General features: G+C 64.3%; 65 protein-coding genes and 4 pseudogenes (1 of these 69 cut by a window edge). 33 read left to right on the top strand and 36 right to left on the bottom strand.

What is annotated here, in order from left to right; all coding sequences use genetic code 11:
• The 4 genes and pseudogenes from KBY66_RS12660 to KBY66_RS15765 all read left to right on the top strand — a co-directional run.
• Positions 1–1,135 carry the 3' portion of an iron uptake porin gene (locus KBY66_RS12660; protein ID WP_255089941.1) on the top strand. It extends 545 nt beyond the left edge of the window, so the window shows 1,135 of its 1,680 coding nt (coding positions 546–1,680); its start codon lies beyond the left edge, outside the window; the stop codon is at positions 1,133–1,135.
• 35 nt (positions 1,136–1,170) lie between these two features.
• Entirely contained in the window at positions 1,171–1,572 is a 402-nt protein-coding gene (locus KBY66_RS12655) for a transposase (protein ID WP_399225407.1), read from the top strand.
• 410 nt (positions 1,573–1,982) lie between these two features.
• A pseudogene (locus tag KBY66_RS15920) lies at positions 1,983–2,315 on the top strand (hypothetical protein); the annotation flags it as partial.
• A 415-nt stretch (positions 2,316–2,730) separates the two neighbouring features.
• Positions 2,731–3,444: a magnesium transporter gene (locus tag KBY66_RS15765; protein ID WP_255089939.1), complete on the top strand. Its 714-nt coding sequence runs from the start codon at positions 2,731–2,733 to the stop codon at positions 3,442–3,444.
• 92 nt (positions 3,445–3,536) lie between these two features.
• On the opposite strand, the gene KBY66_RS12640 is transcribed toward KBY66_RS15765, so the two are convergent.
• Together KBY66_RS12640 and smc are read right to left on the bottom strand one after the other, a co-directional pair.
• Entirely contained in the window at positions 3,537–4,778 is a 1,242-nt protein-coding gene (locus KBY66_RS12640; protein ID WP_399225409.1) for a PRC-barrel domain-containing protein, read from the bottom strand.
• Positions 4,779–4,839: 61 nt separating this feature from the next.
• Complete coding sequence (smc, locus tag KBY66_RS12635; protein WP_255089938.1) at positions 4,840–8,463, bottom strand: chromosome segregation protein SMC; 3,624 nt, start codon at positions 8,461–8,463, stop codon at positions 4,840–4,842.
• 96 nt (positions 8,464–8,559) lie between these two features.
• On the opposite strand from smc, the gene KBY66_RS12630 reads away from it, so the two are divergent.
• Both KBY66_RS12630 and KBY66_RS12625 read left to right on the top strand, forming a co-directional pair.
• On the top strand, positions 8,560–8,976 hold the full coding sequence (locus KBY66_RS12630; RefSeq protein ID WP_255089937.1) for a glycine zipper domain-containing protein: 417 nt from the start codon (positions 8,560–8,562) through the stop codon (positions 8,974–8,976).
• The gene (locus tag KBY66_RS12625) at positions 8,973–9,338 is read left to right on the top strand and encodes a phage holin family protein (protein ID WP_255089936.1); all 366 of its coding nucleotides are present in this window, start codon (positions 8,973–8,975) and stop codon (positions 9,336–9,338) included. Before KBY66_RS12630 ends, KBY66_RS12625 begins: the two co-directional genes overlap by 4 nt.
• Positions 9,339–9,527: 189 nt before the next feature.
• Here KBY66_RS12625 and KBY66_RS12620 read toward each other — a convergent pair whose 3' ends face one another.
• Positions 9,528–9,731, bottom strand: coding sequence for a type II toxin-antitoxin system VapB family antitoxin (locus KBY66_RS12620; RefSeq protein ID WP_255089935.1), 204 nt, complete (start codon positions 9,729–9,731; stop codon positions 9,528–9,530).
• A gap of 481 nt (positions 9,732–10,212) precedes the next feature.
• Between KBY66_RS12620 and KBY66_RS15915 the strand changes: the two genes are divergently transcribed.
• Complete coding sequence (locus KBY66_RS15915; RefSeq protein WP_410001007.1) at positions 10,213–10,719, top strand: SUMF1/EgtB/PvdO family nonheme iron enzyme; 507 nt, start codon at positions 10,213–10,215, stop codon at positions 10,717–10,719.
• A gap of 53 nt (positions 10,720–10,772) precedes the next feature.
• Here KBY66_RS15915 and KBY66_RS12615 read toward each other — a convergent pair whose 3' ends face one another.
• On the bottom strand, positions 10,773–11,348 hold the full coding sequence (locus tag KBY66_RS12615) for a Uma2 family endonuclease (protein WP_255089934.1): 576 nt from the start codon (positions 11,346–11,348) through the stop codon (positions 10,773–10,775).
• 55 nt (positions 11,349–11,403) lie between these two features.
• Between KBY66_RS12615 and KBY66_RS12610 the strand changes: the two genes are divergently transcribed.
• Positions 11,404–11,601: a hypothetical protein gene (locus tag KBY66_RS12610; RefSeq protein ID WP_410001006.1), complete on the top strand. Its 198-nt coding sequence runs from the start codon at positions 11,404–11,406 to the stop codon at positions 11,599–11,601.
• Positions 11,535–12,246: pseudogene (locus KBY66_RS15910) on the top strand (formylglycine-generating enzyme family protein); the annotation flags it as partial. The gene KBY66_RS12610 and the pseudogene KBY66_RS15910, both read left to right, overlap by 67 nt.
• Before the next feature lie 172 nt (positions 12,247–12,418).
• Here the strand turns inward: KBY66_RS15910 and KBY66_RS12595 are convergent.
• Positions 12,419–14,407 carry a S8 family serine peptidase gene (locus KBY66_RS12595; RefSeq protein WP_255089931.1) on the bottom strand — a complete coding sequence of 663 codons (1,989 nt, stop codon included), beginning with the start codon at positions 14,405–14,407 and terminating at the stop codon, positions 12,419–12,421.
• A gap of 415 nt (positions 14,408–14,822) precedes the next feature.
• Between KBY66_RS12595 and KBY66_RS12590 the strand changes: the two genes are divergently transcribed.
• Positions 14,823–15,314 (top strand): hypothetical protein, encoded by a 492-nt coding sequence (locus KBY66_RS12590; protein WP_255089930.1) that lies wholly within the window; start codon positions 14,823–14,825, stop codon positions 15,312–15,314.
• A gap of 221 nt (positions 15,315–15,535) precedes the next feature.
• Here KBY66_RS12590 and KBY66_RS12585 read toward each other — a convergent pair whose 3' ends face one another.
• From KBY66_RS12585 to KBY66_RS12570, 4 genes and pseudogenes are all read right to left on the bottom strand, one after another.
• Positions 15,536–16,027, bottom strand: a complete 492-nt coding sequence (locus KBY66_RS12585; RefSeq protein WP_255089927.1) for a polysaccharide deacetylase family protein — start codon at positions 16,025–16,027, stop codon at positions 15,536–15,538.
• Positions 16,028–16,061: 34 nt separating this feature from the next.
• The gene (locus KBY66_RS12580; RefSeq protein ID WP_255089945.1) at positions 16,062–16,226 is read right to left on the bottom strand and encodes an alpha-amylase domain-containing protein; all 165 of its coding nucleotides are present in this window, start codon (positions 16,224–16,226) and stop codon (positions 16,062–16,064) included.
• Positions 16,227–16,512: 286 nt separating this feature from the next.
• Positions 16,513–16,935: pseudogene (locus tag KBY66_RS12575) on the bottom strand (alpha-amylase family glycosyl hydrolase); the annotation flags it as partial.
• Positions 16,936–16,988: 53 nt separating this feature from the next.
• Complete coding sequence (locus KBY66_RS12570) at positions 16,989–17,711, bottom strand: alpha-amylase family glycosyl hydrolase (protein ID WP_255089926.1); 723 nt, start codon at positions 17,709–17,711, stop codon at positions 16,989–16,991.
• Between the two features lie 190 nt (positions 17,712–17,901).
• Here KBY66_RS12570 and KBY66_RS12565 point away from each other — a divergent pair.
• A pseudogene (locus tag KBY66_RS12565) lies at positions 17,902–18,003 on the top strand (phage holin family protein); the annotation flags it as partial.
• Positions 18,004–18,049: 46 nt separating this feature from the next.
• Here the strand turns inward: KBY66_RS12565 and KBY66_RS12560 are convergent.
• The 5 genes from KBY66_RS12560 to KBY66_RS12535 form a co-directional block, all read right to left on the bottom strand.
• A complete protein-coding gene (locus KBY66_RS12560) occupies positions 18,050–18,823 on the bottom strand; it encodes a Coq4 family protein (RefSeq protein WP_255089924.1) in 774 nt (257 codons plus the stop codon).
• A gap of 85 nt (positions 18,824–18,908) precedes the next feature.
• Complete coding sequence (locus KBY66_RS12555) at positions 18,909–20,543, bottom strand: alpha-amylase (RefSeq protein ID WP_255089922.1); 1,635 nt, start codon at positions 20,541–20,543, stop codon at positions 18,909–18,911.
• Between the two features lie 60 nt (positions 20,544–20,603).
• Positions 20,604–21,767 (bottom strand): class I SAM-dependent RNA methyltransferase, encoded by a 1,164-nt coding sequence (locus KBY66_RS12550; protein ID WP_255089920.1) that lies wholly within the window; start codon positions 21,765–21,767, stop codon positions 20,604–20,606.
• A gap of 385 nt (positions 21,768–22,152) precedes the next feature.
• Entirely contained in the window at positions 22,153–22,305 is a 153-nt protein-coding gene (locus KBY66_RS12540) for a hypothetical protein (RefSeq protein WP_255089918.1), read from the bottom strand.
• Between the two features lie 29 nt (positions 22,306–22,334).
• Entirely contained in the window at positions 22,335–22,547 is a 213-nt protein-coding gene (locus tag KBY66_RS12535; protein ID WP_255089916.1) for a hypothetical protein, read from the bottom strand.
• On the opposite strand from KBY66_RS12535, the gene KBY66_RS12530 reads away from it, so the two are divergent.
• From KBY66_RS12530 to KBY66_RS12510, 5 genes are all read left to right on the top strand, one after another.
• Entirely contained in the window at positions 22,546–22,905 is a 360-nt protein-coding gene (locus tag KBY66_RS12530) for an RNA polymerase sigma factor (RefSeq protein WP_255089915.1), read from the top strand. The two genes, KBY66_RS12535 and KBY66_RS12530, sit on opposite strands and share 2 nt — an antisense overlap.
• Before the next feature lie 248 nt (positions 22,906–23,153).
• Entirely contained in the window at positions 23,154–23,540 is a 387-nt protein-coding gene (locus tag KBY66_RS12525; protein ID WP_255089914.1) for an MbcA/ParS/Xre antitoxin family protein, read from the top strand.
• Between the two features lie 5 nt (positions 23,541–23,545).
• Positions 23,546–24,295 (top strand): RES family NAD+ phosphorylase, encoded by a 750-nt coding sequence (locus KBY66_RS12520; RefSeq protein WP_255089913.1) that lies wholly within the window; start codon positions 23,546–23,548, stop codon positions 24,293–24,295.
• Between the two features lie 284 nt (positions 24,296–24,579).
• Complete coding sequence (locus tag KBY66_RS12515; protein WP_255089912.1) at positions 24,580–24,912, top strand: ArdC family protein; 333 nt, start codon at positions 24,580–24,582, stop codon at positions 24,910–24,912.
• 228 nt (positions 24,913–25,140) lie between these two features.
• Positions 25,141–26,586: a CoA transferase gene (locus tag KBY66_RS12510; RefSeq protein WP_255089911.1), complete on the top strand. Its 1,446-nt coding sequence runs from the start codon at positions 25,141–25,143 to the stop codon at positions 26,584–26,586.
• An 81-nt stretch (positions 26,587–26,667) separates the two neighbouring features.
• On the opposite strand, the gene KBY66_RS12505 is transcribed toward KBY66_RS12510, so the two are convergent.
• On the bottom strand, positions 26,668–27,453 hold the full coding sequence (locus tag KBY66_RS12505) for an alpha/beta hydrolase (RefSeq protein WP_255089910.1): 786 nt from the start codon (positions 27,451–27,453) through the stop codon (positions 26,668–26,670).
• 263 nt (positions 27,454–27,716) lie between these two features.
• Here KBY66_RS12505 and KBY66_RS12500 point away from each other — a divergent pair, with 263 nt between their 5' ends.
• Entirely contained in the window at positions 27,717–27,902 is a 186-nt protein-coding gene (locus KBY66_RS12500) for a hypothetical protein (protein ID WP_255089909.1), read from the top strand.
• Between the two features lie 129 nt (positions 27,903–28,031).
• Here the strand turns inward: KBY66_RS12500 and KBY66_RS12495 are convergent, their stop codons facing one another.
• Positions 28,032–28,403, bottom strand: coding sequence for an AbrB family transcriptional regulator (locus KBY66_RS12495; protein WP_255089908.1), 372 nt, complete (start codon positions 28,401–28,403; stop codon positions 28,032–28,034).
• Positions 28,404–28,701: 298 nt separating this feature from the next.
• Entirely contained in the window at positions 28,702–28,980 is a 279-nt protein-coding gene (locus tag KBY66_RS12490; RefSeq protein ID WP_255089907.1) for a hypothetical protein, read from the bottom strand.
• A 628-nt stretch (positions 28,981–29,608) separates the two neighbouring features.
• Between KBY66_RS12490 and KBY66_RS12485 the strand changes: the two genes are divergently transcribed.
• The 4 genes from KBY66_RS12485 (at position 29,609) to KBY66_RS12470 (ending at position 35,275) form a co-directional block, all read left to right on the top strand.
• Positions 29,609–31,708 carry an adenylate/guanylate cyclase domain-containing protein gene (locus tag KBY66_RS12485; RefSeq protein ID WP_255089906.1) on the top strand — a complete coding sequence of 700 codons (2,100 nt, stop codon included), beginning with the start codon at positions 29,609–29,611 and terminating at the stop codon, positions 31,706–31,708.
• On the top strand, positions 31,708–33,255 hold the full coding sequence (locus KBY66_RS12480; RefSeq protein ID WP_255089905.1) for a mechanosensitive ion channel family protein: 1,548 nt from the start codon (positions 31,708–31,710) through the stop codon (positions 33,253–33,255). Before KBY66_RS12485 ends, KBY66_RS12480 begins: the two co-directional genes overlap by 1 nt.
• A 103-nt stretch (positions 33,256–33,358) precedes the next feature.
• A complete protein-coding gene (locus tag KBY66_RS12475) occupies positions 33,359–33,544 on the top strand; it encodes a metallothionein (protein WP_255089904.1) in 186 nt (61 codons plus the stop codon).
• A 264-nt stretch (positions 33,545–33,808) separates the two neighbouring features.
• On the top strand, positions 33,809–35,275 hold the full coding sequence (locus KBY66_RS12470; RefSeq protein WP_255089902.1) for an META domain-containing protein: 1,467 nt from the start codon (positions 33,809–33,811) through the stop codon (positions 35,273–35,275).
• 222 nt (positions 35,276–35,497) lie between these two features.
• On the opposite strand, the gene KBY66_RS12465 is transcribed toward KBY66_RS12470, so the two are convergent.
• Together KBY66_RS12465 and KBY66_RS12460 are read right to left on the bottom strand one after the other, a co-directional pair.
• Positions 35,498–36,160: a phosphoribosyltransferase gene (locus KBY66_RS12465; RefSeq protein ID WP_255089901.1), complete on the bottom strand. Its 663-nt coding sequence runs from the start codon at positions 36,158–36,160 to the stop codon at positions 35,498–35,500.
• A gap of 35 nt (positions 36,161–36,195) precedes the next feature.
• A complete protein-coding gene (locus KBY66_RS12460; protein WP_255089900.1) occupies positions 36,196–36,867 on the bottom strand; it encodes a dienelactone hydrolase family protein in 672 nt (223 codons plus the stop codon).
• Positions 36,868–37,010: 143 nt separating this feature from the next.
• Here KBY66_RS12460 and KBY66_RS12455 point away from each other — a divergent pair, with 143 nt between their 5' ends.
• The 3 genes from KBY66_RS12455 to KBY66_RS12445 are packed head-to-tail and all read left to right on the top strand — an operon-like array spanning position 37,011 to position 37,795.
• Positions 37,011–37,214, top strand: a complete 204-nt coding sequence (locus KBY66_RS12455) for a hypothetical protein (RefSeq protein WP_255089898.1) — start codon at positions 37,011–37,013, stop codon at positions 37,212–37,214.
• A gap of 16 nt (positions 37,215–37,230) precedes the next feature.
• A complete protein-coding gene (locus KBY66_RS12450; RefSeq protein WP_255089896.1) occupies positions 37,231–37,701 on the top strand; it encodes a YbhB/YbcL family Raf kinase inhibitor-like protein in 471 nt (156 codons plus the stop codon).
• Positions 37,685–37,795, top strand: coding sequence for a DUF3175 domain-containing protein (locus KBY66_RS12445; RefSeq protein ID WP_255089895.1), 111 nt, complete (start codon positions 37,685–37,687; stop codon positions 37,793–37,795). Before KBY66_RS12450 ends, KBY66_RS12445 begins: the two co-directional genes overlap by 17 nt.
• A 3-nt stretch (positions 37,796–37,798) precedes the next feature.
• On the opposite strand, the gene KBY66_RS12440 is transcribed toward KBY66_RS12445, so the two are convergent.
• Positions 37,799–39,823 carry a protein-L-isoaspartate(D-aspartate) O-methyltransferase gene (locus KBY66_RS12440; RefSeq protein WP_255089944.1) on the bottom strand — a complete coding sequence of 675 codons (2,025 nt, stop codon included), beginning with the start codon at positions 39,821–39,823 and terminating at the stop codon, positions 37,799–37,801.
• A 175-nt stretch (positions 39,824–39,998) separates the two neighbouring features.
• Between KBY66_RS12440 and KBY66_RS12435 the strand changes: the two genes are divergently transcribed.
• Complete coding sequence (locus tag KBY66_RS12435) at positions 39,999–40,412, top strand: Hsp20/alpha crystallin family protein (RefSeq protein ID WP_255089894.1); 414 nt, start codon at positions 39,999–40,001, stop codon at positions 40,410–40,412.
• On the opposite strand, the gene KBY66_RS12430 is transcribed toward KBY66_RS12435, so the two are convergent.
• Positions 40,348–40,587 (bottom strand): protein-L-isoaspartate O-methyltransferase family protein, encoded by a 240-nt coding sequence (locus KBY66_RS12430; protein WP_255089943.1) that lies wholly within the window; start codon positions 40,585–40,587, stop codon positions 40,348–40,350. The genes KBY66_RS12435 and KBY66_RS12430 overlap by 65 nt on opposite strands.
• 202 nt (positions 40,588–40,789) lie before the next feature.
• Between KBY66_RS12430 and KBY66_RS12425 the strand changes: the two genes are divergently transcribed.
• Complete coding sequence (locus KBY66_RS12425; protein WP_255089893.1) at positions 40,790–41,047, top strand: hypothetical protein; 258 nt, start codon at positions 40,790–40,792, stop codon at positions 41,045–41,047.
• Positions 41,048–41,072: 25 nt separating this feature from the next.
• On the opposite strand, the gene KBY66_RS12420 is transcribed toward KBY66_RS12425, so the two are convergent.
• The 5 genes from KBY66_RS12420 to KBY66_RS12400 form a co-directional block, all read right to left on the bottom strand.
• Positions 41,073–41,477, bottom strand: a complete 405-nt coding sequence (locus tag KBY66_RS12420; RefSeq protein ID WP_255089892.1) for a PIN domain nuclease — start codon at positions 41,475–41,477, stop codon at positions 41,073–41,075.
• The gene (locus KBY66_RS12415; RefSeq protein ID WP_255089891.1) at positions 41,474–41,704 is read right to left on the bottom strand and encodes a hypothetical protein; all 231 of its coding nucleotides are present in this window, start codon (positions 41,702–41,704) and stop codon (positions 41,474–41,476) included. Before KBY66_RS12415 ends, KBY66_RS12420 begins: the two co-directional genes overlap by 4 nt.
• A 128-nt stretch (positions 41,705–41,832) precedes the next feature.
• Complete coding sequence (locus KBY66_RS12410; RefSeq protein WP_255089890.1) at positions 41,833–42,501, bottom strand: alpha/beta family hydrolase; 669 nt, start codon at positions 42,499–42,501, stop codon at positions 41,833–41,835.
• Positions 42,491–43,177, bottom strand: a complete 687-nt coding sequence (locus tag KBY66_RS12405) for an HD domain-containing protein (RefSeq protein WP_255089888.1) — start codon at positions 43,175–43,177, stop codon at positions 42,491–42,493. Before KBY66_RS12405 ends, KBY66_RS12410 begins: the two co-directional genes overlap by 11 nt.
• A 522-nt stretch (positions 43,178–43,699) precedes the next feature.
• Positions 43,700–45,316, bottom strand: a complete 1,617-nt coding sequence (locus KBY66_RS12400; RefSeq protein ID WP_255089887.1) for a glutamate synthase-related protein — start codon at positions 45,314–45,316, stop codon at positions 43,700–43,702.
• A 43-nt stretch (positions 45,317–45,359) separates the two neighbouring features.
• Between KBY66_RS12400 and KBY66_RS12395 the strand changes: the two genes are divergently transcribed.
• Complete coding sequence (locus KBY66_RS12395; RefSeq protein WP_255089886.1) at positions 45,360–45,590, top strand: ATP-binding domain-containing protein; 231 nt, start codon at positions 45,360–45,362, stop codon at positions 45,588–45,590.
• 45 nt (positions 45,591–45,635) lie between these two features.
• Here the strand turns inward: KBY66_RS12395 and KBY66_RS12390 are convergent, their stop codons facing one another.
• The 3 genes from KBY66_RS12390 to KBY66_RS12380 all read right to left on the bottom strand — a co-directional run bounded on the left by KBY66_RS12390 (position 45,636) and on the right by KBY66_RS12380 (position 46,556).
• Positions 45,636–45,929, bottom strand: coding sequence for a VOC family protein (locus KBY66_RS12390; RefSeq protein ID WP_255089885.1), 294 nt, complete (start codon positions 45,927–45,929; stop codon positions 45,636–45,638).
• 16 nt (positions 45,930–45,945) lie between these two features.
• Entirely contained in the window at positions 45,946–46,128 is a 183-nt protein-coding gene (locus KBY66_RS12385) for a metallothionein (protein ID WP_255089884.1), read from the bottom strand.
• Between the two features lie 107 nt (positions 46,129–46,235).
• Positions 46,236–46,556, bottom strand: a complete 321-nt coding sequence (locus KBY66_RS12380; protein WP_255089942.1) for an MTH1187 family thiamine-binding protein — start codon at positions 46,554–46,556, stop codon at positions 46,236–46,238.
• A gap of 85 nt (positions 46,557–46,641) precedes the next feature.
• Between KBY66_RS12380 and KBY66_RS12375 the strand changes: the two genes are divergently transcribed.
• Positions 46,642–46,836: a hypothetical protein gene (locus KBY66_RS12375; protein WP_255089883.1), complete on the top strand. Its 195-nt coding sequence runs from the start codon at positions 46,642–46,644 to the stop codon at positions 46,834–46,836.
• A 489-nt stretch (positions 46,837–47,325) separates the two neighbouring features.
• Here KBY66_RS12375 and KBY66_RS12370 read toward each other — a convergent pair whose 3' ends face one another.
• Positions 47,326–47,535: a hypothetical protein gene (locus tag KBY66_RS12370; RefSeq protein WP_255089882.1), complete on the bottom strand. Its 210-nt coding sequence runs from the start codon at positions 47,533–47,535 to the stop codon at positions 47,326–47,328.
• 97 nt (positions 47,536–47,632) lie between these two features.
• Here KBY66_RS12370 and KBY66_RS12365 point away from each other — a divergent pair, with 97 nt between their 5' ends.
• From KBY66_RS12365 to KBY66_RS12355, 3 genes are read left to right on the top strand one after another with little or no spacing between them, the layout of a single operon-like run.
• Positions 47,633–49,336: a protein adenylyltransferase SelO gene (locus KBY66_RS12365; protein ID WP_255089881.1), complete on the top strand. Its 1,704-nt coding sequence runs from the start codon at positions 47,633–47,635 to the stop codon at positions 49,334–49,336.
• 46 nt (positions 49,337–49,382) lie between these two features.
• Complete coding sequence (locus KBY66_RS12360; RefSeq protein WP_255089880.1) at positions 49,383–49,637, top strand: antitoxin; 255 nt, start codon at positions 49,383–49,385, stop codon at positions 49,635–49,637.
• Positions 49,634–50,041, top strand: a complete 408-nt coding sequence (locus tag KBY66_RS12355) for a type II toxin-antitoxin system VapC family toxin (RefSeq protein WP_255089879.1) — start codon at positions 49,634–49,636, stop codon at positions 50,039–50,041. The genes KBY66_RS12360 and KBY66_RS12355 overlap by 4 nt, the downstream gene beginning before the upstream one ends.
• 242 nt (positions 50,042–50,283) lie before the next feature.
• Here KBY66_RS12355 and KBY66_RS12350 read toward each other — a convergent pair whose 3' ends face one another.
• The 6 genes from KBY66_RS12350 to KBY66_RS12325 all read right to left on the bottom strand — a co-directional run bounded on the left by KBY66_RS12350 (position 50,284) and on the right by KBY66_RS12325 (position 52,310).
• Positions 50,284–50,445: a DUF86 domain-containing protein gene (locus tag KBY66_RS12350; protein ID WP_255089877.1), complete on the bottom strand. Its 162-nt coding sequence runs from the start codon at positions 50,443–50,445 to the stop codon at positions 50,284–50,286.
• Between the two features lie 116 nt (positions 50,446–50,561).
• Complete coding sequence (locus KBY66_RS12345) at positions 50,562–50,771, bottom strand: nucleotidyltransferase family protein (RefSeq protein WP_255089875.1); 210 nt, start codon at positions 50,769–50,771, stop codon at positions 50,562–50,564.
• A 119-nt stretch (positions 50,772–50,890) separates the two neighbouring features.
• Entirely contained in the window at positions 50,891–51,136 is a 246-nt protein-coding gene (locus tag KBY66_RS12340; RefSeq protein ID WP_255089873.1) for a hypothetical protein, read from the bottom strand.
• Between the two features lie 51 nt (positions 51,137–51,187).
• The gene (locus KBY66_RS12335; RefSeq protein WP_255089871.1) at positions 51,188–51,541 is read right to left on the bottom strand and encodes a DUF86 domain-containing protein; all 354 of its coding nucleotides are present in this window, start codon (positions 51,539–51,541) and stop codon (positions 51,188–51,190) included.
• A gap of 1 nt (position 51,542) precedes the next feature.
• On the bottom strand, positions 51,543–51,869 hold the full coding sequence (locus KBY66_RS12330; protein ID WP_255089869.1) for a nucleotidyltransferase family protein: 327 nt from the start codon (positions 51,867–51,869) through the stop codon (positions 51,543–51,545).
• Positions 51,870–52,112: 243 nt separating this feature from the next.
• The gene (locus tag KBY66_RS12325) at positions 52,113–52,310 is read right to left on the bottom strand and encodes a type II toxin-antitoxin system HicB family antitoxin (RefSeq protein WP_255089868.1); all 198 of its coding nucleotides are present in this window, start codon (positions 52,308–52,310) and stop codon (positions 52,113–52,115) included.
• A 234-nt stretch (positions 52,311–52,544) separates the two neighbouring features.
• Here KBY66_RS12325 and KBY66_RS12320 point away from each other — a divergent pair, with 234 nt between their 5' ends.
• The gene (locus KBY66_RS12320) at positions 52,545–52,913 is read left to right on the top strand and encodes a hypothetical protein (RefSeq protein ID WP_255089866.1); all 369 of its coding nucleotides are present in this window, start codon (positions 52,545–52,547) and stop codon (positions 52,911–52,913) included.
• The gene (locus tag KBY66_RS12315; RefSeq protein WP_255089864.1) at positions 52,897–53,334 is read left to right on the top strand and encodes a putative toxin-antitoxin system toxin component, PIN family; all 438 of its coding nucleotides are present in this window, start codon (positions 52,897–52,899) and stop codon (positions 53,332–53,334) included. Before KBY66_RS12320 ends, KBY66_RS12315 begins: the two co-directional genes overlap by 17 nt.
• Positions 53,335–53,560 lie beyond the last annotated feature (226 nt).

The raw sequence follows: 53,560 nt of genomic DNA, 5'->3' as shown, positions 1-53,560 counted from the left end.
AGATCTTGCGGCTGCTCAGCAGGGTGCCACCGCCTTCAACTACGACCTGCGGATCGATTTCGACACCAGCTTCACCGGCAAGGACCTGCTGCGCACCCGCCTGCGGGCCGGAAACTTCGGCAAAAGCCCCTTCGGCCAGCCGATCGTTGGCTTGAATGCTCTGGAAGTGGGCTTCGAGGGTCCTCCCGGTGCTGACAGCGTGATGGTCAACCGCCTCTTCTACCAGTTCCCGGTCGGTAGCAGTTTCACGGCCACCATCGGTGGACGGGTTCGTCAGGACGACATGCTGGCCGTTTGGCCCAGTGTGTACCCCGCTGACACGGTGCTCGACATCTTCACCTACGCCGGTGCTCCCGGTACCTACAGCCTCAACCTCGGCGCTGGTGGTGGTCTGTGGTGGAAGAGCGGCGGTTTCAGTGCAAGCATTAACTACGTGGCTGCCAACGGCAACGTAGGCAGCCCAACAAACCTTGATTCCTCCTCCGTTTGTGGCGGCATCGGCAACAATTGCTCACAGCAAACCGGCACTGCCCAGATTGCCTACACGGGCACCAACTTCGGTATTGCCGCTGCCTACACCTATTCAACCCCTAACGGGGTATCTGGCCTCTACTTTGGCAATGGCACTCCACTCGCTGTAGATCTTTTTCTTGGCGCGAATAGCGTCAATTCCGTTGGCATCAGCGCCTACTGGCAACCTTCCAATTCTGGCTGGATCCCTTCCATCAGCCTTGGCTGGGGGCTCAACAGTTACACCTATTCACCGATCTTTGTTACAACTATCAGCATTTCTGGCAGTACCAGTTTCAAACTCCCCGATTTCGATGGGGCCCAGAGCCAGTCCTGGTATGTCGGCCTGCAGTGGACCGACGTCTTTATCAAAGGTAACTCCGCAGGCATGGCCGTCGGTCAGTCCACCTTTCTCACGAAGGCCGGTGATAACGCCAACATCAATGCCAACGATGGCCAGTACGCCTGGGAGTGGTGGTACAAGTTCCAGGTCACCGACAACATCAGTGTGACTCCTGCGATCTATTACCTCAGTGCTCCCCTGGGTCAGCTCCAGAGAGGTGGTGGTGGCTCTGATGATTTCAGTAACTTTGGCGGCCTGCTCAAGACCACCTTCAAGTTCTGATCGCCTGAGTTCCAACCTGGTTTTCGGCTGATCTGGTGCAGCGTGCCTATCTCAGGGAGCGCTACCGCTGGCCCAGCGGCTATGGCAGCCGTCAGAGCTACCAGCCGCCACTGGTCCTCCACGACGACAACGGCAATACCATGCGAGGGGCCACGCTGGAATCATGGCTGGAGGAGATGGGTGTGCTCAGGTCCTTTTCCAGGCCAAGGGTCTCCAACGACAACCCCTACTCAGAATCACTGTTCCGAACGGTCAAGTACCGGCCCGACTACCCCAGCCGGCCATTCGCCAGCAAAGACGAGGCATGCGAGTGGGTGGCGGCGTTTGTGGATTGGTACAACCAACGGCATCGGCATAGCGGCATCAAATTCGTCGTGCCCCATCAACGTCACAGCGGAGCCGCCACCACAATCTGCGAGCAGCGGGCCGATGTCTAAGAGACAGTCCGTCAAGCCCATCCAGAATTTTGGAACTGAACCACCGGCTGGAGTCAACCCGAAGAAGTGTGGATCAACCAGCAACCAGAGGAGCCCGAACCGATCCTCGCGGTACCCTTGATCCAGGCCGACTGAGTGGCAGCCAAGGAGTGACATCCTCCCCGAAAGTCACCGCTTTGCACTGCTTCGCGCTGTGCAGTGGTCACGCGCATGAGTGATTACACCAATACCAAAAGAAGAACACCTGAAAGAACGAAATGTTAGAAAAATGCTAATCAGATCTTAACCTCGTATGGGTGCGGCTGGCCGCTTCTAACGGCCGCAAGATTTCATAGCCATAGCGCCCGGACGCAATACCCTATCGACGACGATCCGGTTGTCCGGGCCGCACTTCATCGACAAGGGTGGCCATGACCAAAGCAGAGACGAAGCGCCGCGGCAAAACCGTCCTGACCGTTGACGATCTGCTCGGCGCAGCCCGGGGCCTTGCTGCGCCGCTGGCGAAGGTCGCGGGCGCCCTGAAGCGAGGGAATCGGGAGGGGCTTGGGGCGTTGCTTCAGCTTCCTGCCGCCCAGACCGCGGCACTTGTTCTGCAGCTGAGCCCGCAACGGGCGCGTGACATGCTGAAGATCCTGCCGGATGCACCGAACCTTGCGGTGCTGAACCAGCTCGATCCGATGGTCCGCGGGCGGCTCGTCGATCGCGACAGTCAGGAACGCCTTACCCGTCTGGTCGCCAAGCTTGACCCCGCCTCGGCCGCCGATCTGCTCGCCGGCCTTCCCGATGCCCTGATCGCGCGAGCGGTGGCCGGTCATGCCCATGCCGACGACATTCTTGCGGGGGTGATCCACGCCCAAGGCACGGCGGGCGCGGCGATGGTGCGGAGGGACCTGATCGCCACACCGCAGGACTGGACGGTCGCGCAGGTGATCACGGAAATCCGCGCCCGGTCAGGGGATATCGGACGGCTCCATGCCGTCTTCATGGTCGATGACGCCTATCGACTGAGGGGCTATCTGAACCTTGGCGACCTGCTGATGCAACCGCCCGATGCCCGGGTCGGCGACATCATGCACGTCGATCCGGTGGCGGTGAGCCGACGCGGACGACGAGGTCGTTGCCCGGATCGCCGATCAGCGTCGCTTGCCGGTGGTTCCTGTGACCGACACCCGTGGCCGTCTTGTCGGCATCATCGGCGCCGAGGAACTGCGCCACATCGGTCAGCAGGAGATCGCCGAAGACCTCAAGCAGCTCTCGAGCGTCGCGCCCGATTCCGACCCGCTCGACCTGCCGATGACGATCCTGCAGCGCCGCTTTCCATGGCTTGCCTCGGCGCTGATCGGGGCACTCGCTGCAGGCCTGATCGTCGGCTCGTTCGAAGAGGCGCTGGAAGAAGCGGTGATCCTCGCGAGCCTGATCCCGCTGGTGATGGACATGGCGGGCAATGCCGGTATCCAATCGTCCACCGTGACGATTGAAGCGATGGCCGGGGCGTCGTTCTGGCGCGGCGACATCCGGGGGCGATTCCTTCGCGAGATCGGCGGCGCAGTCCTGAATGGCGTGGCGGTGGGTCTGCTAACCCTGGTCGGCATTCAAGTTCTGTCGCTGTTCACCGCTATCGAGGCCCCGCTCTGGCTGGGCCTAACGGCAGCCATCACCCTGCTGCTGATCACTGTGCAGGCGGCGGCGGTGGGCGTCCTGGTGCCACTGGGGCTGTCGAAGCTGAAGTTCAATCCGGCCGTGGGAACCGGCGTCTTCATCACCACGGTCAACGATTTGCTCGGTATCACCCTCCTGTTCCTGGTCGCCAAAGTGTTCTATCTGCCGCATCTTGTGACGGCCGGGCCGGCCGCAGCGGCCCTGTCGCCTTAGACGAAGCGCTTGGCCTCTCTCGCCATCAGGCCTGCGTGAGCCAAGCCAGGCCAAGCGTCCGGGAGCAGAGCCGCTTGCACTGCAGGCACGGCTCACCAGGGATCCTCAAAGCCGGCCCGCTCGGGCCGCTCGGGCTGGAGCGGTTCTGTTTCGGCGTAGGCGCCGTTGTAGGGCTCCGGATCAACGTCCAGGGGTTCTTGGCGATCCTGGGGAGCCCGGCGCTGGGCGGGCCGGGGCAGGGGGCGGTCAGACCGCTCTGACCACTCCGACCGCTCCGATACCAGCGGATCCTCCCGCGGGGGCGATGGCGGCTGCTCCCTGTCCGCGGGCTGCCGGGCTGGGGTTTGCCGGGCTTCAAGCTGCCTCTCTTGTGACCGGCGCTCTTCGGGGAAACGGTCGTCTGGAAAACGGTCGTCGGGGAAACGCTCTTCGGTGAAGCGCTCTTCGGGGGTTCGTGGCTCGAAGCGGCGCGGCTCGGGGCGGCTGGAATCCCGCCCGCTCCAACCGGGCGCACCGCGGTCCTCTTCTTCATCGAGGTAGCGGCGTTGGCGCATGGGTTCCTGCCGCCGCCGCTCCAGCTCGACGTACTCCAGTTCTTCGTCTTGCTGGGGTGCCAGGGCGCGGCTGGTGGCGGGCTGGATGCGGCGCTGCTCCTGGGGAGTGGCCTGGCCAGAGGCCAGCTGGTTCTCCACCGGCACCATCGACTGGCGGTAGCGGTCACGCTCTTCCTGCTCCCAGCTGGGCCCGCCGATGCCGAGCTTTTCAAGCAGGCCGCTGCCCAGTTGCTTGAGTTTCTCCTCGGCGCCTTCGTAGACGATGATCCGATCGGGGCCGCTGCTGACGATCTCGTCCACCGCAAGCTCCCAGGTGCTCAGCACCCCCTCACCCAGCAGGGGCACGCCCAGGGCACCGAGCACCAGGGTGGTGAGTTCGCCGGTTTCGATGTCGAAGCTGAAGCCCAGCACCCGGCCGAGCTGCTCCCCGGCTTCTGAAACCACCTGGCAGTTGATCACCTTGCTGTAGCGCTCGGGATTGAAGCTCTGGGTGAGCGAATCGGCCGAGTCCACCAGAATCACATCCCCCACCTGGCGAATCCGATCCAGGGGCATCCAGCGGGGCAGGCCGGGCAGGAAGCGGGTGAGGGGATTGTCGCGCAGGCCGAGGGCCATCACCTCACGGCGGTCGATGTCCACGACCACTTCCCCGACCACCCCCAGCCGCCGGCCGGTGTCACGGGTGATCACCTGGGTGCCCATCAGCTCGGAGCGCAACCAGAGCCTGTCGCTGGGAACGGCCCTGGCGGGGTCGGCTGAAGGGGGGACGGAGGAGGTCAATGGCCTGATCCCGTGGGGGTGTCGGCGAAGAGGAAGGGTAGAGGTCATTGTGACCCACGGCTCAGGCGGCGGTGGGCAGACCGACCACCTGGGTGTGGGAGCCGCGGGCTTGGGTGACGCCGATCGTGCGGGTGGCGGCGGCGATCATCGGCCGGCGGTGGCTGACCACCAGGAACTGGGCCTGGTCGGCCTGGCTGGCGATCAGGGCCGCCAACCTCTCCACATTGACGCCATCGAGGAAGCTGTCCACCTCGTCGAGGGCATAGAAGGGGGAGGGGCGGAAGCGCTGCAGGGCAAACAGGAAGCTCAGGGCCGTCAGGGATTTCTCCCCCCCACTCATGGAGGCCAGCCGCCGCACCTCCTTGCCCTTGGGGTGGGCCACCAGGGTGAGGCCACCCTCCAGGGGCTGCTCACGGTTCTCCAGCTGCAGGTGGCCCTCCCCCTCGGAGAGGCCGGCGAAGATCTCGCGGAAATGGCCGTCCACCGCCTGGAAGGCTTCGAGGAAGGCCTCCTGGCGCAGGGTGGCCACGGTTTCGATCCGCAGCAGCAGCTCTTCGCGCTCCTTGCTGAGCACCTCGAGGCGCCCCTCGAGTTCGCCGATCCGCTGCTCGAGCTGCTCGAGTTCCTCGAGGGCCAGCATGTTGACGGGCTCCAAGGCTTCCATGCGCTGCTGCAGTCGGCGCAACGCCTGCTCCAGGGCCTCCAGGCCGTCCTGCCGCACCGCTTCGGGGACTTCCGGCAGGGGGTCGGGCAACTCCCGCGCCATCGCTTCGAGCCGGAGCTGCAGGTTGCGTTCCTGCTCGGCGAGGGCCAGCAGTTCCTCACCGAGCCGTTGCAACTCCCATTGGCTCTGCTGCAGGGCCAGGCGCCCGGCGGCGAGCTGGGCTTCCGCCCCGTCCCGGGCGCGGCGCCGTTCCCCGAAGCGTTCCTGAAGCTCCTGGTGCTGAATGTCCAGGACTGCTCGGCGCTCCTGCTCCTGTCGCTGTTGCTGGCGCCAGTGGCCGTGGGCTTCCGCCAGGGCCGCCACAGCCTGCTGCAGCCGTTGCTCCTCAACGGCCAGGGCCTCGAGCTGGTGGCTGAACCGCTCGGTGGCCAGGGCCCGCTCCCGCCGGACCGCCAGCAGGTTGTCGCGGTGGAGCCGGGCCTCGCTGAGCAGCTGATCGGCCGTTTCAAGATCCTGCTGCAGCCCCTGCCAGCGGCCGCTGTCGCCGGAAGCCTGGGCGCCGGCCTCCTCGGTTTCGAGGCTGGCCAGCTGCTGGTTCACGGGCCCCACGACGGCAGCCAGTTCGTCCAGGCGTCGCTGGTCGGCCAGCAGGGCTGCCTGGATCTGGCCGAGCCTGTGCTGGAGCTGCTGCTGGCGCTGCAGCTGCGGGCCGAGGGCCCGCTGGGCGGCGCTCCGTTCGGCCGCCAGGGCGGCCTGGCGTTGCTGTCGCTGCTGGAGAACGGGCCGCAGCTGCTCCAGCTGACGCCCCAGCTCGGCCTCCCGCCGCCTGGAGGCGGCCAGGCTTTCGCCCAGCTCCAGCAGCCGCCGCCGCAGCGGTTCGGCCTCGTCCTGCTCAGCGCCGCTGCCGAAGCCGAGCTGGCCGCTGCGCTGCTGCAGGCTGCCCCCGGTCATGGCACCGCTGCGCTCCAGCAGCTCCCCCTCCAGGGTGACGGCCCGGCAGCGGCCGAGTTCGCGGCGGGCACTGGCCAGATCCTCGAACACGAGGGTGTCCCCGAACACATAGCGGAACACCTCGCCGTACACCGGCTCGAAGCGGATCAGCTCCACCGCCCGGCCCACCAGGCCGCCACCGCTGCCGGCCGCCCCGCCCCGCCCCCGCTCCAGGGCGGCACCGCCGCTTCCACCGCCACTGCCGCCCCCGCCGCGGATCTTGTTGAGGGGCAGGAAGGTGAGCCGCCCGGCCCGGCGGGTTTTCAGCAGCTCGATCGCCCGGGCGGCGATGCGGTCGTCATCGACCACCACCTGGCCGAGCCGGCCGCCGGCCGCCACCTCCAGGGCCAGCCGCAGCCGCTCCTCCACATCGCCGAGTTGGGCCACCGGGCCGTGAATGCCCCCCAACCCCGACTCCAGCAGCAGCCGCAGGGCGCCGGTGCCGCGGCTTTCCTGCAGGGTGTCGCGGCGGCTCTCGATCCGGGCGATCTCCCGCTCCAGCCCCACCTGCTCCTGCTCCAGCCGGGAGCGGGTGCGCTGCTGCAGGGCCAGGGCTTCGGCCTGCTCCTGGGCCAGCCGTTGATCGCGCTGCAGCTCCGCTTCGAGGCTCTGGGCTTCGGCCTCCAGCTTCGTCAAGCCCTCCTGGGCCTCCTGGTCGCTGCTGCCGCCCAGGGCCAGCTCGGCGCCGAGCTCAGCGAGGCGTTCCTGGTCTTGCCGCAGCCGCTCGGCCAGCTGCTGCTGCTCAGCGAGCAGGGGCCCGAGCTCCCCCTGCAGCGCCTGGCGCCGCTGGCTGCGCTGCTTCTGCTCCTCCAGCCAGCTGCTGGAGCGACCGGCCACCTCGCCCAGCCGGCGCCGGGAGAGCTCCACGGCCACTTCGGCGCTGCGGCAACCCTGCTCGGCCCGCTCCAGCGCCTCGCCGTCGTTCTCGCCTGCAGTGCTGCCTGCCTGCTGCTGGCTGCGCAGTTCATCCTTCTGCTGCTGCAGGCTCCGGCGCCGCTGCTGAAGCTGCTCGGCCTCCTGCTGATGGCGCTCGGCCTGGCGGGCCAGCTCCCGGCCGCTGGCGTCGAGCCCGGCCAGTTCCGCCTGCACCGCCAGCAGGCTGTCCTCGCCGAGGGCCTTGACCTCCGCCTGGAGCACCTCCAGCCGCCGTGAGTCCTCCTTCAACGCCGCCTCGGCGGTGGTGATGACGGCGCGAGCGGTGTCCCGCTGGCGGCTAAGGGCCTGCTGGCGGCTGCCCAGCTCGGTGTGCTGGTGCTTGGCCAGCTCGAAGCTGAGCACCTGGTGCTGGAGCCGACCCTCCTGGTGGCGCTGGCGCAGCTCCTGGTAGGTGCGGGCCTTGGCGCAGTCGCGCTCCAGCTTGACGCGGCTGGCGCGCAGCTCCTGCTCGACGATGCGGCAGCGTTCCTGACGCTCCTGCACCTCATCGAGCTTGGAGCGGGTCTGCTCGATGCGCGAATCGAAGAGGGCCACGCCGGCGAGTTCATCGATCAGGCCGCGGCGCTCCCGCGCCCCCATCGAGACGATGCGGGTGACATCGCCCTGCATCACCACGTTGCTGCCCTCCGGGTCCACCCGCAGCCGCCGCAGCTGGCCCTGCACCTGCTGCAGGTTGCAGGGGACGCCGTCGGCACTGAAGCTGGTGCTGTAGGTGCCGCCAGGGGCCACCCGCAGCCGCCGGGTCACGCTCCATTCCCGCTGGCCATTCTGAATCCAGGGCCCTTCCGGCGGGGCTTCCAGGCCCTGCTCGGCGGGGTCGGGCCGCCAGTCGCCGAGGTCGAAGCGCACGGTGACCACCGTTTCGGCGGCCTTGCCCTGGCGCACCATGGCGCTGTTGATCAGGTCGGGCAGGCGCTCCGCCCGCATCCCCCGGCTCGTGGCCAGGCCCAGGCAGAACAGCACCGCATCGAGGATGTTGCTCTTGCCCGAGCCATTCGGACCGGTGACCACCGTGAAGGAGGGCTCAAGCTGGATCGCCATCGATCCGCCGAACGACTTGAAATGGGTGAGCTCGACCTGATTGATGTGAACCAACAGGCCCGCGCGCCGAGCAATTTCAATTTAGCCGACCTGGGCAGAAGCTCAACCCCTTCCCTAGCTTGAGGGCAGCCAAGCGAACTCCCTCGCGCCATGGAACCGGATCCCTCCACCGTCAACCACGACCGCTTCCGGGAGCGGTTCGACACCCTGCTCCCCACGATCCAAAGGGAATGGCCCCAGGTGGCCCGCGAAACCCTGGAGGCCACCCGCGGCAGCTTCGATGACGTGGTAGCGGTGATCGCCGAGCAAACGGGCCGCACGGCCTCGGGGGTGCAGCACCAGCTTGGCGAGCTGCTGAAGGTGGCCACCGACCAGACCCGCCACCTGGCCGACCGCATCGGTCCCCTGGAGGAGCAGCTGGAGAACCTGCTCGACGAGCTCAACACCACCCTGCGCCCCCGCATCGAGAAGCCGGTGCGGGAGCGGCCCCTGATGGCCCTCGGCATCGCCGCCGGGGTGGGGGTGGTGGTGGGTCTGCTGCTGTCGTCGGGTCGGCGTTCGGCATGAAGGGCCAGAATTTTGGCCGCGTCACGGCGCTGATCAGCTCGGTGATTGATCTGCACGTGCGCATCGCCCTGCAGGAGGCCGACAAGGAGAAGCGGCGCCTGGTGGGCGGAGGGGTGATGCTCGGCATGGGCCTCACCCTGATGACCCTGGCGCTGGTGGCGGCCGAGCTGGTGTTGCTGCTCTGGATCCAGGGGGTCTTTGCCCTGAGCTGGCTGCAGGCCGCGGCGGCCCTGGCCGCCATCGACCTGGTGCTGGCCGGCATCAGCTTGCGCATCGGCGGCCAGATGCTCAAGGGCCCCTACCTGCCGGAAACCACCGCCGGGCTGATGCGCACCACCCGGGCGCTGACTGGGAAGTTCTGAGCTCAGGTCCAGCCGCAGCCCACGGCCAGTTCGGAGGCGACTTGCCGCAGGCGCCTATCCCGCGTCCAGAGCCGGGCCCAGCCGATCAGGGTGGAGGCCAGCAGGTGGGCGTCCAGGTAGCCGATGCCACGCCCATCAGGGCCCGCCCTTCGATCAGGTGTTCCACCCAGGCGTAGGTGTCGACAAGGATCACGGCGCTGGCGGGCGGCGGCGGGGGATGGCCTGCAGCTGGGGCTCGCAGGCTCCGAGGGCCGCGTGTGGTCGGGCGCTCTCCCGTTCCACCAGGGCCTGCCGCAGCAACTGGCTGCGCTCGCTCACTCCGGTGAGATCCTGCGCCAGGCGCTGGAGGTCGTCATCGAGGGTGACGGTGGTGCGCATGGAGGAGCAGGGCATCGCGCTTTGGCTGCATCTGTTTAGGCATCAGTTAAAGCGCTTCTGGATCGTTGTTCCGAAGTCGGGCGCTGCCCTGGCGAAGTCGCCACCAGGCTTTTGTGGAGAAGCTGGATGGCACGAAGAACCTGGATGAGCTCGATCTCACCCTGATGAGGATCCCGACGGGGACTTTTCTGATGGGAGCGCTGGAAGGGGAAGCAGAGACTGAGAAGGTCGAGAGACCCGTGCATCGGGGGACGCTCCAGGAATTCCTGCTGGGGCGCAGGCGCACCCCGACCACCCAGGCCTAGTGGCGTCCGGTGGCCAGCTGGCGGCCCCTGGTTGGGGAGCTGCCGTGGGAGATGGAACTCAACCCAGACCCCTGGGGTTCAGGGGTCATCAGCGGCCGCTTGAAGCAGGAGAGCTGGAACGACGCCATGGAGTTCTGCAGGCTCTTCTTCAAGCGCACGGGCAGAAATGACGTCCTGCCCAGCGAAGCCAGCTGGGAATTCACCTGCTGGGCGGGTACCACCACACCGTTACATGTCGGAGCCATGATCATCCTGGATCCGGCGAACTACGATGCCTCAAACAGCTTCAGGGGGGGCGACGGGAGAGAATCGAGAGTTCACCACCGAATATGGCCAACTTCCCCGCCAATGCCTGGGGCCTGCAGGATATGCACGGCAATGTGTGGGAATGGTGCCTGGATCATTGGCATCCCGAGCTAGGAAGTGGATGGCAGGAAGGGTCCGAACGATGGGAGCGCCTGGATCGATTCCGAGAGAGACCAGCATGCACTGAGGCGGCTGCGCGGCGGTTCGTGGAACAACAACCCCAGGAACTGCCGCTGGGCCTACCGCAACAACCACCACCCCGACAACACCAACATCGGGTTCCGCGTCTGTTGCCTCCCCCAGCACCCTTCCACGTCCGAGCTGGCCGATGGTCATCGGCCGGGAGCGCACGAGGGGTCCAGACCCGCTCCGGTGATCGCCCTGATCGGTGATCCACACATCCCCAGGTGGGTGGTTCTGGGGCTTCCGTCCCGGAACCCTTCCCTCATCCCTCCCAGATCTCCGCCAGCTCGAGATCTAGCCGGGGGAACACGGTGCCGGCGTCGAGCCGCTCCGCCGCCTCGATCCTGCGGCCGTTGCCGGCCGGTCCCCACTCCTCCACGGCCTGCTCGTCAGGGAAGAGCAGCCACCCGAGGCTGGCGCCATTGGCCTGATAGGCCGCCATGCGGCGGCGCAGGTCGGCCGCGCGGTCGCTGGGGCTGGCTAGTTCCACCACCAGATCGGGGCACAGGGGCGGAAAGCCGCGCCGCTGCTCTCCGCTCAGCGCTTGCCAGCGTTCCAGCCGCACCAGGCTGGCATCGGGGCTGCGCACCGAACCATCGGGCAGCAGGAAGCCGCCGGAGCTGTCGAACACCTTCAGGGCAAGTCCGCTGCGGCGTACGGCCAGCCAGAGCAGGGCTCCCAGGGTCTGGTTGCGGGTGCTGGTGTCGCCGCCGGTGGGGGTCATCGTGATCAGGTGGCCATCGGCATCAAGCTCCAGCACCGCCTCCGGATTGGCGGCGCACACGGCCGCGAACTGGTCCGGGGAGAGCCGCAGATCGGAGGGCAGGGTGAGGGTCACGGGCTCCCCGGCAGGGGTGATTTGACGTTAGGTGCGATGGGCCTGTTCTAGCGCGATGCTGAAGCGCAGCTTTTATCTCCCCATGGTCAGCAGCAGCCCGCCGCGCCAGAGGTTCCTGATCCGGCGCCCCGGCCAGTGCCAGTTGTTCCGCGAGCCGCTGGGAGAGGATCTCGAACTCGAGCTGGTGTGGATCCCACCGGGGCGTTTCTGGATGGGTTCCCCCCCGGAGGAACCCGAGCGGGAGGAATCGTAAGGCCCTCAGCATCTGGTGTAGCTGCAGGGCTTCTTTCTGGGGCGCATGCCGATCACCCAGGCCCAGTGGAGGGCGGTGGCGGGTTGGCAGCCGCTGGAGGGAGAATCTCCTGGGAGCGGGAGCTGAAGCCGGATCCTTCCCACTTCAAAGGGGATGATTGGCCCGTGGAGAACGTGAGCTGGCACGACGCCATGGAGTTCTGCCGCCGCATGGAAAAGCGAACGGAAAGGAACTACGCCCCTGCCCAGCGAAGCTCAGTGGGAATACGCCTGCCGGGCGGGCAGCGCCACGCCGTTCCATTTCGGCGCCACGATCAGCCCGGAGCTGGCCAACTACAACGATTCCACCAGCTACGCGGGCAGCCCCACAGGGGAGTATCGAGAACAGACCACGGGGGTGGCCAACTTCCCAGCCAATGCCTGGGGCCTGCAGGATATGCACGGCAATGTGTGGGAATGGTGCCTGGATCATTGGCACGGAAGCTATGTGGAGGTGGATGAAAAAGTTCCCACGGATGGCTCCGCCTGGATCAAGCAGACCGCCGTAGAAATTGAACGCAGGCTGCTTCGCGGCGGTTCGTGGGACGACTTCCCCAGGAACTGCCGCTCTGCCTACCGCTCTACCTCAACCTCCCCGACGTCACCAACATCAGCATCGGGTTCCGCGTTTGTTGCCTCCCCCAGGGCCCTGTTCTTGACCCTTAGTCCCTCGGTCCCTTTTCTCTGGCCGTTGTTCTTCCCTTGGCTGCTGGATTGCGGCTGCTGGCTGTTGGGGGAGGCGCCGCAAGGCGCCCCGGAATGTTCCGCCTCCCCCAGGTTCAGAACGTCATCTCCAGCCGCAGGCTGCGCAGGGTGCCCGTGTCCTGGCCGGCCTTGTCGGCCACCTCCAGGGTCCAGGTGCCGGAAGGATCCTTGCCCTTCAGGTTGCTCAGCGCCGGTTTGTTCACCTCGTCGTAGGTGGTCTTGATGTTGTCCGTGCTGCCGCCAGTGCGATCGTGCAGCAGCAGTGGGGCGGCCCCCATGGCCGGCGGTGGGATCAACGTGAGTACCAGATCGCCGCTGTAGGTGTGATCGAGATCCACCGCCACCTTGATCGACTTCAGCGCCCCCTGGCCGGCCACCGGCAGCGTCAGCCGGGAGGTCTGGAAGTCGTTGATCGGCACATCCTGCACCACCTTGAAGATGATCGCCGGCAGCGGCTGGGCCGGTAAGGCCAGCTCCACCGCTTTGCGGGCACTCACCCGCCCGTAGCCATAAAACGGGCTGCGCCCACTGGCGTCGTAGTTGCCGCCAGCCGGATCGATCCTGACGCAGGATTGGCGCAGGATCTCCCGCACCTGATCCCAGCGCAGGGCTGGATTGCGGGCAATGATCAGGGCCGCCACACCGGCCACCCCGGGGCAGGCGCTGGAGGTGCCGCCGAAGGAATTGGTGTAGTGGCCCGCCCCATCGCCCTTCTGCAGGCTGCCCTGGTTGTAGCCGGCCACGCCGGACCGATCGGTGGTCCAGATGCCGGGCGTCAGCGAGGGCCTGCCGTCGTTGCTGGGGAAACTGCACCACACGGCCCGGCCGAAGTCGCTGTAGGCGCTGCGTTTCGACTGGTCGTTGCAGGCGGCGACGGCAATGACCTTGGAATAGCTCGCATAGCCGTCATTGTCGACACTCTCGTTGCCGTTGCCCGCCGCGAACACGATCACGCATCCCTTGCCGCTACGCCCCTGGTTGGTGGCGAAGTCCATCGCCAGCCGGGTGGAATCCGGCAACGGCACCACCTGCCGGTGAGCCGGATCGTTCGGGTCCCACCAGGCGCCATCGGCCGGTCCCCAGCTGCAGGAAATCACATCAGCGCCGTTTCGGGCCGCCCACACGAAGGCCTCCGCTTCCGCCTGGGAGCCCAGGCCAGAGGCGAGCCGGATCGGAATCAGTCGAGCTCCGGGGGCCACCCCTGCGGCGCCGAACTGACCGTTCGCGCAGGACACCCCCGCGCAGGCCGTGCCGTGGTCGTCACCCCGGCCTGGGCGGGGATCGCTGCTCTGCCGCGTCACGTCCCGCGGGGCAATGATCTTGCCCGAGGAGCGGAATTCCTCATGGTCGATGTCGATGCCATCGTCCACCACTGCCACGATCGCCCCGCTGCCGTCGCTGAGTTGCCAGGCCGCTTCCACATCGGCGTGGGCATCGACGAGCCGGCCGTTCAGCGTGGTGGCCTTGAGATGCCACTGGGGAGGAAAGGCCTGCCGGCGCTCTCGGCTCAGGCCCACCAGTTCGGGATGACAAAGCTCCACGCGCTCATCAGCCAGCAGGGTGGCGGCGATCTCGAAAACCGTGAGACCACAATTCGGGGGAGCCGCCACGAAGAAGGCCTGGCGGGCGTAATCGAGGGCTCGCTTCACGCTGAGTCCGTGCTGTTGCAACAGGCCCTGGCAGGCCTCGTCGTCCTCGTCATCCTCAAATTTGACGAACAGGTTCTCCGTGTAGACCAACGGCTTGGCGAATGCATCCACCAGCACCCTTCCCGCGAAGGCCACCTCCGGTTCGGCCTTGAGCAGGCGGCGGGCGTTGTCGCGCAGCCCGCCATCGGCCTGGGTGTTTTTCGTGCTCAGCAGTTCAACCCCCGCCTCCCGGAAACGGGTGATGGTCTGGAACTGATCAAGGACGCGGCGGGTTTCAGCGCTGAGCGGAGACACTTCGAAGGCCCGCTCCGGCATCACCGCCTGGCGGCTCTGGGTGCGGACGACGAGGTGATTGGTGCTGATCTCCAGTTCATAGGGGGCGCCATTATTGCCGCCGTAGCGAACCTGGACCATGGGACGATCTCCTTGGGAACAACGGATGGAATTGCTTTGCTGCAGCTAGGTCGCTGCTATGGAGCTGCGAGGCTGCAGCAGGGTTGCCAACGGCGTGGATTGGCCTTCAAGCGTTCATGCTCCTTCAGGAGCGAGCCGGAGTTGAGCCGTCTCGACATGTCTTGATCAGGCTTCATGAGCCCAGAAAATCTTCATGCTTCTTCAGCTGCATCCTGGGTGATCGTGGTGCCCCGGTAGCAGGCAGATCGATGCTGCGGCATCCGTCATGATCTTCGTCCCGCGTGGTAGCTTGAAACTCATGGGTTGTTGGGTCATGGTGTGAGTGAGAAGGACATCCAACCATTCCCTGTTGCTGCCCATCGCGCGTTGGTTGCCAGGGTTGTGGTTGGTCGTTCTGTTGCTCACTGTCTGTGACATGAGCCTGGCGAATGAATTGTTTGATGGGTTCCCGCAGCAGATCTCCACGGGAGGATCGACGGCGTTGGTCGTTGAGCAGAAGCCCGGCTATTTCGCCCTCCATGGTGAGCCCCTGCCGAGGGAGAAAGCTGTTCTGTTGTTCGAGCCCGAACGGATTGCCGTGCTGCAGGGATCTCCTTCGCCGCCCCTCGCCCCAACCCAGGCCATCAGCCCGGTCTATGCCCCGAAAGGGGGCGAGTCCCTGGCCGTTCCCACCGGGCAACTCTTCATCCGTTTCCGACAAGGAGCCACCCTGTCAGCCCACCGCGCCGAACTGGAGCAGGCGGGCTACGCCATTGCGCAGGAGCTCGATTACGCGCCTGAGGCTGCCTGGCTGCGTGCCCGTTCGGGCAGCATCGCCGGGGCCCTGGACGGTGTTTCCAGGCTCAGAGCCATCGCTGCGGTGGAACGTGTCGAGCCGCAATTGTTGATGCAGAGGGTCCACCGCTAGCGGCCTCCCCCTGGAGTGATGAGGCTCGGGCGATTGGTTTCTTCGTCTTGCTGCTGGCGGGCTCGGCTGGGGAGACGGGCTGGGCGTTGAGCAGCTGGTTCAGCTTCTGGGAGGAACTTCTGGCGAACCTATCGTCGATCTGGAAGGTGGGCCTGTTGAGGATCGCCAATTGATCATCGATCGACCGGGTCAGGGCGGCCATACCTGCTTCCGTGTTCAGATCAAGGGCGGTGCCTGGGCTCGCAGCGGAATTCGTTGCCGTTGTGGAGTTGTGGCATGGCGGGATGGAACCAGCCGCCGCCTGGGCGAAACCAGCGCAAGGCTGCCCATCCCGATGGGGCGGCTTGCTGGATCGCCCGCTCCGTTGCCAGCAACTGGCGCAGGAAGTCGGCCTTCGACAGGCCGGCGGCGCGCCCATCCCGCCAGAGGTGGTTGCCCACCTCGTGGCCCTCCTCCAGGGCCCGCGCGACGAAACCTGGGTTCCTCTCCAGGTGGCTACCGATCACAAAGAAGCTGGCCCGCACGTTCAATCTCCGCAACAGGTCCAGCAGGGCGTCTGAGCCTGGGCCAGGCCCGTCGTCGATCGTGAGGGCGAGCAGGGGTTCCCTGGTGGGCGCACAGAACATCACCCCAGGCACCAGCCGGGCCACCACCCCACGCACCAGCAGCGACGGCATCAGCACGGCCAGGCTGACCAGGAGCAGGACGACCACCAGCAGAACCTGCGCCGCCGGGGCCCAGCGCCCTTCAGAGCGTCACTCCCATCTCCGCCAGGGCCGCCTCCTCCACCCACACCGACACCGAGCCCCCCGGGCAGAGCCATTCCGCCCAGCCATCTCCGTTGGTGGTGATCGACGCCTGAATGTGCCCGGTCAGGTCGCGGATGGTGGTGTTTCGCTTCCCCACCTCCATCCACTTGCTGCCGGCGGGCCCGTCGCTCATCAGCACCGCCATGGCGTGCGGGTGACCCGGGGGTCCCCAGTCGGGTCCAGCCGATGCTGTTGAAGTGGTCGAGATAGTCGTACTGGGGGCCGTAGGCGCAGTGGCCGCGGGCCAGCAGGAAGCGGTCGATCCGGAAGCGGTGGCTGGGCAGAAGGATCCTGTAGTCGTGGCCGTTTTTGCTGTCCGTGTAATCGGCGCCGTAGTAATCGGCCTGGAAGATGCACGGATAGCCCTGGTCACGCAGCAGGATCACGGCGAAGGCGAGGGGTTTGAACCAGGCCTCCACCACCGATTCCAGCGACTGCAGCGGTTGGGTGTCGTGGTTGTCCACCAGCGTCACTGCCAGCAGGGGGATCTGCTGCATCAAGGTGCCGTCGAGGAGGCGGCTCATGTCGTCGTTGCCGCCGCTGTGGCTGGCCTGGTGAAAGTTCATGTTCAGCGGCGCATCGCAGAGGCTCATGCGCCCGCCGCTGTTGGCCGCGTACCAGTGGAGGGTTTCGATGTTGTAGCTCCAGTACTCGCCCACCACGAACAGATCGCACTGGGCGTGGTCTTCCAGCTCCGTGATCCAGTCGAGGAAGAAGTTGCTGGCGATGTGCTTGATCGCATCGAGCCGGAAGCCATCCACCCCCACGGTTCCCAGGGTCCATTGGCCCCAGTACTTCAGTTCGCCGCGCACCTCGGGATGGCTCACGTTGAGTCGCAGCCCATCAGAAAGTCGTCATTGCCCTTCTACAGATCCACACTGTGTTCGAAGGCGGCGCCGTGGGAGCGCCACACGGCCTTGCAGCCAGGATCGAGTCCGTTGAAATCGACGGCGTCGAAGTGGTACCAGTGCCACTGCATGGTGGAGTACTTGTTGGCGCGGCCGTCGAAGCGGTAACGGGTCCAGCCGCCGATCGAGCGCTCATCGCCAAGGGGCCTGTTGCGGTCGGAGGGGTCGTAGGGCGTGGCTGGATACTCCTCCTGTTCGTCGGCATTCATCTTGTGGTTGAACACCACATCCGCGTACACCTGGATTCGCGCCCCTCGGCAGGCCTTCACCGCCTCCAGGTATTCATCCTTCGTGCCGTACTTCGTGCGCACCGTGCCCTTCTGGTTGAACTCGCCCAGATCGAACAGGTCGTAGGTGCCATAGCCCACGTCCCACACGCTGCCGCCCATGTAGGCCGGGGGCAACCACAGGGCGGTGATGCCGGCCTTGGCCAGGGCCGGTGCCTCCTCCTTGAGCCGCCGCCAGTGGCTGCCGTCGCCCTCGCTGGTCCACCAGTGGAACCACTGCATCAGCGTGCCGTTGAATTCCGTGGGTGCCGCCAGCTTGCGGGCGCTGATTTCGGCTTCGTGGCTGGCCAGCCACTGCTGCAGCAGGGCCACCGTCGACGTGCCGGTGCCGAGGGCCGGATCCCTCTCCACGGCGAGAACCTGCCCTTTGAGCGCTTCAAAAGGTGAGGCCATGGGAGCTGGAGGCGGCGTAGGCAGGACCCATCGCTAGCAGTGCTGGCCCGGAGTTGCCGTGGCGGGCCTCAGCGGATCTCGTGGCGGAGCCAGCGGCAGTCGATGCAGCCGTTGCTCACCGGCACCCGGCGGCTGCCTTCATGCGCAGAGCACTCGTGAGGGCGACAGGGAGGGCCGCAGCACCGGCTGGATCGCGGCGAGCCTGGTGAGCGCCCTGGTCACCTCGGTGAAGGATCTGCATGTGCGCATCGCCCTGCAGGAGGCCGACAGTGAGAAGCGGCGGCTGATCAGCCGCACCCCCCGAGCCATTCTGGGCCGCTGAAGCTGCGGCGGTTCACTCAGGCTGCCAGCGCCGCAGTGATGGAGGGGTTGCTGTACCAGCTCATCGGCCCCTCCTTCACGGCCTCGATCCCCAGCTCAGCCCGCAGCTCCTCGAGGTTCTGGTCCATGCGCTCCTCCCAGAGCACCGGGAACAGGGGCTTGGCCTTCTCCGCCATCTCCAGGCCTTTGAGTATCATCCCGAGGGTGTAGCGGGCGGTGCGGGCCTGCTGCTCGGCGCCCTCGATCGCATCGAAGGGAACATCGGATCGTAACCAGGTCATCAGCAGGAGCACCAGATCAAGGAAGCCGAGGCCGGGGTGGTTGAACTGACCCACGCTGATGCTGATGACACCGATTTCGCCGCGGCCGTCGAGGCTGAAGCCACTGATGATGTGATGGAGGTCATGGGTGGCGTAGACCCGGTAGTTGATGTAATCGGCATCGGTTTCCAGGTCGTTGTAAAACGACGGCTCCGGGAAGAAGTTGATGTCGTAACCGAGCGCACCCAAGGCGGTGGCATAGGTGTGACCGAGGCTTCCCTTGGGCAGGCGTTTGAGGGCTTCGGCGTCGTAGGGACCACACAGCCGCCGTTCCTTGATCAGGGCGGACGCGGCGGGATCACGCTGGAGCAAGGTGGTGCAGAGCTTCATCGGCTTGGAGTCACGCAGCCGGTGGGAGAGCAGGAACGCATTGCCGGCGTCGGCCCCGCTGCCCACGGCCAGATCTGCCAGCTCAAGAAACTGCTTCAGATTGGCCTGGGTGGCGATGGCGTCGAGGTAGCGGAAACCCATGGATGAGCTGTCGGGGAATTGGGAGGATCAGGAAATGGGATGTTGCACCCAGAGCATGTTCACCCTGGGGTGGCTCAGCGCTGGCTCAATCCTGCGGGAGGCCAGCCTCCTCCACCCAGACGGAAACCGAGCCGCCCTGGCAGCGGAACTCCGCCCAGCCGTGCTCATTGGTGGTGATCGGATCACTGAGGTGGCCGGTGAGATCGCGGAACAGGGTGTGGGGCTTGCCCACTTCCATCCACTTGCTCCCTCCCGGACCAGCGCTGAGCAGCACCGCCATGGCGTGGGGATGCTCAGTGCTGCCGAGCCGCGTCCAACCGATGGTGTGAACGTGATCGAAATAGTCGTACTGGTCGCCGTAGGCGAACAGGTTGCGAGCCAGCAGCAGCTTGTCGAGGATGGCGTGATGGCTGTTGAGCCAGATTTCGTAGGTGTTGCCATCGCGACCCTTATCGATGTAGTGGGCGCCGTAGTAATCGGGATGGAAGATGCAGGGGTAGCCCTCCCGCCGCAACAAAATGATTGCGTAGGCCAGGGGCTTGAACCAGCCCTCCACCACCGATTCCAGGGCCTGCAATGGCTGGGTGTCATGATTCTCCACAATCGTCACCGCCAGCAGTGGCATCTCCTTCATCAGCGTGCCATCGAGAATGGTGCGCATGTCGAAGCCCTCACCGTTGCGGCTCGCTTGGTGAAAATTGTTGTGGAGAGGTGCATCGAAGAGGCTGAGCTTACCGCCGGTGTTCGCGGCATACCAGCTCAAGGTGGCGAGGTTGTAGGTCCAGTACTCGCCCACAATGAAGAGATCACGCTTCGCGTAGTCCTCCAGGTGCTGGACCCATTCGCCGAAGAAATCGCTGCTGATGTGCTTGATCGCATCGAGGCGGAAGCCATCGACACCCACATGATCCAGCATCCACTCGCCCCAGTGTTTTAGCTCCCCACGCACCTCAGGATGGTTGATGTCAAGATCGCACCCCATCAGATAGTCGTAGTTGCCACTCTCCAGATCGACGTTGCCTTCGAACTGCTTGTCCTTCATGCGCCAGATCGCCTTGAAACCAGGGTCGAGGCTGTTGTAATCCACTGCATCGAAATGCCACCAGTGCCAGTCCATGCTGGAGTGGAGCTTGTTGCGTGCAGGAAAGTTGTATCCCGTCCAGGAGCGGATCGTCCGTGCTTCTCCCAGGGGTTCGTAGCGGTTGGAGGGGTTGAAAGGGATGGCCTCGAAATCCTCCTCGAAATCAGCCGCCATCTTGTGGTTCAGCACCGCATCGGCATACACCTGGATGCCGTGGTCATGGCAGGCCTTGATCACGGCCAGATACTCATCTTTGGTTCCATATTTAGTGGCCACCGTGCCCTTCTGGTCGAACTCTCCCAGGTCGAAGAGGTCGTAGGTGCCATAGCCCACGTCGTTGGCGCCACCGATGCCCTTGTTGGCCGGCGGCAGCCAGAGGCCGGTGATGCCCAACTTGGCCAGGGCGGGTGTTTCCGCCAGCAATCGCCTCCAGTGCTGGCCATCGGCCGGGGTGTACCAATGGAACCACTGCATCATCGTGCCGTTGTATTCCCCAACGCCCTTCTTGCTGAGCAGATCGTCGGTGTGGGACGCGAGCCAGTCCTTCAGCAGGGCGATGGCGGCCTCGGCCGTATCCTGCGCCGGGTCGCGCTCGGCCTCGAGAACCAGATCTCTCAGCTCAGTGAAGATGGGGTCCATGCTGTAGGGAATTGCCGGGCGCATTCTATCGGCGTTCTGGAGATCCGGGTTAACACCCGATCAACGGATCTCGTATTTCAACCAGCGGCAATCGATGCCGCCGTTGCTCACGGGGATGCGGCGGCTGGCTTTCATTCGCAGGGCGCCGGTGCGCTCGGCGTTGCCGCTCAGCAGCCAGAGGGTCCAGCCGGAACAGCGCGCCTTGACCATGGCGCCGAGATCGCCGTAGAGCTGCTCGAGGTCTTCTCCGGCGCCGAGGCGCTCGCCGTAGGGCGGATTGCAGACGATCACCCCCGGCTGCGGGGGTGGCACGAAGTCTCGGCAGTCGCCGTGTTGCAACGCCAGCCAGGGGGCCACGCCGGCCGCCGTGGCGTTGGCGGCGGCCTGCTCCAGCACGGCCTGGTCCCGCTCCATGCCGATGATCGGCGCCAGGGGAAGGCCCTCCGCCAGATCATCACGGGCCAGGGCGGCCGCCGATGCCGACTCCCGCTCCCAGAGCACCGCGTCGAAATCGGCCCAGCGGCGCAGGGCCAGCTCTCGGCCCACCAGGCCAGGCGCCCGGCCCAGGGCAGCGCAGGCCGCCTCGATCAGCAGGGTGCCGGATCCACAGAGCGGATCGGCCAAGGGCACGCGGCCATCCCAGCCGGTGAAACCGATCAGGCCGGCGGCCAGGTTCTCCTTGAGCGGCGCCAGGCCCATGGCGGCCCGCCAGCCGCGCCGGTGCAGGCTGCCGGCCGAGCCATCCAGGCTCAGCACCGCCTCACTGCCGCGCTTGGCGGCGCCCAGGTGCAGATGGAGGCAGAGGTCGGGATCCTCCAGGTCGATCGAGGAGCGCGCGCCCCAACGCTGCCGTTGCCGATCGACGATGGCGTTCTTCACCTGCAGGGCGGTGAAGTGGCTATGGCTGAGGCCGGGCGCTGTGCCGCTCACCTCCACCCGGAAACTGCGCTGCGGTGGCAGCCAGTGGTCCCAGTCGGCGGAGGCCTGCACGCCGGCATAGAGCTGCTCCGGGCCGTTGCAGGGGAAGCGGGCCAGCTCCCGCAGGATCCGGAAGGGCAGCCGGGCCCGCAGATGCAGCCGGTAGAGGCAGGCGTCGTCGCAGCGGAAGGCCACGGCCCGGCGCAGGGGTTGCACCGCCTCGGCGCCAAGGGCGGCCAGCTCGGCGGCACCCGGCTCCTCCAGCCCCGGCGGCACCACGGCGATGCAGGCAAACGGGGCGTTCATCGGGGGGATCGGCCGGGGCGGCAGAGAGGGTTCGGTGATGCTCACCCTGCCGGGTGGAAGGCCAGGTGGAACAGGTGCCACAATCATCAGGTCCGTCCTCGGGCGGACTAGGTGGCTCACACCGGTGCTTCGGACAGCGGTTCGATTCCGCTCAGCTCCATTTCACCCGCCTTCCAGCGGGTTCATCCAGGGGCTGCAATGGTTTCGACGGGGTAGTAGGAGGGTGACTGAAGCCTGCTCGGTAAGAGCAAATCCGTAACAGCGAACAACATCGTTGCTTTCTCCCGTCAGCCCGCCCCTGTGGCCGCCTGACTCCTTAGGGAGATGGGGTAAGTCAGCCTTATCACCCAATTGACTCACGGGGGCTGGAAGGCCCCCATCCCTTTCAGAACTTGCGCAGCTCCCGGCGTGGATCCCGCTGGGTTCCCCCCAGGCTGTGAACCACCTGCAAGCCCAGGCCAACCAGCAGCACCCCCAAGGCCAGCAGTGGCCAGAGATTGTTGCGGGAGGTCATCACGTGGACAGCGATCACATCCATGCTCGCCCGTCCAGGTCAAACGCCCTGCATCAATCGAGCTGGAGGATGCCCGCCAGGTGGCCCAGATGCAGCTCTGGCTCTCCTGCCGGCAAGTCACCGAGCCCGTTTCTGCCGCCGTCTATCTCAGGCGCTGCATCAAGGGCGCCCTGCTCCACCACCTGCGCGATCACGGCCGCCTGGTCCGCGTCCCGCGGCGGGAGCACGAGAAAGGCACCCACCCCTGGGCCCACCAGAGCCTGCATGCACCTTTGCCCAGTGGCGCCATCTGGATCGATCAGCCGGAAGGCCGCCAACGTGGAAGCCCTGCTGGATCGGCTGCCAGCGGCCCAGGCGGCCGTGATTCGGCTCTCGCTCCTGGAGGGCCAGAGCCTCCGCCAGATCGGCGCAAAGCTGGGCACCAGCGCCATGTCAGCCCAGCGGCGCCGGCAGGCAGGCCTGGCCCATCTGGGGCTTGCGGTGGGATCGCGCATCATCCGCCTGGGCAAGGGCTGCGCGAGCTGCTCGTGCCTCGCCTCCCTTGCCGCCCTGGGGCACCACTCAGTCGTCCCGCGCTTTGCCGTTCATGGCCGCGTCCCAGTCCCGTTCACGCAAAAGCTATGAAGGCCCTACAGCCGAGGAAAAGATCATCGTTTTCTTCTTCTTCCATGGGCTGGAAATGCTCCATCTTCTCTGCCACCACCGGCAGTGGCATCACCACAGATCCGGTGAGCCATGACCTCAGTGATCCGGCCGTGCCCTGGAGGAGCCCCTGGTGGACGATCCGCAGCTGTGAGCAGGACACGTCCTTGGCTATTTCACTGCTGATTTCCTCTCAAACCATCTATGTTTGATGCAAATACATCAGGTTGATGGCCGTTATTGATCGCTCGCCCCCACTCGCCGCATCAACGGCTCCGCTCACGGATGCCCAGCTGCTGATCCAGGCGCTGCTGCGGGCCTCTGATGAGCTGGAGCTGAGCCGCTCGGCCCTGGCGCGGGTGCTGGGTCGAGATCGCTCTCTCTTTGCCCGGGGCAAGGGCATCGACCCTGCCTCCAAGACCGGTGAACTGGCCCTGTTGGTGGTGCGTCTTTACCGGAGCTTGGCGGTGCTGGTGGGCAATGACCGCGAGCAGATGCGCCACTGGTTTCACACCGCCAACCGCCACACCGGCGGCGTGCCCGCTGAACAGGTGCAGCGAACCGAGGATCTGGTGGAGATCGTGCATTACCTCGACGCCATGCGCGCCCGAATCTGACGGCGATGGATCTGCTCGCCATCGTGCAGGCCGCAGCGGAGGTCCCCTTGGTGGGAACGGTGCTGCGGCTTGTGCAGCAGCAGGGCATCGATTCGCTTGGCCCTCTGGTGGATGACCTGGACCAGCTGGCGCGGCTGGAGGTCCTGGTGGAAAGCAGCAAGCCGCCGATGCCCTCCCTGCCGGCGCCAGCAACCAGCCATCCGCTGCTCACCACCCCGTTCCGCTACCCGCCCCTGCGGCATGGCTCCCGCTTCGGGGGTCGAGAGAGTCGGGGGATGTTCTATGGCTCCCGCACGCGCATCGGTTCGTTGTTGGAGGGGGCGTACGACGCGCTGCTGTTCTGGGAAGGTTTCAGCGAACCCCCCAAAGCACCGATCCGTCGCCGGCAGACTCTGTTCTCGGTGGTGCTTCAAACCAGTCGGGGCCTGCAACTTCAGGCTGTGGCTGACCCCGCCGCTCAGACTGGCCTGCGGGATCCACTGCACTACGGACCCACCCAAAGGCTGGGGAATTGGATGAGGGAGGTGGGAATCGAGGCGTTTGAGTACTTGAGCGCCCGCACCAGTGAGTCGCTTGTCCAGGTGGGGGTGTTCACGCCGGCGGCACTGGTCTCCACGCCTTTTGATCAGGTGGAGATCACCGGCGAGGTCAACGGCGATCACGCGTCCTTCCTGAGTCATGACGACGGGACGGTGCATCGCTTCCCCCGGGAGCTGTTCCTGGTGGAGGGAGAGCTGCCGCAGGCCGCAGCCTGAGGGCAGCCAATGTTGCAACCACTGCTTGGGTCTGCTGGGTCGCAGGACCGGAGCGGCGGGAGCGTCTTCCAGCAGCGCTGCCAGGTGCTCCCGGTCCTGACGGTTCATGCCCAACCCCAGCCAACAACAGCTGTTGCCAGGAAGGGTGCGTCGCGCGGGGTTCCTCATGGTCGCCCCACGGGCAAGGGCTGATGTGAGCGGCTCGGTGGCAGGCGCCGTCGCCGCCCTTGCCGCCCTGGGGCACCACTCGGGCGTCCCGCGCCTTGCCTGCCATGGTCGCGTCCATGTCCCGCTCACGCAAATCCTGCGATGGCCCCACGGCCGAGGAAAAGATCGTCGCCTCGTTGATTGAGCTAAGGGAGGCCGGATCAGCCCCCTGGCGGCGGCCCTGGGATGGCAGCGGTGGTGGCCACCACGTCAACCTGCTCTCGGGTCATCGCTACCGCGGCGCCAATCCGATCCTGCTCACCCTTGGAATGCACATGCGGGCATTGCCAAGCGACCTCCCCGCCGCTGGGCAGGATCGACCCACTGCTGGCGTTAGCCGGGGTGGTGTGAATCAATCCACCGCCTCCAGAAATCGATGCCGAGCCAGCTACCTTGGCCATGCCCCCTGATGGGCGGCAGAGGCGTCATCATTGGTGGCAGCTACCGCTACAGCCCTGATCAACCTATAGGAGTCCACACTCAGGGGGCGGAGAATTGGCTGATCATCTATGGGACTCTTATCACACTGGCGGCTCAATTCTGAATGTGCTGACCATGGACACTACGCACGGCATCTCGCTAAGATCAATTCGTCCTCCACAGGTGGCGGCGATTGAAGCGCCAAAGCCGCAGAAAGCATGGCCTCAGTTGAAACTGAATCCGTTCAACTTGCTCTGGATATCATCCAGAAGGCTTTGGGGCGTCGAGAGAGCGCCTACCAAGGCAAGGTCACCATCCGAAACAGCGATCCGCTGCTCGCATCCCGCCATCGATTTGGCGAGTTGATGGCGGCCGCGCAGGCCAGTCTTGGGATGTGCCTTGGTGACATCTGGCATCAACGGGGAGGCCCGGTTCAGGATGTAACCACTGATGCCCATGCGGGGGTACACCAGCACCATGGAATTGCGTATCTTCGCCAAAACGGTAGAGAGCTTGGATTTACAGATTACGGCGCACCTGGATCCTTCGACGATGAAGTCGGTGGCGAGTTCTATGCCACCCGTGACGGCCGCTTTATCAAGTTTGAAACATTGTATCCGCGGCTTCACGATGCTGTTTATCGCGTTCTGAAGTGCGCCCCGACCCCAAGAGCTGTCGAGCAGGTTGTCAGCACTTGGGATGCCGAAGCACTTGAACGGGCCCTACGGGATGAGGGTGCTGCCGTTGGTGTAGTGCGCAGTGCGGAGGAATGGCGCCGCCATCCTGTGGGGGCTCGACTGGCATCAAAGCCTGTAGTGGAACTGATCAAGATTGGCGAGAGTGATCCTATCCCGCTTCCGGCGAATCTTCCATCTGATGGTCGCCCACTGCACGGTATCAACGTCCTGGATTGCACCCACGTCATTGGCGGTCCGATCACCGCCCGCACCCTGGCTGAGTTTGGCGCTAATGTTCTACACCTCTCACGTGTCGATTACCCCGATCACCTTAACTGGCGGCTCGAAACTGATATCGGTAAGCGTGCTGCTTACTGCGACCTGCGTGACAGTGCAGACCGTCAGGCTTTCTTCAGTCTGCTGCAGGACGCCGATGTCTTCACCTGTTCCTACTTAAATCTAGATAAGAAGGGTATTTCTCCAAAAATTCTTGCCACAAGCAAGCCTGGAATTATCGCTCATGAGTTGCGCTGCTTCGATTTTGAAGGGGAGTGGGCAGACTTCCGTGGCTTCGACATGCTGGCCGTAGCTGTTTCCGGCTATGTGGACGAGGAAGGGGCCGTGGATGCTCCATTGATGCCAGTGCAGAACATCTTCGCTGACTACCTGGCTGGTTATGTTGGCGCTGCTGCGATTTCTGCGGCATTGCTTAAACGTGCAGAAGAGGGTGGCAGCTATCAGGTGCGGGTCTCACTTACTCGCATGTGTATGTGGGCACAGGATGTTGGCCTGCTAGACGCTTCCGCTCTCAGTGGAAGTCGTCCATGGGCAGATCTTATTCGAGAAGCACAGCTTCCGGTCGAGACGATTGACGGTCCGTTTGGCAAGATCACCTACCTCCCCAGTCTTCTAGAGATGACGGACATCAAACCCGGCTTCGATCGCTCTACCCAACCACTCGGATCCTCCTCCCTTAGCTGGGTCTGAAGAGAGCTTTGCTTTGTTTCAACGGCATGAGGCTCAGCCCCACTCCCCATCGCTGCCAACAGCCGGGATTAGCCAGATCTGCTAGCGGCTGTGGGGACGGCCAGTGTCCTGGCCTTGCAGGGCAGCGCGGAAGGCCGCCGAGCTGAGGATCGGCGTGTTGTGGTCGAGGTCGGGCACCAGAATCAGCTCTGCCACGCCGGGCTGGAAGGCGCGGTGCAGGGCGACGGCGTGGCGCGTGGGCACCACCCGATCGACGGCAGCCGCCACGATCGTGGTGGGGGCGCGCACCAGGGGCGCCTCGGCGGCCGCATCCCAGCGATCGAGCAGCAGCAGATCCACCGGCAGCCACGGCATGGTGCCGCGGGCCACCGCCAGCAGGCTGTCGAAAGGTACCAGCAGAACCAGCCGCTGCACCGTGCGGGTGGCAGCCAGATGCACCGCCGGCCCGGTGCCAAGGCTGCGGCCCACCACCGTCACCGCGCTGTGGCGCTCGGCCACGTGGGCATAGAGGGCCCGGGCGTCGGCGCGCAGGGCCGCTTCGCTGGGTCTGCCCTCGCTGCCGCCGTAGCCGCGGTAGTGGAGCAGATAGAGGGCCGTGTCGGGCAGCAGGGCGGCCAGCTCGGCGCGGGTGAGGGACACGTCCTCGGCGTTGCCGCCGAAGTAGATCAGCGCCCGGGGCCCCGGATGGGGGCGGTGGGCCACCAGCACGCGCTTGCCCTCCACCTGCAGCTCCAGCCGGCCGGAAGGATCGGCGGCGGGCCGGGGGAAATAGATGAACGAGCGCTGGGCCAGGAACATCAACAGGCAGACACCGCCGTAGCCCAGCGCCAGCAAGCCGGCCCAGCCGAGCCACCTACCCACAGTCATCGGTGCTTTGCCCAGCGTCCTTCAGCAGCTCAGGATGAACGGAACCAGACAGAGATCGACGATCACCTTCATGGTCAGACAGCCCGAACGGGCTCCATCGTGCATGCCCTGGCCGCCACGGTCTGGACCGGCGGCCAGCTGGTGCTGGATCTGGGCGTGCTGCCCCGTGCACTGCGCGAGGGTCGGGCGGCGCCGATCCGCGCCTTCGAGGAGACGTTCGAGCCGCTGGGCCTCACCACCCTCGCCATTCAGTCGGCCTGCTGGTGGGCACCAAGCTGCTGCTTCTGGTCGGTATCGCGGCACTGGCCGTGCATGCCCGCCTGCGGCTGATCCCCAACCTCAGAGACGGCAACCTCAGTGGCCTGGCCTGGCACCTCCGTGGCATCACTGCCCTGGCGATCGCCTTTGTGGTGGTGGGCGCGCTGATCAGCCTGGGCGGGCTGGGTTGAGAGGCCCGCTCCCGATCGGCCAGGCCTTCAAGCCGCCACTCCGATGGCCCAGATCTCCGCCTTGCTGACGCCGGAACGACAGGTGAGCTTGAAGCCGTTATCAGCGCTGGGGATCCAGCCCAGCGACCTTCACTCCTCGTCGTCAGCCCCACCCACGGGCACCAGGCGGATCTGCTTCTTGCCCAGCTTGATCTCGAACGCATCGCCGGGCTTGAGATCCAGCAGGGCGGTGTAGGCCTTGCCCACCATCAGGTTGCCGTTGAACTGAATCTTGGTGATGAAGCCCAAGCTGCTGCCAGCCTTGCCTTTGCCTGGGCCGCTGCCATGGCCCACGCTCACGCCTTTGGCTTCCAGCAGCGCCTCATAGAAGGCGGTGAAATTCAGCCTTTCACTGCCGTCTTTCTTGGTGCTGAGGTAGCCGGCGGCCCGCACCAGCTCCGATTTGGAGGCATCGCCCAGCTCCTTGACTTTGGCGAGTAGATCCGCACCGGTGAGAGCCATGTTGGTGGGGTACGTCTAGGGGCAAGGTAACGAACAAGACGATCAGGACCAAGCCTTGAAGGTACGGATGTCCGTCCCTTCAGCGGAGGCTTATGCAGGCTTCCCTGTCACCAGTACGGACCTGATCTACACGCCCGGTTACATCCGCGCCGATACATCCCTGCGCCAGGTGCCCCGAATCCCGCTCCAGGGTGAACCCCGGCTCCGGAGGCAAGGGACAAGGCCACACCAGACAAAGCCAGAACTGCGAGTGCATGGAGCTCTCGCATGACCCAGGGATCAGTGGAGTCCCTTCCTCCTAACAGGGGCCACGGCTGAACTCCCTGGCTCTGAGCGATTCTTCGCAGCGCCATGAAGCTTCGGGCAACGATTGGTGCAGCCGAACCCGCCGAAAGTTCCACGGGCGGGTGATGCCGCCCGGCACCAGCCACACCCAGGTACGGCGGCGGGAAGCCCGGAACTCGGCATCCAGATACTCCCTGGCGATGCACGCGCCCAGGTACTTGCGGCAGGGAAACGCCTGGCCGTCTTCCACCATCGCCAGGTTGATGGTCACCCCACTGATCAGTTCCGCCATGGTGGGGCCGTAGCGATGCAGGCCAGAGGCACCTGCAGGACAAGTAGCGGAACAAGGCCGTGATGGGCACGTTTGCTCTCATGGATCGACGAAGTCTGCGGCGAGCTTGTGGTCAGTCGCCCATGGAATCAGCAACAGGTGCTTCCCTCGCTTTGGTCGGTGAGGGGGAAGGGGTCCACTCAGCACTGGTCATCCAGGACTGTTTCAATCAGCTCGCTGACCAACACGCTCCCTCACCTGTCGCTACCTTCCATGCATGGCTGGTGAAACATGCGCACATCATTCATGTGGAAGAAGTGCCTTGCAGGGTCCAGTGGCAGCTTTCTCACGCAAGCTGCGCCATCCTTGATATGCTCCTTCCTAGCAACAATGACTCCAGGCCGCTCCTCCTAGATCTGACTGAAAAGCTGCCCTGTCACTACCCCGTGATCGCAGCTGTGCCAACAAACCTGATCCCCATCCCAGGGAAGTGACGCTATCGCTACAGTTTTGTGCCTCTCGGGCTTTTATAGTCTTCACCTGTGGTCAGCAAAAAAACTAGATAAAGTCTTGAATGATGCCCTTGTCTTGAGCTCGCTGATCAATGCTTTCGCTGAACCATTTGAGCATCAAGTCAAAGCTAATCTTGATGGTGCTCGCTGTCAGCGGCTTTTCAATCTTTGTAACCGCCGCACTTGGCTATAGGAGCGGCAAGGACAATCTCACTAGCCGGGTATCCAATCAACTGACAAGTGTGCGGGCCTCTAAAGCACACCAGATTGAGGCCTATTTCAACACAATTCGAAATCATACTCAGACTCTCAGCGAAGACCCAACGATAACATCTGCAGTTCAGGAGTTTACTGCAGCACACAAGCAGCTGGATAGATCCTCATTATCCAAGGAAGCCGAAAAGAAGTTGTCAGACTACTACTCTCAGATCTTCCTGCCGCGTCTCATGAAGGGCCGCTCGGGAACACCGATTCTGCAGTCCTATCTACTTAAGCCGCCAGCTTCCCAATATCTTCAATTTCAATACATTGCTGCCAATCCCAACCCAGTTGGCAAGAAACAACTTCTCAACAGAGCTCCTGACAACAGCACATATTCGAAGGTGCATGCCAACTACCATCCCATCTTCCGTAACATAATCGAGCGTTTCGGATATTATGACATGTTTCTGATCAATCCAGAAGGAACAATCGTCTATACCGTTTTCAAGGAAACTGACTTTGCCAGCAATCTTTTAAGTGGACCCTACAAAGGCTCTAACCTTGCGAATCTTGTGCGAACAGTGATGGATGCAAAGGAGCAGAAGTACACCAGGCTTGTAGACTTTGCACCCTATGCGCCATCTTATGATGCTCCCGCCGCATTCATCGCTGCGCCTATCTATAGAGGATCTGAGCTGGTAGGAATCCTGGCCTTTCAGATGCCGGTGAATGAAATCAACAATGTGATGACAGGTAATCGCAACTGGAAGGAAGATGGTCTCGGCAACTCCGGCGAAACCTACTTGGTCGGCAATGACCAGCTGATGCGGTCAATTTCCAGGTTTCTGATCGAAGATCCGAAAGCTTTTTTCGCCAACCTTCGTTCGCTGAACATCAATGAAGATATAATAAGAAGAATTCAACAGTTTGATACCACAATCCTTCAGTTGCGGGTAAAAACACAGGGAGTCAGCCAGGCTCTAGCTGGACGAAAGGGAACAGAAATCATCAAGGACTATCGTAGCATTCCCGTTCTTAGCTCATTCGCCCCACTAAAGATCAAGGATCTGGATTGGGTAATCCTTGCCGAGATGGACCTGGACGAGGCCTATGCACCAATCCACTCTTTCCAGCGCCAGATACTGATTTCGGCAACACTTTTGATCCTCCTCACCACGATGGTGGCGATGGGTCTCGCACACTTCTTCGTGAAACCGATCAGTGCCCTGAACATCAGTGCCCGCAAGGTGGCATCTGGCGAGCTGGAGTCGATCCCCACCCTGGAAACCGGAGATGAGTTTGGTGAACTCGGTCGTTCGTTCAATTCGATGCTGCATAGCTTGCGTTCCCAGCGAGAACTGGTGGAACAAAAGAGCCAGGAAAATGAGAGCCTTCTCTTGAGTGTATTTCCAGCAGCCATTGCACGTCGCCTACAGCACGGCGAGAAGCAAATCGCCGAAGATATTTCCAATGTAGCTGTGTTGTACATGCAAGTTACAGGTTTTTCCGAACTTGCTGCCTCCCTCAGTGCTTTTGAGTCTGTTGAAATTCTCAATGACCTGGTTGCGTCGTTTGATGATATTGCCCTCAGTCATGGTATCGAAAAGATCAAGACGATTGGCGATCGCTATCTGGCTGTTTGCGGATTATCCGCTCCGTATCTCGACCATGACAAACGAGCGGTCGACTGCGGCATCGAGATGTTTGGTGTCATCCGTCGTTTCAATTTTGAGCGTGACTTTGATCTCAATCTAAAAATTGGAATTGATTCCGGCGATATCGCCGTTGGCATCGTTGGCAAGAGCAAAGTCGTCTATGACGTCTGGGGAAAAACCATGAACCTCGCTGTTGAGTTGAAGGATGCATGTCCACCAGGCTCAATTCTTGTTTCGCAGACCGTGCACCACCGCCTCGAAGATCTTTATCCCTTCGAAAAACTCGACAAGGTTCCTGATCATGAGCCGATCACACTGAGTGCCTGGTGGCTGAAAGGTACCGTGATGCCTGTGGAAACCGAGCCAAGCGAGCACTCCTGATGAACACGAACAACTTCATTCTTTGGGCGGCGGTACTGGCAGTAGGCTTCCCGCTGGTATCTGTTCTGCTCGGCGAAGCGATTCACCGACTGCGTCGACATGGAGAAGGCTTGGCTGAATCGTTGCGACTGCTGCGCAATGTGATTATTCCAATCTTCATTGGCTTGTTGTTTCTGCAGCATGTTCTTGGTCTAAGTACCAGCACCCGTATCTTCAAGACTGGAGAGACAATCCTCTGGATCTGCATGATTCACGCAGCGCTCTCTCTGCTCAACTTGACTCTCTTCGAGAAAGCAGAAGCTGATACATGGAGATCAAAAGTCCCCAAGTTGTTGGTGGATCTTGCCCGCCTGTTTCTGATTCTTCTCGGCACAGCCTTCGTTCTGGCCACTGTCTGGGATGCCGATTTAGCCGGGCTGGTGACGGCGTTGGGCGTGAGCTCGATCGTTATCGGTCTGGCGCTTCAAGACACACTGGGGAGTGTCATGTCGGGCATAGCGCTTCTGTTCGAGAGGCCATTTTCCGTTGGTGACTGGCTTGAGGTGAATGGGGTTGTGGGCCAGGTGATTGACATCAACTGGCGTGCCGTCCGACTCCTGACGCTTGAACAAGAGATGGTTGTGATCCCCCACAAGCTGATCAGCAGTGAAATGATCCGCAACTTCACCCAGCCAACCCCAATCCATGCCGAACGGATCAAGCTGGGCTTCTCTTATAATGATCCACCTAATCTCGCTCGGCAAGTGCTGAAGAGCACCGCCTTGGAAACAAAGGGAGTCTTGACCGATCCAGAACCCAGTGTCTTTACTCTCGACTACTCCGATTCAGCGGTTACTTATGAGGTGAAGTTTTTCATTCGAGATTATGGTGACATTGAAAACATACGCGAACGATTTATGACCAGGGTATGGTACGCCGCTAAGCGGAATAACCTTTCAATCCCCTTTCCGATTCGGACTCTCTACCACTTCAATGGCCCATCGTCTCAGCAGAAGGGGATATCAAAGAAGTTCGCAGAAAGCTTACAGGCTCTTCCAGCTTATGTGCCGCTCAACAAGGAGCAGGAAATGATGCAGGCCCCTTCTATGGGCATTTCCCTGCAGCATTTTGCTGCTGGTGAAAAAGTGGTGCGTCAAGGCCATTCTGGAAATGCACTTTTCATCATTGTTTCAGGCCAGGCGGTGATGTCTACCTCCGACGCTCGTCACCAGGATCGGGAGGTTCTTTCTTTGCGATCTGGTGAGTTCTTCGGTGAGATGGCCTTGTTCTCAGGCGACCCGAGTTCCGTTACCATAACGGCCCTTTTTGACCTTGAAGTGATGAAGATATCCGGTCACGTTGTCAACCAGATGATTGATCGGCAGCCCAGCTTTGCCCGTGAAATCGGGCACATTCTTGAGATTCGACGTCGCGCGATCCAGGAGACCTCTCAACTTCAAGACAAGTTAAGCCAGCAGGATGAATCTACGCCGCAAGGCCTGAAACCAGATGAAATCTTTGGCGACCCCTTTAACCCATGGCGCGTTGATGTGCGCCATGGAAACTGAACAGTCAATAGGGTACGGTCTCCAGTCGCCTGCGAAGCTCTGGGAAGAGAAAGTGTGTCAGTTTCATGAGGGAAATACCAACAATCATCGTGAATATGATCACATGTTGAGCACATGCTTCATCAACGCCATGCGTTCGGGCTGTTGCTGCCCAGGCTGCAACTGCACGGTGCAACCGGAAACACCGTTCCGCTGCGGCGCCTTGCTGTTCTGCAGTGTCGCCTGCGCCAAGGGGCACCCCAATGGCGAGCCCTGCCACGCCGGCTGCGGCTGCGAATGCCAGGGCTGAGCCTTGAAGGCCTGGTGTGGTGGAGAAGCTGAGCAACTCGATCCTGCTGGCCGCGGCAGATCCTGCGGCCCTCGCGGCGTTTTAAGTCGCCCTGCTGGAGGTTACGGCGACACCCGGCCTGGGGCTGGAGGCCTACTGGCTCCGCGCCAAGGGGCAGGACGATGCCAAACGCTGCGCCCATCGCTGGAATGGAAGCCGCTCGCCCTTTCATCAGATGTCATGGCAGTTTGCACTCCCAAACCGTCGGCAGTACAGACCATCTTCATGCTGTTTCCGCTGCGTTTCGTTGTGGAGCCCGCGGGCCTGGCCGCCAGCCTGGTGATGCTGGCTGCCCCCGCCATGGCGGGCACCCTCTCAGGCACCGCCACCTACCGCGAGCGGATCGCTCTGCCACCTGATGCCGTCTTCGAGGTTGTGCCTGAAGACATCAGCCTGGCGGATGCCCCATTCCGCTTCTCGATCACCGATCCAGACAGGACTATGACCTCACGCAGTCGCTACACGGTTCGCGCCACGGTGCGGGATCGCGGCCAGCAGCTGTTGTTCAGCACTGATCGCATCACTCCGGTGTTCGATGGCCGCAACCGGCCGGTGGAGCTGCTGATGGTGAAGGTCGGCGGCGGTGGCTCAGCGGCCGGGGCCTCCAGATCAGCCGCGCTGGGTGCCTTGCCGGCCAGCTGGCAGGGCGACATCCCCGCTGCCGGCGGCGCCACGCGATGGCACCTGGACCTGGCGCCCGACGGCACCTACCAGCTGCGGCAGACCTTCCTGGATCGCTTGCCCCGCAACCGATTCGATGACATTGGCCGCTGGCGACTGGATACCCCTACCAAGCGGCTGGAGCTGCGCGGCGGCCGTGAAGCACCTCTGTTCCTGCAGCCGATCGACGGGGGCGCCACCCTGCGCAAGCTTGATCGGACCAGCAAGCCGATCGATTCACGCCACAACGACCGCCTCTACCGACTGGCCAAGGCTGCGCCGATCGACCCCAGGCTGCATCTGCAGGGAATGTTCACCTATCTGGCCGATGCCGCCACCATCCGCCTCTGCGCCAACGGCCAGCGTCTGCCGGTCGCGATGGAGAAGGACTACCTCGCCCTGGAGCGGGCCTACCTGAAGGCCCGTCCGGCCGACAAGCCCGGCCAACCGCTTCTGGTCCACCTGGATGGGCTGATCACCCAGAGGCCTTCGATTGAAGCAGGTCAACCCCCAGGCCGCACCCTGGTGGTGGAGAAATTCGTGAACGTCTTGCCCGGCAAAGTCTGCCCACCAACTGCCACGGCTCAGTCCCCCGGTCTCCCCATCTCGCCCTTGCGGGGAACCCGCTGGCGGCTGCTGCGCCTCGGGGATCAGACCGTGCCCTCCGATGGGCCATCGGGCCGGGGGGCCGAACTGCTGCTGGAGCCCGATCAGCCGCGCTTCTCGGGCAGCGGTGGCTGCAACCGGCTGATGGGCGCTGTGCAGTTGGAAGGCGAGTCGCTCCGGTTCGGGAAGGTGGCGGCCACGATGATGGCCTGCCCTGACGAAACGATGGAGTTTGGGCGGCGGTTTACAGCGGCACTTGAAAAGGTGCGGCGCTGGAGCATTGACAAGCACAGCCTGCTGTTGCAGGACGCCGCGGGTAAAACCCTATGGAGCTTCAAGCAGGCGAGAAAGACTGAGCTTTCCTTCTCCCTGCAGTCCTCGCTTCCTGCCGCCGCGGCTACGCCCACGATGCTGCTCCAGGCTTGACCTCATCGGCATCCATGCACCACCTTGGTACTACAGCCCAGGATTCTTCCACTTGTGATGGCAACGGTGCGGTGCCATGTAGGGCAGATTTCCAATCTCATCACCTCCTCTGTGCTGCCGGGAAATGGTCTCGGATTCCTGTTGAAGAGAGAACCCTTTAGGATATCGCTCCTCAATTTCAACTTATTGCTCTTTTGTCCTGGTGGAGACATCAGGCAGCACCTATTCCCCTGCAGGGGGCTGCTGGTTCAACAGGGCCAGAACCTGCTCGTCGTCTAGCTGCTCGAAGTGCTGGTACCACAGACCCACGGCTTCGAGATCGTCGACGACGGCCAGGGCCACGAACCGATCCACCAACGGGCTCAGCTCTGCGGCGACGTTGCGATCGACCACCGGCACCGCCAGACCCAGCGAGGCTGGTTCGAGCTTGCGCAGGGAGAGCAGGGCCGCCTTCACGGTCATGCCGGTGGCGATGCCGTCGTCCACCACGATCAGATGACGGCCTCGCAACTGCTCAGCCGGCGGGTCCCCGAAGAGCACTTGCCGGCGCCTCAGTTCCTGCTGCTGCGCCCGCAGCCAACCGTGCATCGTCGCGGTGGTCGCCCGACGGCTGGCGCCCTCCCCGTCGCGCCAGACCACCACCCCACCGGCGGCCACCGCACCGATCGCCAGCTCCGGCCAGGCGGGATCGGCGATCTTGCGCACCGACCAGGTCGTCAGTGGCAGCCCCAGGCGGGAGGCCATCGCCGCCGCCACCGGCACACCCCCCCTCGGCAGCGCCAGCAGGGTGGTGTCATGGCCGAGGCCAAGGCGATCGGTGAAGGCGTCCGACAGAGCGAGACCTGCCTGGTGGCGGTTGGTCCAGAGAGGAGGTCTGTCAGCCATGGCTTGAAGGGTGGGCGTGAGGGATCAGGAACCGCTCAGGGCCTGGCCACGGCCAGGTGCTGGAGGAACCAGTCGCGGGCCAGGTGGGCGGCCTGCTCCAGGGTGCCGGGCTCCTCGAACAGATGGGTGGCCCCCGGCACCAGCTGAAGCGCATGGGGGGCGATCAGCTGTGCGGCGGCCTGGCGGTTGAGCTGGAGCACCTCGACGTCTTGAGCACCGACGAGGAACAGCGTTGGACTGCCCACCAGCGGCAGGGCCTCGGGGGCGAGATCGGGACGCCCACCGCGGGACACCACGGCTCCCACCGGATCGGGCCGTGCCGCTGCCGCGGCGATCGCTGCAGCGGCGCCGGTACTGGCGCCAAACAGTCCGATCGGCAGGCCGTTCAGCTCCGGTTGCCTCCCCACCCAGTCGATGGCCCCGATCAGGCGCCGGCTGAGCAGGGGGATGTCGAAGCGCAACGACCGGTCCAGCTCATCGATCCGCTCCTCGGCTGCGGTGAGCAGATCGAACAGGAGCGTGGCCAGCCCTGCCTCCACCAGCACGCTTGCCACGTAGCGGTTGCGGCGGCTGAAGCGACTGCTGCCGCTGCCGTGGGCGAAGACCACCAGTCCGGCTGCCGGATCCGGAAGCGTCAGGAGGCCGGCCAGCTCCGCGCCAGCTGACTGGAGGACGACCTCCCCTTCGCCAGCGGTGGAGTGGTTCACGGCATCCTGCTGAAGCTTCCCTTTCCTAGCCACAGGAGGATGGGGCGGATGCATGCCATCCCTACAGGGACCCTGCCGGGGATGGCCATCGTAGGTACGGTTCTGGTAGATCCCTCCGATCGCCCCTTCCCCCCCTGCCTGCCATGCGTTCGACGCTCCCACGGTCCCTCGACGAAGACGAGGACGCATCCGAGTCGCCGGATCGCACGCTCCAGGACCTGAGGGAAGAACTCACCGGTGAACCCCCGCCGCTGGAGGATGCCGAAGCGGTCGTTGCCGCCGGCCTGACAGAGGCCGAACTCGAGAGCGCCTCGGGTGTCGAGTCCCCCCCAGGCCGCATCGACTGAATTGGCCATGCGCCTGGTGAGCCCTGCCTTTGTTGAAGGGGAGTGGATTCCGCAGATCCACACCGGGGATGGCCTTGACCTCTCCCCGGCCCTCCGCTGGAGCGGAGCTCCGGAGGGGACCCGTTCCTACGTGCTGATCCTGGACGATCCCGATGCCCCGGCCGGGCTCTGGGTGCACTGGGTGCTGTTCGACATCCCTGCCGACGTTCACGAGCTCCCAGCGGGCCTCCCCCGCAGCCCAACCCTGGAGATAGGCTCCAGGCAGGGCCGCTGCTGGGGCGTGACCTCCTTCAGTCGCCTCGGGTATCACGGGCCGATGCCTCCCCCCGGCCCGCCCCATCGCTACCGCTTCACCCTCTGGGCCCTCGATCTCAGGTTGGCCTTGCCGGCCGGAGCGACAGCGCCCGAGGTTCGTGCCGCCATGGGCACGCATGCCCTGGCGGAAACCGTGCTGACGGGGATCTACGGTCGTGCCCAGCCCCGATGACACCCACTCCGACGCCCTCGATCTGGAGCCTGGTGCCTTCACCTGGGACGATCCCCTGCACAAGCGGGTGCCTCGCCAGCGCCATGGCGATTGACCCTTACAAGCCGAACGGATAGGTGTCCGGCAACCCCTTCAGTTCCGCGGTTGCGAGTGGCGTGACGGCATGGGTCTGGTCGAACCAGATGTACTCGTCGAATTGTCGCGGCAGCACGGCCTGGAAGTAGTGGCTCTGAAGTTCAGTCTCGGGGCGGTAGATCACGCCGATCGCCCGTTCGAGCCGTGGCTTCATCAGCGCTTTGCCCAGCGCCAGGGAGGCGGGCTGCCGCAGAGGCAGCAGGAACCGTGGTGCGCCACTCTCGTGGCACAGACGTTCATAGCTCTGCTCCAGCGACGGACGCACGCTCCTGATGAGCATCGGGCCGTCCCAGTCCGTTGCAGCAGCGACGCTGCCACCGTGCGTGCCAAAGCCGATGGCAAAGGCGGCATGGCCGAACTGCTGCCTGCAGAGCTGGCCGATGTTGTATTCGCCTCGCCTCGACATCTCGGTGGCGCTGGCATCGCCGACATGGGAGTTGTGCGCCCACACGATGCCACGACTCTCGGGGCCGTGATGGTGCAGCAGGTTCATCAGGGTGTCGAACATGTGCCGGTCGCGCAGGTTCCACGATGTCCGCGAGCCGTAGTACATGATCCGGTAATACTGCTCGGCGTTGGAGACGAGCAGGGCGTTCTGGGCGGCGTCGAGAAAGCGCTCGCCATCGTGTTCGGCGTAGGCCTGTTCCTTCCTCAGCAGGTCCTTCAGGACGGCAACGACCGGCGCCTGGCAACTCCGATAGCTGCCGGTGATCGCGGCATGTCCATAGGTGGCCGGCTCCGCCTCCCATGGCGTCAGACACCCGTAGCGCAGCTCTGCCACCTGCGCCGTCTGTGGGTCGATGTCCTTGAGGTAATCGAGAACCGAGCGGATCGAGCTGTAGAGGCTGTACAGGTCAAGCCCTCGGAACGCCACGCGCTGGGCGGGCTCCAAGGCAGCGTTGTGGGCCCGCAGCCAGTCGACGAACGTAAGCGTCTCGGCGTTGCGCCACATCCAGGTGGGAAAGCGGGCAAACGCGGACCACTCCGAGGGCGGAACTTCCGCATGGCGCACGTAGTGATCGACGCGGGCCGCATCCGGCCAGTCGCCCTCGATCGCCACGAACGAAAATCCTTTGCGTTCGATCAGCTCCCGCGTGATCCGCGCCCGCATGCGGTAAAACTCCGAGGTGCCATGCGACGCCTCGCCGATCAGCACGACCCGTGCTTCGCCGATCCGTCCGAGCAGCGGCGCCAGGTCGACCGAGTCGATGTCGGTGAACGGTTCGCAGGCAGCGGTGATCAAGCGGGTGATCCCGCGGTCGTCGACCATCGCCTGATCGGCACGGCCTGAGGGGAGCGGCTGATGATCAGGCCGCTCGGGCGCCCAGCCCTGCTCGCCGACGAGCGGCACGAAGCGAACGTCGAGCAGCTCCTCGGTTGTGTAGTCGGTTTCGGAGAGCCGGGTGATCCGCAGCAGTTCCTGCAGGCGCCGATCCGCACCCACCGGGATCACGAGCCGGCCGCCGATCTTCAGCTGGTCCTTGAGCGACCGCGGCACCTCTGGACCGCCGGCGGCCACGATGATCGCGTCGAACGGCGCCTGCTCGGGCCAGCCGAGCGTGCCGTCTCCCTGCAGCACGTGCACGTTGCTGAACCCCTGCGAGGCGAGCGTCTCGGCTGCCTGGCTCGCGAGCTGCCCGTAGCGCTCCACGGTGTAGACCGTTTTCGCGATCCTTGAGAGCACCGCTGCCGCGTATCCCGATCCGGTGCCGATTTCAAGCACCTTCTCCTCGCCCTTCAGCAGCAGCGCCTCGGCCATCAGCGCCACGATGTAGGGCTGCGTGATTGTCTGGCCCGCCTCGATCGGCAACGGTGTGTCGTCGTAGGCGAATTCGCGCAGCTCTTGTGGCAGGAAGGCCTCGCGCTCCACACGGCGCATCGCGTCGAGCACGCGTGGGGAAGAGATGCCGCGATGGGCAATCTGCCGTTCCACCATCTCGTGACGGTGGCGGGTTGACTCGGTGTTTGCCGCGGATACTGAATACATCTTCATCCCAGGTTAACTCAATTGCCGGCAATAGCTGGCTTTTCTTAACCTTTTGCAGCCGGTCATGGTTGGCCAACACATTAGTTAACGATGACCCTCCACCCCTGCTGGTGTGCATAGATTTTCTGTATGTCAACCCGCAAACCTGGTCATGGCCCTCATCCATTGGAACCCCATGAGGGAGATTGAAGAGCTGTTCAGCCGCTCCCTTCACGGGGCGTCCAGCCGTTCCCAGTCCCTGCTGGGCGCCATTGACTGGAACCCCCGCGTCGACATCAGCGAATCTGACACGGCCTATGTGATCAAGGCGGACATTCCGGGCGTTGCCAAGGACGACCTCAAGGTGACCGTCGAGAACGGCGTCCTCACCGTTCAGGGCGATCGTAAACAGGAAAAAGAGGAGGACAACAAGCACTTCCACCGTGTCGAGCGCTTTTACGGCAGCTTCACCCGCAGCTTCTCCCTGCCTGAGAATGCCGATGCCACAGCCCTCAAGGCTGCGGCCAAGGAAGGGCAACTCACCGTCACCATCCCCAAGAAGGCGGCCTCCGCTGCCGCCAGCGACGCCGTGCAGGTGCCGGTGGAGTGAACCATCGCGGATAGGGCTGCGTGATTGTCTGGCCCGCCTCGATCGGCAGCGGTGTGTCGTCGTAGGCGAATTTGCGCAGCTCTTGTGGCCGGAAGGCCTCGCGCTCCACACGGCGCATCGCGTCGAGCACGCGTGGGGAAGAGATGCCGCGATGGGCAATCTGCCGTTCCACCATTGCGTGACGGCGGCGGATGGACTCGGCATTATGGGCGGCGGCTTTGCTCATGTAGACGTTCAGACTGCGGAGCGCCGCGCTCGCCATTCAGCTTGCTTGGGCCTGGCGGCCGAGCAGCCGGTGGGCGGAGGGTCTGCCCAATAGCCGCCGCTTCCGGCCCGGCCAGCTCGACGCCTTCAAGCAGGGGTGCCTGGGTGTGCTGATGGAGCAGCTGTTCGCGCCTGGCTCCGCCGGCCTGCAGCTGTGGGAGCTGAACCTGATCACTCGCCTGCTTACGGATCCCTCCATCGGCAGCCGAACCCAGGGCCTGCTGGCCGTGATCGAACCGCCGGAAGTGATGGAGGCCTACCAGCTCCGCCCCCAGAGCCAGGACGACGCCAAACGCCGGGCCCATCGCTGCGAGGAGGCGGCCCAGGAAGCGGCCAGGTTGGCGAAGGCCCGGGGTTGGCTCAAGGCGTAGGAAGCCACGGCGTCGGGGCCATCGATCAAGCGGGGCGCTCCAGACGCTGCAGGCGCAACTCGCTCACCATCGCGATGGCTTCGAAGTCGGCGTCGAAACTCACCAGCACGGCGTTGTGGTGGAGGGCCACTGCGGCCACCAGCAGATCCAGGCTCAACACGGTTCGGCCGACCTGGCGGCAGGACTGGCCGAGGCTGATCGCCCGCTGCCACAGATCCGTGGGGGTGGGCAGGCAGGGCAGGGCGTCGAATTGCACCTCCAGCTGGCGGGCCTCCTCGGGCCGGGCGGAGCGGAGCACCTCGAAGCGCACCGGCTCCGCCAGGTGGGCCGCGGGGTCCAGCACGAAGGGTGCGATGAACTGCTTCAGCGGGGCCGGGCTGCGGGCCCGGGTGAAGTCGACCCAGAGGCTGGTGTCGAGCAGCAGCGTCATGGGGCGAACGCCTGGTCCCGCTGGCGCTCGCGCTCCTGGTCAGCCTCAAAGCTCTCCAGCTCCACGCCCCATTCGCCGCTGAGGAAGCGCTGGGCGATCTGGGCGCGGCGTCGCTGCTGCAACGCCTCCTCCATCAGCCGGCGGATCGCTGGGCCCTTCTTGCGCTCGCCCGTGAGATCTTGGATTTCGGCCATCTCCGTTTCGGACAGCTCGACGGTGACTTTCATGGTTTTCACCTCCAAGAGTCTGACTCTGAGGACAGCATGGCAGGTCTGGCCGCCTCTTGCCTCTGCTGTTGCCTCTGGTGAATCGAGCTGCCCAGGCCCAGCCGCTGCAGTGGGTGGGAGGCCAGGGTTCAGCCGCTGAGCAACTGCCGCAGGAACTGATCGCCCAAGGCCACCGCCGTGGCCCAGTTCTCCGCCTCGCTGAGGCCTGAGCTGCGGGTGGGCTTGAAGCTGTGGTCACCGCTGGGGATCCAACGCAGCTGCACCTGCGGCGAGAGTCTGTAGGTCTCCACCTCCTCGCGGCGCCCAAAGCTGTCCCGCTCCCCCTGCAGGATCAGGGTTGGCGTCCGCAAGGCGACCAGGTGCTCGGTGCGCATCTGCAATGGCTTGCCAGGTGGGTGGAAGGGATAGCCCAGGCACAGACAGCCGGGCACCCCATCGCAGGCGTTCAGCCCATCAACCAGCAGGCTGGCCCCCCGTCCGCCCATCGACTTGCCACCGATGAACACCGGTTGGCCCGGTTGATCCGCCATCTCCAGCCGCACCTGCTGGCGGAACGACTCCTGCAGCACCGGCATCCGGTCGGGCCCCTGGCGGCGGCCGGTTTCGCGCATCCGAGCCATGTAGGGGAACTCGAAGCGCACCACCCGCCAGCCCTGCTGCGCCAGTCCGCCGGCAATCGCCGCCATGAACGGGCTGTCCATCGGTGCACCGGCCCCATGGGCCAGCAGCACGGTCGCAAGCGCGGCGCCTGGACCGTCGATCAACCGCGGCACGGAGGTGGAGGCCTCAGCCGCCATGAGCCGATCTGCTCCGATGCGTCTCCGGGCGCTCCAGATAGCCCGCCGCCCACACCGCCGGGGCAATCCCGTTGGGCACGATCCGCCGGTAGGCCTCACTGGCGAGGATCTCCTTCACGGCCTCCCCGAGCAGCTCGGTGGAGCGGCTGGCGGACAGTCGGTGGCTGAGCGTCTGGTGGATCCGTAGCAGGTACCAGGCCGTGCCATCGAGCCCCGCCTTGAATCGATCCCAGCTGTGGGCGTTTCGACGGGCATCAAGCACCTGGTCGCGGGCGTTGTGGGCCTTGTCGGCGGCCGTCACCAGCAGCGAGGTCTCACTCTTGTGCTCCAGCGAGGCCACGTAGCGGGTCTTGCGCACCAGCCAGGGTTCTTTGCCTACGCCGGTCAGGCCCTCGGCGGTGTCGGTGCAGTCCACCACGATGCCGGCCACCACTTCCCCAAAGCGCTCGGCGATCGAGGCCTGGCTCTGGCCGGCATCCTCAATGGAGTCGTGCAGCAGGCCGGCGATCGCCTGATCTTCTGTGCCCCCGTCTTCCCAGACCAGACCGCTCACGGCGATCAGGTGGGAGATGTAGGGCACCGGCTTGTCTTTACGGGCCTGGCTGCGGTGCAGCCGGGCGGTCCAGAGCAGGGCCTCGTCGTAGCGCTCGCTGTGGGTGGGGGGCTTGTTCGTCATCAACAGATCTTGGATCGCTTCACGGTTGGGCGTTGGCCTGAGCTGATCCAGTTCCACCAGGCAGCGCCGGCATCAAGCCCTCAGGCATAAACCCCGATTGCACCTGCCCTCTGGCCGTCCGATCGTTCAGGTACCGGATTCGGAGGCCCTTTGATGGATGACACTCCCCCAGGGCAGGCGTCAGGAGCGCTGATGATCCGGCCCCTGCTCCACCACTCTCATCGGATCTCTGGCTTCCCTGGCGTGTGACACCGCTGTGTGTGTTCCGCCGCCGTCCACTGCACCGTTAACGGCCTCGCCTCAGGTGCCCCGGACCCATGGGAAAGCCCCACTGGAACCCTGGCCCCAGGTGCCAGCGTCAGCCACTCCGCCCCCATGAAAAAACTCCTTCAGAGCCCGGTGTCCTTGTCACCGGGCTCTGTCGTGCAGACCCTTTCCCATGCCTGACCTCGCGCAGATCCACCAGGCCCTGGTCGAGGACTACCGCGAGTCATTCGAGCTTGCCGCCAATAATCTTCTGGCCTAGCCCAGCTGGACCCTGGAGGCCACCGTGGTGCTGATGCATCCGCGGATAGACGCCGCCGTTTCGGTGGCCGACCCGCTCCAGGCGATGCCGGCCAGATCCGCCCCCTCCCGGTGCCAGCTGGCCAGGTCGTTCCTGGAGAAACCGCGCAGATGGTCGTGGCCACAGGCTCGTGCCAGCACCTGCATCAGCGCCACCGCCGCGTGCAGGAACCGCTCCAGCCGCTGGGCTGCATGCTCCACCTCCAACCGACGGCGCAGCTGCGGATCCTGGGTGGCGATGCCCGCCGGACAGCGGTTGGTGTGGCAGATCCTGGCGCCGACACAGCCGATCGCCTGGATCGCCGCATTGGCCAGGGCGACCCCGTCGGCCCCCAGGGCAAGGGCCTTGACGCAGTCGGCCGGGGTGCGCAGGCCGCCGGTGGCGATCAATGTGACGCGGCCGCTGGCGCCCCGGCGGTCGAGGTGGGCCCGGGCCCTTGCCAGGGCAGGGATGGTGGGCACGGCGATGTGATCGCGCAGCAGCAGGGGAGCGGCGCCGGTGCCGCCGCCGCGGCCATCGAGAATGAGGTAATCGGCGCCGGCCTCGAGGGCGAAGTCCAGGTCGGCCTCAATGTGCTGGGCACTGAGCTTGAAACCCACCGGGATGCCGCCGGTCAGCTCCCGCACCCGATCGGCGAAGGCACGGAAATCGCCCGGGGTATGGAGATCGACGAACGAGGGAGGTGAGTGGATCGGCTGGCCTTCGGGGATGCCACGGATCGCGGCGATGCGGGCGGTCACCTTGGTGGCCGGCAGGTAGCCGCCGCTGCCGGTCTTGGCGGCCTGGCCGGCCTTGAAGTGGAAGGCCTGCACGCGAGGCAGCAGCTCCTCCCGGTAGCCGAACCGGGCCGGACCCAGTTCAAAGAGATAGCGGCGGTTGGCGGCCTGCTCCTGTGGCAGCATCCCCCCTTCCCCGGAGCAGATCCCCGTCCCGGCTCGCTCAGCTCCTGTGGCCAGGGCCAGCTTTGCCTCCTCGGAGAGGGCCCCGAAACTCATGTCGGAGACCAGCAGGGGGATCTCCAGTCGCAGGGGTCGCCGTGCCTGGGGGCCGATCACCAGCTCGGTGCCCACCACCGCCTCGCTTGGCAGGGGCTGGCGGGCCAGCTGGGCCACCAGGATCTGGATGTCATCCCAGCAAGGCAGCTGGGAGCGCGGCACACCCATGGCCGCCAGCGTCCCCTCGGGGCCCACCCGATCGAGGCCATGTTCGGCCAGCTCGTGGATCAGCACCACGTTGGGTTCTTCCGGCGTGGGATGGGGCGTCGGCATTGCGTCGTCAGGTTCGGGCCCGTTGGCGTCAGAGACGACGCTGTAGGCCGTTCCGACCCGATCGGCCGGCACCCGGCTGTGGCTGCCGTCGCAGTAGGGCGGGGTGGCGGTCTGCTTGCAGCGGCACAGCACGGCCCTGCTGCTCGTTTCGGCCACGAAGGCCAGGGGGCTGAACGCTGTGCCCTGATGGGAGCCGTCGCAGAAGGGCTGGCCGGCCGACCTGCCGCAGGCGCAATAGAAGTACTCCTTTCCCTGCTCCAGCTCCACGCTGATGGGGGTGCTGGCGGCAACCATCGGTGCGGACATCGGGCTCAGGCGTACGACACGGGCCGCTGGCCCACCATTCAGTGTGCAGCCGGCCAGCCAAGGCCGCCGCCTGATCTGGCAAGGGGGTTGGGGTGTCTTTCGTGTCCCAGAACCCCCGGGCGAACTCGACTACCTCTTGACCGGCTACGCCTGCACGATCCACAAGAGCCAGGGCAGCGAATACCCCGCCGTGGTGATCCCGCTGCTCACCCAGCACGACGCGATGCTGCAGCGCGATCTGGTGGGCCAGAGAAGGCCCTGGCGATGGCCGTGAAGAACCACCTGGGCCGCCGGCGTTACTCCAACCTGGCGGAATGGCTCAGCTGACCAGCAGCAGCAGCAGCAGCAGCCGGTTCCCGTCCGGATCCACCAGCTCTGCTCCCAGCCCGGCGGAGGCCTCAAGCCAGGCGTTGAGCACCGCCAACCGATCTCTCCCCTCCGAGGACCGCTGGAGGCAAAGGGCCAGCCGGCCGCCAGCGGGCCAGGGCACCCGCCAATGGGATGGGCCCAGGCCGGGTGTCACCTCGACCTGTAGCAAGGCGGCATAGAACGCTGCAAGGGCAGCTGGATCTGCCGCAGCCAGCAGGATCGAGTTGCTCAGCTTCTCCACCACACCAGGCCTTCAAGGCTCAGCCCTGGCATTCGCAGCCGCAGCCGGCGTGGCAGGGCTCGCCATTGGGGTGCCCCTTGGCGCAGGCGTTGCTGCAGAACAGCAAAGCGCCGCTGCGGAAAGGTGTCTCCGGTTGCACCGTGCAGTTGCACCCTGGGCAGGCGCACTTCAGAACAGTTGGTTTTTCGAGGGTCGTGGTCATGGCCTCTTCTTCCACAGCGGAACTGAACCCACTCTGGAGCCGGCGGCGCTGGGTTGGATCGGCTTGCCGTACTGACAAGCAAGGCAACCGGCCCTAGCCCTGGCTTCTCATTGGTCCCTTTCCGGCAGTTGTTGGAGCAGCGCCTCAACGCTTGCCACCTTGTCCTCCAGCGTCTGGTCCCTGTCGGTGCGGGTGTTGATCTTCACGGTTGTGTATACGCGGGGGCAGCCCATGGCGTGCACCGCCTGATGGCAGGCCTCGATCGCCTGGAACACCGGCGCCCATTCGCCTTCTATGGCGGTGCCGTTGGGGTGCAGCTGGATCTTCAGACTCGCCTCGGTGAGCACCGTTTCGCAGGCGGCGATGTAGGGGGCCAGGTGCACACCCACGCCGATCGGCACCACACAGAGATCCACGATCACCTTCACGGTCGGCCCCTTTTGATTGCTCCCATCGTGGGTGGAGATCCCCCCGGTGCTGCCGTGTCCGTCTTCCCGCTGCTGGTGATCGTCCATGCCCTCGCAGCCACGGACTGGACGGGTGGGCAATCTGGTGCTCGACCTGGGGGTGCTGCCCAAGGCGCTGCGGGAGCGGAGCGCAGGAGCGATCCGCACGTTTGAAGAAACCTTCGAGCCGCTGGGCCTCACCGCCCTGGCGATCGCCTTTGTGGTGGTGGGTGCCCTGATCCGTCTGGGTGGCCTGGGCTGAGCCGTGGTGCCGAACCAGGGGCAGGGGGGTGCTTCACCCTGCAGGCAACAGCAATAGCTGGCGGTTGCCCTCCGGATCCAGCAACCAGGCTTCTGCCCCGAATGGTTCCTGACGCGTGCATCCTGCTCGGAGGCGCCCAGCTCCAGGGGCGTAGACCTCCAGCCAACCACCGGCAGGCCATGGCACGCGCCAGTGCGTTCTGCTGGAACCCGGCTGCGGCTCCACGTCGAGCAGAGCGCCGTGGAACCGAGCCAGTGCGGCCGGATCATCGGCGACCAGCACAATCGAACCTGTCGTGGCCGTGACCTCTGGCTTGGGCATCCCAGCTCAGCGCAGGGCCTGGGCAGCGGCGCACCCGCGCCCGATCGGTGCAATGGGCCGGTCCCAGGTGCTCGATCCGGGCCTCGCGGGCCTCGTGCTGAAGGTCGTCCAGGGTCGGGGCTGTGATGCGGAAGGGCAGGGTCAAGCTGAGCGACCCCGCAGCAGGATTCAGGCGGAGCGTCGGATCAGGGATGAGCGATCAACAATCCAGGCCCAGTGATGCTGCAGGGCACGAGACAGCAGCCCAGCGCCAGAGACGTTGAAGCGCAGCGGGCCCAGGCGGGCGGAGCGGCGAAAGCGGAAGCCCATGGGGTCAGACGACAGGGGCGGCCAGATCTGCAGAGCGAAATGGGATGTTCCCACCTGGCTGCTGTCCACGGAATCGGGGTAACCCCCAAGGTAGGGATGATGACCTAAGCGTCAGGGCCATGCCCCGGCAAGCCCAGAACCCGAGAGACCCGTGACGATCGGCCCCATGCCAGCCACCTCCAGTGCGTTCGAATCGCCCACAACCACAAGCTTCGCTGAGTTTGCCCAACGGGCCGACTATTCGCTGATGGATTCGCTGAATGCGGATCCTCAGGCAACCGGCGATGGCCACGATCACCAGCCCCGCCAGGTGTTCTCCGGTCATTACGTGCCGGTGACGCCAACCCCGATTCCAGCGCCGGAGGTCGTGGCGCACAGCAGAACCTTGTTCAACGAACTGGGCCTCAGCGATGAGCTGGCCCATGGCGACCAGTTCCGCCGTCTGTTTTCAGGCGACATCAGCGTGGCGCGGGAGCCGATGCGACCGTATGGCTGGGCCACCGGGTATGCCCTCTCGATCTACGGCACCGAATACAACCAGCAGTGCCCGTTCGGCACCGGCAACGGCTACGGCGATGGACGGGCCATTTCCGTCTTCGAAGGCGTCTTCAACGGCAAGCGGTGGGAGATGCAACTCAAAGGCGGTGGCCCGACGCCCTACTGCCGCGGGGCCGATGGACGCGCCGTGCTCCGCTCCAGCGTGCGTGAGTTTCTGGCGCAGGAGTTCATGCACGCCCTGGGGGTTCCCACCTCACGCTCCCTGACCCTCTATGTGTCCCGATCCGAAACCGTCCGCAGGCCCTGGTACTCCCCGAACTCCAGGTCGTTCGATCCCGACATCCTGGTGGACAACCCTGCGGCGATCACCACACGGGTGGCGCCGTCCTTTCTGCGGGTCGGCCAGCTGGAGCTGTTTGCCCGTCGCGCCCGCAGCGATGCCCATCCGGGTGCGCTGAACGAGCTGCAGATGATCGCGGCGCACCTGATCGAGCGGAACTACCGGCCGGAGATTGACCCGGGACTGGAGTTCAGCGATCAGGTGGTGGAGTTGGCGGGATTGTTCCGCACGCGGCTCACCGCACTGGTGGCGAACTGGATGCGGGTTGGCTACTGCCAGGGCAATTTCAACAGCGACAACTGTGCGGCAGGGGGCTACACCCTCGACTACGGCCCCTTCGGATTCTGCGAAATGTTCGATCCCCGGTTTCAGCCCTGGACCGGGGGCGGCGAGCATTTCTGCTTCTTCAACCAACCGGCTGCTGCTGAAGCCAACTACCAGATGTTCTTAGCCGCCCTCCGGCTGCTGCTCGAGGACAACACAGAGGCCCTGGCTCAGCTGGATCAGATCCGGGACGGCTTCGCAGGCGCGATGCAGCAGGAGATCGAGGCGATGTGGGCCAGCAAGCTCGGCCTCAGCCACTACGACGCCACGCTGGTGAACGAGCTGCTGCAGCTGATGGTGCTCTCCAAGGTGGACTACACGATCTTCTTCCGCAGGTTGTCGGACATCCCCGAGCAACTCTCTTCCATGAAAGAGAGCTTCTACGTGCCCAGCTCAGAGCAGCTCGATGGGCAATGGACTCACTGGTTGGAGCGCTGGCGCAATCAGGTCACCAGCAGCGGCGACCCCCGCAAGACCTCCGCAGCGCTGAAACGCGTAAATCCAGCCATCACCTGGCGCGAATGGCTGATCGCACCGGCCTATGAACGGGCTGCGCAAGGGGATACCAGCCTGGTCAGGGAGCTGCAGGAGGTGTTCAGCCATCCCTACGACGAGCCATCAGCGGAGGTGAAGACGACGTACGGCCGTCTGAAGCCCAGGGAATTCTTCAACGCTGGAGGGGTGTCCCACTACAGCTGTTCGTCCTGAGCCGACTCCGTATACACTATGGCGTACACACGTGAGGAGTTGTCCTGTGGACGTCCTGCCCAGCCGCGTGTTCATGAACGGCAACAGCCAGGCCGTTCGCATTCCCGCGGAGTTTCGCCTCGGCACCGATCGCGTGCATATCAGCCGCACTCCGGAGGGTGATCTGCTCATTCACCCCTGTCCCAGCCAGCGGGGACAAGCCCTGTTGCAGGCGCTCAGTGGGTTTGATGCCGACTTCCTGGAGGCGCTGGAGCAACAGCAGGCCGACAAGCTGCAGGTGCAGGAACGGGAAGCCCTGTGATCTACCTGCTCGATACGAACATCCTCATCGTTCTGAGCAAGAACCGTCCGCCCCAGGTGGCCGAGCGCATCGATTCCCTCAGCGATGAAGACACCATCGCCATGTCGTTCATCACCTGGGCCGAGTTGCTGCGTGGGGCAGAGGGCAGTCAGCGGCGGGAGGCCACCCTGCAGCAGCTGGAGGCCCTGACGCGATTGGTGCAGGTGTTCTATCCCCGGGGACCGGGAGTCTGCGAGCACTACGCCGATCAGGCCACCGCCTTGAAGCGCCGTGCCACACCGATCGGCGCCAACGACCTCTGGATCGCCTGTCACGCCCTGGCGATCGGCGCCACCGTGGTGAGCCACAACGTCAGCGAGTTCAGCCGCGTCGATGGGCTGCAACTGGTGGACTGGGCCGCCTGAATCTGCCGCCCCAGCCGCCAGCGGATCGCCATCTGCCGCTCTCCCAGTGGAACAGGGAGGGGCCGAGGGCCAGGTCGCGGGAGTGGGTGGAGGGGGAGAAGAGGGCTTCGCTTGTGCGCAGGGTGATGAACAGAAGATCGGTGGCACTGGGCTGGCGCCAGAGCACGCCTTCGCGGTGGCTGGCGTCCTCAGCTCTGATTGAGGATGCCGTCGATCTTGCGACGGATCTCCGCGAAGCGCTGTTAGGCCTTCCAGACCTCTTCGAGATCCACCTGGTCGTAGGCGTGAATCAACACATCTCGCATCCCTGCCATGGCCCGCCAGGGCAGATCGGGGTGAAGACGACGGAATTCGGGGCTGAGACGCTTGGTGGCCTCGCCAAGAATCTCAAGACAACGGATCACGCCATCCTGGAGCTAATCCTTTGCGAGGAATGTCTCTTCGTTGTTGATCGGGTACCCGTGAGCCCGATCCAGCACATCCCTGATATCGATCAGAGCCTGGCGATCTCTCGCGTCCATCACAGGGGGATGGCTTCGGCTTCCACCGTGGCTTTGAGTTCGGGCTTGAGGTTGCGGCGGCGGATCAGATCCACCCGGGTCAGCAGCAGATCCTCCAGAGCCGATTTCAGCTCGACACGGTCGAACAGGCTGGCGCCGGCCGGAAGGTCCACGAGCAGATCCACATCGCTGCTGGGCGAAGCCTGATCCCGCGCCACGGAGCCGAACACCGCCGGATTACTGGCGCCATGGCGAGCGAGCAGCTTATGGAGCTGGGGGCCAGTTGCTGCAGCTCGGCAAGACGCATGGGCACTCCAGGCCTGTCGTGCGCTGAGGAGTTCCGCACACGCTAAACCGCCAACGCCAACTCCGGAACGAACGCCGCAGGTATCGCCCTCTGCAGCCGCCAGCGGATCGCCATCGGACGCTCGCCTTCGTGGCTCACATACTCGGCAAAGCCCAGGCACAGAAAGGGCAGCGTCACCCCGCAGCGCTTGTTCTCCTCACGAAATAAGAAAAGCACCTTGCTGCCGCGCTCGGCGTAGTGGATGTAGCGCTGCCCAGTGGAACTCCAGCGGGGAGATGGCGTACCCATTGTAGCGGGTGGAGAAACACATCGAGGCGTTGGATGAGTACAGCTCAATGGCTAAGGAATGGGAGGATCCTTGTCCAACGCAGCCAATAGAGAGCTTCTCAGGCCAGGCAGGTCATTCTGGATCGAATCCCAGAGAATCAGCTGATCCACGGCTTCGTACACATGGATGATTCTGTTCCATGTTCCAACGATGCGGCGTAGATCGGGAATGATAGCGAGCACACTGGGATCAGCTTCAAGGGCCCGCTTGAGAGCCTCTCCGATGATTTCGAACTTACGTTCCACGGCTGATTGGATCAGATCATTGCCCAGGTAGTGATCAAGCGTGCAGTTCTCGATGAAGCGCTCAATCGCCTCGATGGCCTCAAAGGCGTCAAGCAGGCGTTTCAGCGCCTCCCTTTGCATTTCAGAGTTCCAGGAGAAGCCGGCGTGAGGCGTCCACGTCTTTGCGGAAATAGGGATTGTGGATCATGGATTCCGTCAAGAGATCCACCGGACGGCCGAAGAGGGCTTCCAATTCATCGGCGAAGGAACAGAAGCGCCTGGCGTAGCCCGGTTCCCGTTGGCCCGTCATCTGCACGATGAAGTCCAGGTCACTGCTGGCAGGGTCAAACAGGCCCTTCGCCGCCGAGCCGAACACTTCCAGCCGATCGACGCCGAAGCGGTCGCACAGGTGGCTGAGCGGCTCCAGCCGATCGGCCAGCAAGGGCAGCAGCGGGGCAACAGTGTCCATGGGGTCAGGCTAACGGAGCCCTGGTTTCCCTCACACCGCCACCTCCAGTCCGGATTGTGCACCGTTGAAGGCTCACAGAAGCTCACGGAACTGAGCAGGGGTCAGTCCTGCATCGCGCGCAATCGCGCCCATGGTGATGGCGTTGATGGGGTCATGCCTGGACTGACTCGCGGACAATTCGATACCCCAGCTTCAGAAACACCCTCACGGCCTCCTTCTGGCTGATTCCCGGCAGCCGCGGCATCAGATGGCGAGTTCCATCGTCTCTACGCTGCGCACGCCACCCTCCTCCGCTTCCACTTCCAGCCAGAGGGCAATCGCTTCGCGGATGTTCGCCAGTGCTTCGTCCCTGTTGGCTCCCTTGGAGTGGCAGCCGGGCAGGTCAAGACAGCTCACCGACCAGCCTTCTTCCGTTTCCATCAGCCGGATGCGGTAGCTCATCCCGGTCTCACTCCCTCACCTGCGTTCAGGCTAGGCGGCATGGAGCTGGCCTCTGTGACGAAGCTTCGCGGCCTCCTCACACCGCCACCGCCAGCTGATCGCCATTCTCAGGCGAACCAGACCCGCTCGCTCTCGTGGCTCCCTTAGCGGGCAAAGGCGAGCCAGCGGTATTTCCGCAGGTAGCCGCAGGCTTCCCCTCAGCGGTAGAGCAACACCCGGGAGCCGCACGATTTGTTGTGGACGGTTCTCTGGCCGGTGGGGGGACGCGGCGGCGGTGGTGGCGGCGGCGATGGCCTCAGGTGCGGCCTCTGGGTGGAGATGCCGGCTAACCTCAGAGCGATCCATGGTTGGGGTGCACCCTTGACCACCATCGAGATCAATCTCCCTGATGCGCTGGCGGCGGAGGCCAGCGGAGCTGGTCTGTTGGCGCCCGAGGCGATCGAGCGCCTGCTGCGGGACAAGCTGGCCGCTGACCGACTCTCTCGCTTTGTCGAAGCCAGGGCTGCTCTTGCCACCAAGCCACCCGAGGCCATGACACGGGAGGAGATCAACCAGCAGATCAGCGCGTACCGCAAGGGTCAGCGGCTTGTGGCTGGTTCTTGATACCAACACGGCCATCTCCGGCCTGATCTGGAAGGGAGTCCCCGGGCAGCTCATCGATGCAGCCGTCTTGGGGCGGGTTCAGTTGATCAGCACCGTTCCTTTGCTCGCCGAGTTGGAAGGTGTTCTGCAGCGCAGAAAGTTCAGGGAACTGATTCAGCGACTTGGCGTGTCGGTTGCCGATCTGTTTGATGGCTATGCCGCTCTGGTGGAGCGCGTGGACCCTGCTGATCTAGGGGGCACCGTCAGCCGGGATCCGGACGACGATCAGGTCTTGGCTGCGGCCATCGCCGGACATGCTGATCTGATCGTCTCCGGCGATGACGACCTGCTGGTCTTGGGCAGCCACAAGGGGATTGCGATTGTCGTTGCCCACGATGCGATGAGGATTCTTCGGGAATCAGGGGGATCTACGGCACGTTGAGCCGCAGGGCGCTCCCCCCTCACACCGCCACCGCCAGCTCCGGCACGAACGCCGCCGGGATCGCCCGCTGCAGCCGCCAGCGAATCGCCGCTCTGCGACCTGTCTCGCGTCAAGCCCCTTGGCCGTTTGGCGTCAATCAAGTTGGCCGGTGAGGCCCCCTGAGCTGCTCTGCGGTTGCCTTTGACGACAACCTCTTTCCGGCGACACGAAATCTTGCCCATCTCCG

Source organism: Synechococcus sp. Tobar12-5m-g (assembly GCF_024345415.1).
Taxonomy (GTDB): Bacteria; Cyanobacteriota; Cyanobacteriia; order PCC-6307; family Cyanobiaceae; genus Regnicoccus.
Note: the sequence above shows the minus strand (reverse complement) of the source record. Positions and strands in the feature narration are given on the sequence as shown.

Coding starts and splice junctions, on each gene's coding strand:
- KBY66_RS12630 (WP_255089937.1), top strand. CDS start 8,560: ATGGAACCGGATCCCTCCACCGTCAACCACGACCGCTTCCGGGAGCGG.
- KBY66_RS12625 (WP_255089936.1), top strand. CDS start 8,973: ATGAAGGGCCAGAATTTTGGCCGCGTCACGGCGCTGATCAGCTCGGTG.
- KBY66_RS12620 (WP_255089935.1), bottom strand. CDS start 9,731: ATGCCCTGCTCCTCCATGCGCACCACCGTCACCCTCGATGACGACCTC.
- KBY66_RS12610 (WP_410001006.1), top strand. CDS start 11,404: ATGCTGAAGCGCAGCTTTTATCTCCCCATGGTCAGCAGCAGCCCGCCG.
- KBY66_RS12595 (WP_255089931.1), bottom strand. CDS start 14,407: ATGGTCCAGGTTCGCTACGGCGGCAATAATGGCGCCCCCTATGAACTG.
- KBY66_RS12590 (WP_255089930.1), top strand. CDS start 14,823: ATGAGCCTGGCGAATGAATTGTTTGATGGGTTCCCGCAGCAGATCTCC.
- KBY66_RS12580 (WP_255089945.1), bottom strand. CDS start 16,226: ATGGAGGTGGGGAAGCGAAACACCACCATCCGCGACCTGACCGGGCAC.
- KBY66_RS12570 (WP_255089926.1), bottom strand. CDS start 17,711: ATGGCCTCACCTTTTGAAGCGCTCAAAGGGCAGGTTCTCGCCGTGGAG.
- KBY66_RS12560 (WP_255089924.1), bottom strand. CDS start 18,823: ATGGGTTTCCGCTACCTCGACGCCATCGCCACCCAGGCCAATCTGAAG.
- KBY66_RS12555 (WP_255089922.1), bottom strand. CDS start 20,543: ATGGACCCCATCTTCACTGAGCTGAGAGATCTGGTTCTCGAGGCCGAG.
- KBY66_RS12550 (WP_255089920.1), bottom strand. CDS start 21,767: ATGAACGCCCCGTTTGCCTGCATCGCCGTGGTGCCGCCGGGGCTGGAG.
- KBY66_RS12540 (WP_255089918.1), bottom strand. CDS start 22,305: ATGGATGTGATCGCTGTCCACGTGATGACCTCCCGCAACAATCTCTGG.
- KBY66_RS12530 (WP_255089915.1), top strand. CDS start 22,546: ATGCACCTTTGCCCAGTGGCGCCATCTGGATCGATCAGCCGGAAGGCC.
- KBY66_RS12535 (WP_255089916.1), bottom strand. CDS start 22,547: ATGCAGGCTCTGGTGGGCCCAGGGGTGGGTGCCTTTCTCGTGCTCCCG.
- KBY66_RS12525 (WP_255089914.1), top strand. CDS start 23,154: ATGGCCGTTATTGATCGCTCGCCCCCACTCGCCGCATCAACGGCTCCG.
- KBY66_RS12520 (WP_255089913.1), top strand. CDS start 23,546: ATGGATCTGCTCGCCATCGTGCAGGCCGCAGCGGAGGTCCCCTTGGTG.
- KBY66_RS12515 (WP_255089912.1), top strand. CDS start 24,580: ATGTCCCGCTCACGCAAATCCTGCGATGGCCCCACGGCCGAGGAAAAG.
- KBY66_RS12510 (WP_255089911.1), top strand. CDS start 25,141: ATGGCCTCAGTTGAAACTGAATCCGTTCAACTTGCTCTGGATATCATC.
- KBY66_RS12505 (WP_255089910.1), bottom strand. CDS start 27,453: ATGACTGTGGGTAGGTGGCTCGGCTGGGCCGGCTTGCTGGCGCTGGGC.
- KBY66_RS12495 (WP_255089908.1), bottom strand. CDS start 28,403: ATGGCTCTCACCGGTGCGGATCTACTCGCCAAAGTCAAGGAGCTGGGC.
- KBY66_RS12490 (WP_255089907.1), bottom strand. CDS start 28,980: ATGGCGGAACTGATCAGTGGGGTGACCATCAACCTGGCGATGGTGGAA.
- KBY66_RS12485 (WP_255089906.1), top strand. CDS start 29,609: ATGGTGCTCGCTGTCAGCGGCTTTTCAATCTTTGTAACCGCCGCACTT.
- KBY66_RS12480 (WP_255089905.1), top strand. CDS start 31,708: ATGAACACGAACAACTTCATTCTTTGGGCGGCGGTACTGGCAGTAGGC.
- KBY66_RS12475 (WP_255089904.1), top strand. CDS start 33,359: ATGTTGAGCACATGCTTCATCAACGCCATGCGTTCGGGCTGTTGCTGC.
- KBY66_RS12470 (WP_255089902.1), top strand. CDS start 33,809: ATGCTGTTTCCGCTGCGTTTCGTTGTGGAGCCCGCGGGCCTGGCCGCC.
- KBY66_RS12465 (WP_255089901.1), bottom strand. CDS start 36,160: ATGGCTGACAGACCTCCTCTCTGGACCAACCGCCACCAGGCAGGTCTC.
- KBY66_RS12455 (WP_255089898.1), top strand. CDS start 37,011: ATGCGTTCGACGCTCCCACGGTCCCTCGACGAAGACGAGGACGCATCC.
- KBY66_RS12440 (WP_255089944.1), bottom strand. CDS start 39,823: ATGTATTCAGTATCCGCGGCAAACACCGAGTCAACCCGCCACCGTCAC.
- KBY66_RS12435 (WP_255089894.1), top strand. CDS start 39,999: ATGAGGGAGATTGAAGAGCTGTTCAGCCGCTCCCTTCACGGGGCGTCC.
- KBY66_RS12430 (WP_255089943.1), bottom strand. CDS start 40,587: ATGGTGGAACGGCAGATTGCCCATCGCGGCATCTCTTCCCCACGCGTG.
- KBY66_RS12425 (WP_255089893.1), top strand. CDS start 40,790: ATGGAGCAGCTGTTCGCGCCTGGCTCCGCCGGCCTGCAGCTGTGGGAG.
- KBY66_RS12420 (WP_255089892.1), bottom strand. CDS start 41,477: ATGACGCTGCTGCTCGACACCAGCCTCTGGGTCGACTTCACCCGGGCC.
- KBY66_RS12415 (WP_255089891.1), bottom strand. CDS start 41,704: ATGAAAGTCACCGTCGAGCTGTCCGAAACGGAGATGGCCGAAATCCAA.
- KBY66_RS12410 (WP_255089890.1), bottom strand. CDS start 42,501: ATGGCGGCTGAGGCCTCCACCTCCGTGCCGCGGTTGATCGACGGTCCA.
- KBY66_RS12405 (WP_255089888.1), bottom strand. CDS start 43,177: ATGACGAACAAGCCCCCCACCCACAGCGAGCGCTACGACGAGGCCCTG.
- KBY66_RS12400 (WP_255089887.1), bottom strand. CDS start 45,316: ATGTCCGCACCGATGGTTGCCGCCAGCACCCCCATCAGCGTGGAGCTG.
- KBY66_RS12385 (WP_255089884.1), bottom strand. CDS start 46,128: ATGACCACGACCCTCGAAAAACCAACTGTTCTGAAGTGCGCCTGCCCA.
- KBY66_RS12375 (WP_255089883.1), top strand. CDS start 46,642: ATGCCCTCGCAGCCACGGACTGGACGGGTGGGCAATCTGGTGCTCGAC.
- KBY66_RS12365 (WP_255089881.1), top strand. CDS start 47,633: ATGCCAGCCACCTCCAGTGCGTTCGAATCGCCCACAACCACAAGCTTC.
- KBY66_RS12340 (WP_255089873.1), bottom strand. CDS start 51,136: ATGGGTACGCCATCTCCCCGCTGGAGTTCCACTGGGCAGCGCTACATC.
- KBY66_RS12335 (WP_255089871.1), bottom strand. CDS start 51,541: ATGCAAAGGGAGGCGCTGAAACGCCTGCTTGACGCCTTTGAGGCCATC.
- KBY66_RS12330 (WP_255089869.1), bottom strand. CDS start 51,869: ATGGACACTGTTGCCCCGCTGCTGCCCTTGCTGGCCGATCGGCTGGAG.
- KBY66_RS12325 (WP_255089868.1), bottom strand. CDS start 52,310: ATGAGCTACCGCATCCGGCTGATGGAAACGGAAGAAGGCTGGTCGGTG.